This window comes from Amylibacter sp. SFDW26 (genome assembly GCF_009184395.1).
Classification (GTDB): domain Bacteria; phylum Pseudomonadota; class Alphaproteobacteria; order Rhodobacterales; family Rhodobacteraceae; genus Amylibacter.
Window position 1 is genome coordinate 1 of sequence record NZ_WEIC01000007.1, and the last position, 57,671, is coordinate 57,671.

The 57,671-nt window shown below is 43.3% G+C and carries 46 protein-coding genes (1 of these 46 running past the window's edge); 26 read left to right on the plus strand and 20 right to left on the minus strand.

The genetic code is table 11. The features are described 5' to 3' along the window. Window positions 1-70 precede the first annotated feature (70 nt). Window positions 71-550, minus strand: a complete 480-nt coding sequence (locus F9L33_RS15075) for a Fur family transcriptional regulator (RefSeq protein ID WP_152143645.1) — start codon at window positions 548-550, stop codon at window positions 71-73. Between the two features lie 118 nt (window positions 551-668). On the opposite strand from F9L33_RS15075, the gene F9L33_RS15080 reads away from it, so the two are divergent. Beyond that, the gene (locus tag F9L33_RS15080) at window positions 669-1,544 is read left to right on the plus strand and encodes a zinc ABC transporter substrate-binding protein (protein WP_193222073.1); all 876 of its coding nucleotides are present in this window, start codon (window positions 669-671) and stop codon (window positions 1,542-1,544) included. Window positions 1,545-1,665: 121 nt separating this feature from the next. After that, the gene (locus F9L33_RS15085) at window positions 1,666-4,086 is read left to right on the plus strand and encodes an FAD-dependent oxidoreductase (protein ID WP_152143647.1); all 2,421 of its coding nucleotides are present in this window, start codon (window positions 1,666-1,668) and stop codon (window positions 4,084-4,086) included. An 18-nt stretch (window positions 4,087-4,104) separates the two neighbouring features. Here F9L33_RS15085 and F9L33_RS15090 read toward each other — a convergent pair whose 3' ends face one another. From F9L33_RS15090 to F9L33_RS15115, 6 genes are all read right to left on the minus strand, one after another. Next, on the minus strand, window positions 4,105-5,010 hold the full coding sequence (locus F9L33_RS15090; protein ID WP_152143648.1) for a LysR family transcriptional regulator: 906 nt from the start codon (window positions 5,008-5,010) through the stop codon (window positions 4,105-4,107). Between the two features lie 27 nt (window positions 5,011-5,037). Then, on the minus strand, window positions 5,038-6,066 hold the full coding sequence (locus tag F9L33_RS15095; protein ID WP_152143649.1) for an ABC transporter ATP-binding protein: 1,029 nt from the start codon (window positions 6,064-6,066) through the stop codon (window positions 5,038-5,040). Further along, complete coding sequence (locus tag F9L33_RS15100) at window positions 6,063-7,058, minus strand: ABC transporter ATP-binding protein (RefSeq protein WP_152143650.1); 996 nt, start codon at window positions 7,056-7,058, stop codon at window positions 6,063-6,065. The genes F9L33_RS15095 and F9L33_RS15100 overlap by 4 nt, the downstream gene beginning before the upstream one ends. 4 nt (window positions 7,059-7,062) lie before the next feature. After that, complete coding sequence (locus F9L33_RS15105) at window positions 7,063-8,007, minus strand: ABC transporter permease (protein WP_152143651.1); 945 nt, start codon at window positions 8,005-8,007, stop codon at window positions 7,063-7,065. Next, window positions 8,004-8,984 carry an ABC transporter permease gene (locus F9L33_RS15110; RefSeq protein WP_152143652.1) on the minus strand — a complete coding sequence of 327 codons (981 nt, stop codon included), beginning with the start codon at window positions 8,982-8,984 and terminating at the stop codon, window positions 8,004-8,006. Before F9L33_RS15110 ends, F9L33_RS15105 begins: the two co-directional genes overlap by 4 nt. 131 nt (window positions 8,985-9,115) lie before the next feature. Then, on the minus strand, window positions 9,116-10,669 hold the full coding sequence (locus F9L33_RS15115; RefSeq protein ID WP_152143653.1) for an ABC transporter substrate-binding protein: 1,554 nt from the start codon (window positions 10,667-10,669) through the stop codon (window positions 9,116-9,118). Window positions 10,670-10,816: 147 nt separating this feature from the next. On the opposite strand from F9L33_RS15115, the gene F9L33_RS15120 reads away from it, so the two are divergent. The 5 genes from F9L33_RS15120 to F9L33_RS15140 all read left to right on the plus strand — a co-directional run bounded on the left by F9L33_RS15120 (window position 10,817) and on the right by F9L33_RS15140 (window position 17,875). Then, on the plus strand, window positions 10,817-11,665 hold the full coding sequence (locus tag F9L33_RS15120) for a DMT family transporter (RefSeq protein WP_193222074.1): 849 nt from the start codon (window positions 10,817-10,819) through the stop codon (window positions 11,663-11,665). 137 nt (window positions 11,666-11,802) lie between these two features. Next, window positions 11,803-13,107: an O-acetylhomoserine aminocarboxypropyltransferase gene (locus tag F9L33_RS15125; RefSeq protein WP_152143655.1), complete on the plus strand. Its 1,305-nt coding sequence runs from the start codon at window positions 11,803-11,805 to the stop codon at window positions 13,105-13,107. After that, entirely contained in the window at window positions 13,104-13,898 is a 795-nt protein-coding gene (locus tag F9L33_RS15130) for an alpha/beta fold hydrolase (protein ID WP_152143656.1), read from the plus strand. Before F9L33_RS15125 ends, F9L33_RS15130 begins: the two co-directional genes overlap by 4 nt. A gap of 4 nt (window positions 13,899-13,902) precedes the next feature. After that, entirely contained in the window at window positions 13,903-16,245 is a 2,343-nt protein-coding gene (locus F9L33_RS15135; protein WP_152143657.1) for a 3-hydroxyacyl-CoA dehydrogenase/enoyl-CoA hydratase family protein, read from the plus strand. Between the two features lie 10 nt (window positions 16,246-16,255). Then, a complete protein-coding gene (locus tag F9L33_RS15140) occupies window positions 16,256-17,875 on the plus strand; it encodes an acyl-CoA synthetase (RefSeq protein WP_152143658.1) in 1,620 nt (539 codons plus the stop codon). A 14-nt stretch (window positions 17,876-17,889) separates the two neighbouring features. On the opposite strand, the gene F9L33_RS15145 is transcribed toward F9L33_RS15140, so the two are convergent. Further along, window positions 17,890-19,449 carry an OmpA family protein gene (locus tag F9L33_RS15145; protein WP_152143659.1) on the minus strand — a complete coding sequence of 520 codons (1,560 nt, stop codon included), beginning with the start codon at window positions 19,447-19,449 and terminating at the stop codon, window positions 17,890-17,892. Window positions 19,450-19,640: 191 nt separating this feature from the next. Here F9L33_RS15145 and F9L33_RS15150 point away from each other — a divergent pair, with 191 nt between their 5' ends. Continuing rightward, window positions 19,641-20,714, plus strand: coding sequence for a transporter substrate-binding domain-containing protein (locus tag F9L33_RS15150; RefSeq protein WP_152143660.1), 1,074 nt, complete (start codon window positions 19,641-19,643; stop codon window positions 20,712-20,714). A 42-nt stretch (window positions 20,715-20,756) separates the two neighbouring features. Further along, window positions 20,757-21,773, plus strand: coding sequence for a transporter substrate-binding domain-containing protein (locus F9L33_RS15155; RefSeq protein WP_370452145.1), 1,017 nt, complete (start codon window positions 20,757-20,759; stop codon window positions 21,771-21,773). Window positions 21,774-21,836: 63 nt separating this feature from the next. Here the strand turns inward: F9L33_RS15155 and F9L33_RS15160 are convergent, their stop codons facing one another. The 5 genes from F9L33_RS15160 to F9L33_RS15180 form a co-directional block, all read right to left on the minus strand. Beyond that, window positions 21,837-22,022: a hypothetical protein gene (locus F9L33_RS15160; protein ID WP_152143662.1), complete on the minus strand. Its 186-nt coding sequence runs from the start codon at window positions 22,020-22,022 to the stop codon at window positions 21,837-21,839. 237 nt (window positions 22,023-22,259) lie between these two features. Next, window positions 22,260-24,605 (minus strand): TRAP transporter large permease subunit, encoded by a 2,346-nt coding sequence (locus F9L33_RS15165; RefSeq protein WP_152143663.1) that lies wholly within the window; start codon window positions 24,603-24,605, stop codon window positions 22,260-22,262. 115 nt (window positions 24,606-24,720) lie between these two features. After that, complete coding sequence (locus F9L33_RS15170; protein ID WP_152143664.1) at window positions 24,721-25,833, minus strand: TRAP transporter substrate-binding protein; 1,113 nt, start codon at window positions 25,831-25,833, stop codon at window positions 24,721-24,723. Window positions 25,834-25,938: 105 nt separating this feature from the next. Further along, complete coding sequence (locus F9L33_RS15175) at window positions 25,939-26,613, minus strand: TerC family protein (RefSeq protein ID WP_152143665.1); 675 nt, start codon at window positions 26,611-26,613, stop codon at window positions 25,939-25,941. Then, entirely contained in the window at window positions 26,613-28,217 is a 1,605-nt protein-coding gene (locus F9L33_RS15180; RefSeq protein ID WP_152143666.1) for a GMC family oxidoreductase, read from the minus strand. The genes F9L33_RS15175 and F9L33_RS15180 overlap by 1 nt, the downstream gene beginning before the upstream one ends. 102 nt (window positions 28,218-28,319) lie before the next feature. On the opposite strand from F9L33_RS15180, the gene F9L33_RS15185 reads away from it, so the two are divergent. Beyond that, window positions 28,320-29,081: an IclR family transcriptional regulator gene (locus F9L33_RS15185; protein WP_152143667.1), complete on the plus strand. Its 762-nt coding sequence runs from the start codon at window positions 28,320-28,322 to the stop codon at window positions 29,079-29,081. Here F9L33_RS15185 and F9L33_RS15190 read toward each other — a convergent pair. Genes F9L33_RS15190 through hisD form a run of 3 tightly spaced genes read right to left on the minus strand, consistent with a single transcriptional unit; the run spans window position 29,078 to window position 32,130 of the window. Then, the gene (locus F9L33_RS15190; RefSeq protein ID WP_152143668.1) at window positions 29,078-30,070 is read right to left on the minus strand and encodes an alcohol dehydrogenase catalytic domain-containing protein; all 993 of its coding nucleotides are present in this window, start codon (window positions 30,068-30,070) and stop codon (window positions 29,078-29,080) included. The genes F9L33_RS15185 and F9L33_RS15190 overlap by 4 nt on opposite strands. Further along, window positions 30,067-30,822 (minus strand): SDR family NAD(P)-dependent oxidoreductase, encoded by a 756-nt coding sequence (locus F9L33_RS15195; protein ID WP_193222075.1) that lies wholly within the window; start codon window positions 30,820-30,822, stop codon window positions 30,067-30,069. The genes F9L33_RS15190 and F9L33_RS15195 overlap by 4 nt, the downstream gene beginning before the upstream one ends. After that, window positions 30,823-32,130 (minus strand): histidinol dehydrogenase, encoded by a 1,308-nt coding sequence (hisD, locus tag F9L33_RS15200; RefSeq protein ID WP_152143669.1) that lies wholly within the window; start codon window positions 32,128-32,130, stop codon window positions 30,823-30,825. It abuts the gene before it with no gap. A 264-nt stretch (window positions 32,131-32,394) separates the two neighbouring features. Here hisD and F9L33_RS15205 point away from each other — a divergent pair, with 264 nt between their 5' ends. From F9L33_RS15205 to F9L33_RS15220, 4 genes are all read left to right on the plus strand, one after another. Then, the gene (locus F9L33_RS15205) at window positions 32,395-34,146 is read left to right on the plus strand and encodes a SulP family inorganic anion transporter (RefSeq protein ID WP_152143670.1); all 1,752 of its coding nucleotides are present in this window, start codon (window positions 32,395-32,397) and stop codon (window positions 34,144-34,146) included. Between the two features lie 121 nt (window positions 34,147-34,267). After that, window positions 34,268-36,013 (plus strand): FkbM family methyltransferase, encoded by a 1,746-nt coding sequence (locus F9L33_RS15210; RefSeq protein WP_193222076.1) that lies wholly within the window; start codon window positions 34,268-34,270, stop codon window positions 36,011-36,013. Window positions 36,014-36,025: 12 nt separating this feature from the next. Continuing rightward, window positions 36,026-37,033 carry a hypothetical protein gene (locus F9L33_RS15215; RefSeq protein WP_152143672.1) on the plus strand — a complete coding sequence of 336 codons (1,008 nt, stop codon included), beginning with the start codon at window positions 36,026-36,028 and terminating at the stop codon, window positions 37,031-37,033. A gap of 98 nt (window positions 37,034-37,131) precedes the next feature. Continuing rightward, window positions 37,132-37,743, plus strand: a complete 612-nt coding sequence (locus tag F9L33_RS15220; RefSeq protein ID WP_152143673.1) for a sulfotransferase family protein — start codon at window positions 37,132-37,134, stop codon at window positions 37,741-37,743. A gap of 49 nt (window positions 37,744-37,792) precedes the next feature. Here F9L33_RS15220 and F9L33_RS15225 read toward each other — a convergent pair whose 3' ends face one another. Continuing rightward, window positions 37,793-38,698: a hypothetical protein gene (locus tag F9L33_RS15225; RefSeq protein ID WP_152143674.1), complete on the minus strand. Its 906-nt coding sequence runs from the start codon at window positions 38,696-38,698 to the stop codon at window positions 37,793-37,795. A 342-nt stretch (window positions 38,699-39,040) separates the two neighbouring features. Here F9L33_RS15225 and F9L33_RS15230 point away from each other — a divergent pair, with 342 nt between their 5' ends. The 11 genes from F9L33_RS15230 (at window position 39,041) to F9L33_RS15280 (ending at window position 53,718) form a co-directional block, all read left to right on the plus strand. After that, window positions 39,041-39,625, plus strand: a complete 585-nt coding sequence (locus F9L33_RS15230; protein ID WP_152143675.1) for an ANTAR domain-containing response regulator — start codon at window positions 39,041-39,043, stop codon at window positions 39,623-39,625. Further along, entirely contained in the window at window positions 39,622-40,782 is a 1,161-nt protein-coding gene (locus tag F9L33_RS15235; protein WP_193222077.1) for a CmpA/NrtA family ABC transporter substrate-binding protein, read from the plus strand. The genes F9L33_RS15230 and F9L33_RS15235 overlap by 4 nt, the downstream gene beginning before the upstream one ends. A 201-nt stretch (window positions 40,783-40,983) precedes the next feature. Then, the gene (locus tag F9L33_RS15240; RefSeq protein WP_152143677.1) at window positions 40,984-42,327 is read left to right on the plus strand and encodes a CmpA/NrtA family ABC transporter substrate-binding protein; all 1,344 of its coding nucleotides are present in this window, start codon (window positions 40,984-40,986) and stop codon (window positions 42,325-42,327) included. 71 nt (window positions 42,328-42,398) lie between these two features. Continuing rightward, window positions 42,399-43,472, plus strand: a complete 1,074-nt coding sequence (locus F9L33_RS15245; protein ID WP_152143678.1) for an ABC transporter permease — start codon at window positions 42,399-42,401, stop codon at window positions 43,470-43,472. A gap of 5 nt (window positions 43,473-43,477) precedes the next feature. Next, a complete protein-coding gene (locus F9L33_RS15250) occupies window positions 43,478-45,151 on the plus strand; it encodes an ABC transporter ATP-binding protein (protein ID WP_152143679.1) in 1,674 nt (557 codons plus the stop codon). Next, window positions 45,151-47,595, plus strand: a complete 2,445-nt coding sequence (gene nirB / locus F9L33_RS15255) for a nitrite reductase large subunit NirB (RefSeq protein WP_152143680.1) — start codon at window positions 45,151-45,153, stop codon at window positions 47,593-47,595. Before F9L33_RS15250 ends, nirB begins: the two co-directional genes overlap by 1 nt. Further along, on the plus strand, window positions 47,592-47,930 hold the full coding sequence (gene nirD, locus F9L33_RS15260) for a nitrite reductase small subunit NirD (protein WP_152143681.1): 339 nt from the start codon (window positions 47,592-47,594) through the stop codon (window positions 47,928-47,930). Before nirB ends, nirD begins: the two co-directional genes overlap by 4 nt. Beyond that, complete coding sequence (locus F9L33_RS15265) at window positions 47,927-50,560, plus strand: nitrate reductase (protein ID WP_152143682.1); 2,634 nt, start codon at window positions 47,927-47,929, stop codon at window positions 50,558-50,560. Before nirD ends, F9L33_RS15265 begins: the two co-directional genes overlap by 4 nt. Continuing rightward, the gene (locus tag F9L33_RS15270; protein ID WP_152143683.1) at window positions 50,557-51,546 is read left to right on the plus strand and encodes a glycosyl transferase family protein; all 990 of its coding nucleotides are present in this window, start codon (window positions 50,557-50,559) and stop codon (window positions 51,544-51,546) included. Before F9L33_RS15265 ends, F9L33_RS15270 begins: the two co-directional genes overlap by 4 nt. 4 nt (window positions 51,547-51,550) lie before the next feature. Beyond that, entirely contained in the window at window positions 51,551-52,498 is a 948-nt protein-coding gene (locus F9L33_RS15275; RefSeq protein WP_152143684.1) for a bifunctional precorrin-2 dehydrogenase/sirohydrochlorin ferrochelatase, read from the plus strand. 98 nt (window positions 52,499-52,596) lie between these two features. Then, window positions 52,597-53,718: a dimethylsulfoniopropionate demethylase gene (locus F9L33_RS15280; protein ID WP_152143685.1), complete on the plus strand. Its 1,122-nt coding sequence runs from the start codon at window positions 52,597-52,599 to the stop codon at window positions 53,716-53,718. Here F9L33_RS15280 and F9L33_RS15285 read toward each other — a convergent pair. Further along, the gene (locus tag F9L33_RS15285; protein WP_152143686.1) at window positions 53,715-54,950 is read right to left on the minus strand and encodes a glycosyltransferase family 2 protein; all 1,236 of its coding nucleotides are present in this window, start codon (window positions 54,948-54,950) and stop codon (window positions 53,715-53,717) included. The genes F9L33_RS15280 and F9L33_RS15285 overlap by 4 nt on opposite strands. Before the next feature lie 15 nt (window positions 54,951-54,965). Continuing rightward, a complete protein-coding gene (locus F9L33_RS15290) occupies window positions 54,966-55,736 on the minus strand; it encodes a cephalosporin hydroxylase family protein (protein ID WP_152143687.1) in 771 nt (256 codons plus the stop codon). A gap of 235 nt (window positions 55,737-55,971) precedes the next feature. On the opposite strand from F9L33_RS15290, the gene F9L33_RS15295 reads away from it, so the two are divergent. Further along, window positions 55,972-56,805, plus strand: a complete 834-nt coding sequence (locus F9L33_RS15295) for an NAD(P)-dependent oxidoreductase (RefSeq protein ID WP_152143688.1) — start codon at window positions 55,972-55,974, stop codon at window positions 56,803-56,805. 2 nt (window positions 56,806-56,807) lie between these two features. Here F9L33_RS15295 and F9L33_RS15300 read toward each other — a convergent pair whose 3' ends face one another. Then, window positions 56,808-57,671, minus strand: the 3' portion of a protein-coding gene (locus F9L33_RS15300) for a GDP-L-fucose synthase (RefSeq protein WP_226804179.1). It continues 84 nt past the right edge of the window; the window shows 864 of its 948 coding nt (coding positions 85-948); its start codon lies beyond the right edge, outside the window; its stop codon occupies window positions 56,808-56,810.

Consider the following 57,671-nt stretch of genomic DNA (forward strand, 5'->3'; position numbering starts at 1 on the left):
TGCATACTGACATTTGTTAATGCAACGTGACCTTCCAGTTTAACGGTCATGTTCTTAATCTTAACAAGACTCATATCTGTGCGCTTTTCTGGCACGATGGGCACACGCCTTCTACTTCAATAACAGTATCTTCAATTGAGAAACCAGCCGCTTCTGCTGTGGTCCCCAAAAAGCTATGTAAAGGTTCGGTTTTTGTTTCAACTATATTTTCACAGACCCGGCAGATCATAAAGACAGGTGAATGAGATATCCCAGGATGAGAACAGGCAGAATAAGCATTCAGTTTCTCAATTTTATGGGCAAACCCGTTTGTGACAAGAAAGTCTAGTGCGCGATATACGACAGGTGGTTGTGCGCCTAAGCCTTCGTCAGATAAATGGGCAAGGATGTCGTACGCACCCAATGCTTTATGTTGCATAAGGAGAATTTCTAAAACGCGTCGGCGCGTTTTCGTGAACTGCAAACCGTTTTCACTACAATAAGTATCGGCAGTTTCTAAAGCATCTTGGATACAGAAGGTATGATCATGGTTTTCAAATCCAACGGACATAGTTTCACTTTTCGGCTTGTAGTGTTATAATATTACACATATAGGAGATCACGTAATAAAGCAATCTTGAAGGTAAAAAATGTTAAGAGCTTCTATTTATACTTTTATGTGCAGTGTAATGCTTGCGAATGTATCACAAGCGGATGTTCCCAAAGTTGCAACGGATATTTCGCCAGTCCATTCGTTGGTATCGATTGTTATGGGTAATTTAGGAGAGCCTGGGCTAGTTGTACAATCAGGCGCATCCCCGCATGATTTTGCATTTAAACCGTCACAAGCACGTATGTTACAAGATGCTGACGCTGTATTTTGGATTGGTGAAGATTTAACGCCCTGGCTATCGGACCCGATCCAAAAACTTGCAGGTAATGCAATCTCTGTTGAGCTTTTAGAAAACCCTAAGACGCAAGTTTTGAAAATTGAAGAAGATGAGCATGAAGAGGAAGAAAGCCATGATGAGCATGATCATGGTCACGGAGAACACGACCCTCATGCATGGTTGGATCCAGAAAATGCGATGATCTGGTTAGATGTGATCGCAACACATTTAACAAAGCTGGACCCTGAGCATGCTGACATTTATGCAGCTAATGCAACCAAGGGAAAGTTGGATATCGAAAAGATTTCAGCTGAAGCTTCTGAACGCCTTGATGAGATGGCAGATGCAAAAATTGTTGTTGCTCATGATGCATATGCATATTTTGCGGACCGCTATAACCTTAATATTGTCGGAGCGATTACACCAACTGATGATGCCGCACCAAGTGCTGGACGTGTTGCAAAGCTTGTTGCGCTTGTTCAATCACAAAATGTAAAATGCATACTTACGGATCCGCTGTCCAAGGATGGTCTTATTGATGTTGTTGTAGGCAAGATAGATGTTAAACGTGCAACCGTTGATCCATTAGGTGCACATCTTCCAAATGGAGCATTATATTATACCCAGCTTATCGGTGATATTGCGGTATCAATTGAAACTTGTTTTGGTAATTGACTCTTTTTAAATTCGGGAAAAATTATCGTCTCGATAAGAGAACTGGAATTTAAAGTATTCTTCTGGACAGCCCCATATCTTTGCGTGTGATTATCAGGCAAAGATTAATGGGAGAGTGACAGTGAAAAGTCAGACACGTGTTGTTGTAATTGGGGGCGGTATTGCAGGGTGTTCAACCCTTTATCATTTAACTCAAGAGGGTTGGACAGATGTTGTTCTGGTTGAGCGAAATGAACTGACCAGTGGTACAACATGGCATTCTGCAGCGCAGGTGACAAATTTCGGTATGAACCAAACAATGGTTGGTCTTAAAAGTCATTCGATTGCTTTGTACAAAGAGTTGGCAGCAGATCCAGACTATCCAATCAATTATCACCACGGTGATGGTGGCATCCGTCTGGCAAACACCGAAGAACAAATGCAGGGCTACAGGCATTTTCGATCAATGGCACGTGGAGTGGGTGTTGAATTCGAAGTGATAGATGCCGCAGAATGCGCGCGACGGCATCCGTTGATTTCTACTGATAATCTGATTGGTGGGCTTTGGGACGGTCAAGATGGAGATATTGACCCTGCACAGTTGTGCCAGGCTTTGGCGCGCCGTGCACGTAAAGCCGGTGCGGAAGTATATCGTAATACTCCCGTTACAGCTTTAACTCAGCACAAAGATGATAGTTGGACGGTTCACACGACAAAGGGTGATATCAATTGTGAGATTGTTGTGAATGCTTGCGGATATCGTGTGAACGAAGTCGGCGCCATGATGGACGTTCATCATCCGGTGGCTTCTATGGAACATCAATATTTTCTAACAGAAGAAATACCTGCGATTAAAGACGCGGATAACCGCATGCCACTTTTACGTTGCCCAATTTCTGATTATTATTGTCGTCAGGAAAAAAATGGATTGCTACTTGGTTTTTATGAACAAGATTGTCGTACTTGGGGTATGGATGGGATCGATCCAAATTTTGTTAATGCGCTTTGTCCAGATGATTTAGACCGGGTTACAGACGTATTAGAAGGTGCATTTGCCCGTATGCCTGCTTTGATGGAGGTAGGTATTCATACAGTCGTTAATGGCCCAATAACGTACACAATAGATGGAGCGCCATTGGTTGGGCCTATACCTAATAAACGTAATGCGTTTTGTATTATCGGTTTACGTGCAGGCTTAGGTGAGGGCGGGGGTCATGGTTGGTTATTGGCACAACAGATCGTTCATGGAGAAGCTTGTTACGATACATGGTGTATCGACCCAAGACGTTTTACAGGTCACGCAAATGTAGAATTAACAGCTTTAAAAGCGATCGAAGACTATCAAAATGAATTTCGTTTTCACTTCCCTCATGAGCATCGTCCAGCGGGGAGGCCAGGAAAAACAACACCTTTGACACCTATATTAGAGGCAGAAGGGGCAGAATTTACAGTAGTGAATGGATGGGAACGCTTAGATTATATTAAGCCTTCACCAGATTTCCACCCAACGCTTTCTTTTAAATTTGATGAAACATTTGATGTTGTTGCTGCAGAAGTGAAAAATATTCAAGAGAATGTTGGTCTTACAGAGATTTGTGGATTTAACCGTTTTGAAGTTATAGGCGAAGATGCACATGGTTTTCTTGATCGTATGATGTGTGGTCGCGTTACGTGCAAACCTGGTAAAGTTGGCTTGGGATATATGTTGAATCATCGCGGAATGCTTAGGGGTGAAGCAACGGTTGCGAATTTACCAGATGGGCGTATTTGGTATGGCTCTGCTGCAGCTGCTGAATATCACGATATGGATTGGTTGGTTTCAAATATTGGTGCTAATGAGGATGTACAAATCCGCTCGCTAACAAATGAACATACAATTCTGGTTATAGCAGGGCCTAAGGCGCGAGATGTTTTATCCGCGGTAAGTCGTGCAGATTGGTCAAAAGAAGTGTTTCCTTGGTTATCTGTGCGTACTGCATTTATTGGCATTGCACCTGCTGTTGTGATGTCTGTTAGTTTTTCAGGAGAATTGGCATACGAAATTCATGTGCCGAATAACCAATTGTATTCTGCATATCTTGCATTGAGAAAAGCGGGTGAAGATTTTGGTATGAAATTATTTGGTGCTCGCGCTGTTGAATCCATGCGTATGGAAAAGGGATATTTGCATTGGAAGGCAGATATTTTAACTGAATTTGATCCATTCGAAACTTCACTTAGCCAGTTTGTGAAGATGGATAAAACGGATTTTGTTGGCAAAGCGGCTCTTGAAAAAAGAAAAGAAAATGGAATGAGCCGTAAACTTGTAACGCTTACTGTCGATTGTAAATATGCAGCGGCTCATGGTGGTGCTTCAGTGATGCTAAATGGTAATGTGATTGGTACTATAACCTCTGGGGGTTGGGGTCATAGAGTGGCTAAGAATATAGCTTATGCTTTTATGCAGCCAGAATTTTCTGCAATTGGGACGACAGTGGATATCGATATTCTTGGCCAATTACTGCCCGCTGAAGTTATTGAGGCTGGGCCTTATGATCCTGAATATAAACGAATTAGGAGTTAGCAAATATTTGTACTGTGATTAGATTTTGAGTTTGTCCCAAAGCTTATTCAAGGATGGCTTTATATTATCTTTTTCACGGTACAATCTGATTTCTAGTTCTGAAGCATATGAAGTATCGCCAGCATGAACTAAGCGTCCTGTTTTTAGGTCGTTTTTACAGATTTCTTGTGGCAACCAACCCAATCCGAATTCTTCTGCAATCATTGCTTTGATACTTGTCGCTAATGCATTTTGATTCACCACAAGCATAGGAGAGTTGTTTAGTTTGTTAGATAGAATATCTTTCATAACTGGATGTAATGCAGAAACGGGGTCATATGCCAAAAGCGGCAGAGGCTTCTTGTTTTGGCTTGGTAGTGGATATAATGGATCGCCATTTGGTTTTGGTCTAGTGACGGGAATAAGTTTATCTCTTGATAGTGTTATATATTCGCATTTTGCCACCTCTAAGGGTGCCAAAAAATCCATGGATGGATGCCAATAAGTCAGGATGACGTCACAGTAACGTTGTAATAATGCAGTAACGAATTGATCGGCTACCCAAGATGTTGAGTTTAAATCAATATCAAGTCCTGCTGAATCTAATAGTGGTGCGATGTGCGTTTTATAATGTGTAATATAAAGAGATTGCGAGGTTGCAAATCTGATCACACTTTCATTTGCGGCTTCAATATTACGGCACCGTTCAAGTGTTTCAGTATAAGTTCTTAATATTGATCTGGCTTGTGTTAAAAATATTTCGCCAGCAGGTGTAAGAGATAATGGCAGTGTTTGCCTGTTTATTAATTTTGCACCTACAGTATCTTCTAATGTACGAATCCGTCTGCTGAATGCAGGCTGGCTAACATTACGTTCTTCTGCTGCGCGCGAAAAATTTTTCTGCGCGGCAAGTGATTCAAAATCTTTTAGCCAAAGGATATCCATATTCGTAACTTGGTACAGGGTCGACTATTAGTCGATCCGTCCCTCTTCAACAGCGTGACAAGCTACAACACTACCGTCTGATTGCTCGATGGCAAGGGGTTGTTCTGTACCGCATCTTGCATCCGCATAGGCACAGCGACTTTGGAATGGGCAGCCTTTTGGTAGATTTATGGGTGTTGGGATTTCCCCTTTTAGGCGGATATGGTTCGGACGATCATCCGATAATTGCGGCACAGCGCTTAGCAATGCACGCGTATATGGGTGTTTTGGATTCGCGAATAATGTGGCAGTATCTGCCAGTTCGCAAATGGAACCTAAGTATAAAACAGCAACGCGTGTCCCGAAATGTTGTACGACGGAAAGATCGTGAGTAATAAAAAGATATGTTAAGCCGCGATCTTCTTTGGCTTCTAGCATTAGGTTTAAGACTTGGGCTTGTATTGAAACGTCTAATGCAGAAATTGGTTCATCCGCGATGACAAATTCAGGATCTACAGTTAATGCGCGTGCAATAGCAATACGCTGTCTTTGTCCGCCAGAAAATTCATGTGGGTATCGGGATGCCCAGCTTGGATCAACACCAACCGACTGCATCACTTCAGTCACTTTATCTTTTATCTGCCCGCGTGAGAAACTTGGGTTGTGATGGCGAACCGGTTCCTCCAATGCTTGCTGGATTGTCATACGTGGATTAAGCGATGCATAAGGGTTTTGGAATATCATTTGCATGCGTTTACGATAAGGCAGTAGAGCGTTGCCTTTTAGGGTATCAATGCGGTGCCCATCATAATGGATTGCACCCTTAGTTGGATTAAGTAATCCAGAGACCAAACGCGCGACAGTTGATTTTCCGCAACCGGATTCTCCAACCACACATAGTGCTTCGCCTTTTGTAATAGTCAAGGAGATGTCATTTACAGCGTGAACGGAACGTTTTTCGCGTGTGATACGGCCTTTTTTAAACTTGATTGTTTCTAGAAACCCTTTGTCTAAGTCAAAACTTTTTGACAGGTTTTCTAATTCTAATATTGCTGGATTTGATGCGTTATCTTTCATGCCAAATCCTCTTGTTTGTGTGTCTCATGATGTAAGCGGCGCACTTCATGGCATGCTACTTTTACAGGGCCAATTTGTTCAAAATTTGGGACTTCCATGCGACATCTATCTTGTGCAAATTCGCATCTTGCATTGAAAGCACATCCTTTAGGTGCTGCAGATAATGACGGCATATTCCCTGGGATTTGTTTTAAACGTTCACCAGGTAAAGTCTGCTGTGGCAAAGCATTGATCAATCCTTGTGTATAAGGATGTTGAGGATCATTGATGATTTCACGTGTCCGACCCGCTTCTATGATGCGGCCTGCATACATAACGAGGGTGTTTTCCGTCATTTGGGATACAACGCCTAGATCATGAGTGATCAAAATCAAGCTTACCTTTTTGGTTGTACAGAGTTCTAATAACAACTCCATGATGTCGGCTTGAATGGTTACATCAAGAGCAGTTGTAGGTTCGTCTGCTATGATCAATTGGGGATCTAGTAAAAGAGCAATTGCTATGATGATCCGCTGACGCATGCCCCCTGATAATTCATGCGGGTATTGTGCCAAACGTTCCTCGGGGGCGGGGATATAAACTTCGCGCAGTTTTAGTACAGCAATTTGTTCGGCTTCTTTCCGAGACAATTTGCGGTGCGCTTGAAGTGTTTCCACCATTTGTTGCCCGATGGTCAGCACAGGGTTAAGCGTAACCATCGGGTCTTGGAAGATCATTGCCATTTTGTTGCCGCGCACTTCACGTAGCTCGGCATCTGACATGTCTGCCATATTCATTCCGTCAAAAAGGATTTCACCACTGTCGATAAAACCTGGGCGGCTGATCAAATTTAAGAGGGCAAAACCAGTTACAGATTTACCTGCACCAGATTCACCTACGATACCCAAACGATCCCCGCGCGCAACATCGAAGGAGATGGATTTAAGTGCGGTGACGGTTTCGTCTCGCATTGCGAATTTTACAACAAGATCGCGTACTGAAAGCAAAGGCATCGCTTTATCCTTTGTACAGTTTTGGGTTTAGGACGTCGCGCATCCAGTCCCCCAAAAGATTAATGACAAGTACCAGAACAACCAGAACAACGCCCGGTATAGTCGTGATCCACCAACTGCCAGAGAAGATATAGTCAAACCCACTGGAAATGAGTGAGCCCAGTGATGGTTGTGACACTGGCATTCCCAAACCAAGGAACGATAATGATGCTTCTGAAATAATGGCGTTTGCGACCTGTACAGTAGAAATCACAAAGATAGGGGACAGGGAATTTGGCAGGATATGACGCACCATGATGCGTATAGAGCTAAAGCCCAGAACACGTGCACTATCCACATATTCCTTTTTCTTTTCCGCCAAAACGGTTGCACGTACTGTACGCGCATATTGCGGCCATTCTGCGATACCAATTACGCCCACTAGCATAAACAATGCGTATTTGTTGAATGTTTCACTGCCGAATAGAGCTTGTGAAACGGCAAGGAAAATAATGGCAACCATCAGTGTAGAGAATGACAATTGGATATCGGCAAAGCGCATTAGGATATTATCGATACGACCACCGACGTAACCAGAGATTAGGCCGATTGATATGCCAAGGAAGGCTTGAACGAAAACGGCGCAAATGCCGATAATCAATGATGTACGTGTACCATATAGAATTGCACTCCATAGGTCGCGCCCTTGATCATCAGTGCCAAATAGAAATTTTGGATCGCCTTGATTTGTCCATGCGGGAGGTAACTCACTATCTAAAATATCATATAGTGAGGGATCATAGGGGTCTGTAGGGGCAATAAGCGGCGCGAATACTGCCGCTAAAGTTATGATTAGGAAAATAGCCATAGACACAATCGCAACAGGGTTGCGCTTGAAACTATAGGCCATGTTCGAATTCATAATGCGTGCGAACAAGGAATTGCCTTGGTGGTCTGCCATCATGCTCATGCGTCCATCCTCGACAGATTCACCGTTGGATTGACTAGGCCATAAATCAGATCAACTATTGTATTCGTTACAACAAAAATGAAACCGACAACAATCAAATAGGCTACGATTAATGGCGTATCGACGCGGTTCACGGCTTCTAGAAACATAAAACCCATACCCGGCCATTGAAATACGGTTTCTGTTAGAATTGTGTAAGCGACCATTGTGCCGATTTGTACACCACCCACAGTGATTACGGGGAGTAATGTGTTTTTCAAGGCGTGCACAAACCAGATGCGTTTTGGTCTTATACCTTTTGCCCAAGCAAAGCGAACGTATTCGCTTTGTAATGTTTCCATCATTTCGGCCCGAATAAGGCGGATGAACAATGGCAGCATAATGGACGCTAAAGCTACAGATGGTAGTAGAATATGAAGCCAGCCATCCACTGTTGCGAAGTTTGTCGACCAAGGCCCAAAGACGTGGACAACATCGCCGCGCCCAAACGAGGGGAGCCATCGTAATTCAACAGAGAATATAAAAATCATTAAAATAGCGGTTAAAAAGACGGGGATCGAAATGCCAATGATGCTGATGCCCATAACAATTTTACTAAATAGTGAGTTCGGTTTAATAGCAGTGTAAACTCCCAGAGGAACCGAGACGCCAATGATGATGATTGTTGCACCTAATACCAATTCTAAGGTGGCGGGCAATTTTTTCAAAATCACATCTAATGCTGGTTCTTTAAAGAAATAGGATGTACCTAGATCGCCTTGTAAAACCTTACCAGCGAAGCGAGTGTATTGTTTAAAGAAACTATCGTTTAAGCCTAGTTCATCACGCAGTTCTTGGCGAACTTCTTCGGATACAGATTGTCCAACAAGCTCACGCAGGGGATCCCCTAGGTTATCTTGGATTGCAAAGCTGATCAGAGATATAGCAAACATAACAGCTATAGCTTGAAACAGGCGTTTCATGAGGTAGGCAAACATTTTACTCTTTCGATATCAGGACAGCTTGAACACTAGCGCAAATTAAACGCGAAATGTATTCATTGTAGTTTTGGCGTGTAGATATGCAGAAAATGGGCGGGACTGATCCGCCCATATCTAACTGTCTTCTATCACTTAACGACTAGGTCGCCAAAGTAAGGGAAGTTCATTGCGTTTACGATACCTGCAGCGTCCACACCTTTGCGTGCACCCCAAGCTAGGTTCTGCCAATGCAATGGAATGAAAGCAGCATCTTCGTATAGGATACCTTCAAGTTCTTGCAACATTGCAGCACGTTTTGCAGCGTCTGTTTCAGTGTTAGCCGCAGCCATCAATGCATCCGCTTCTGGGCTACAGTAGTTACCAGAGTTGTATTGGCCCGCACCTGTATCCGCATTTGGACAATGTGATAGGAACTCGTGGAAGTTTGCTGAATCTTCAGTATCTGAATGCCAACCGATCATCATCATATCAGCAGCACGCTCATCAAACTTTGGCCAGTATTGTGCTTTTGGCATTGTTTGAAGATCAACTTTGATGTTGATTTTTGACAGCATAGATACAACGGCTTGCGCGATTTTATCATCATTCACATAGCGATTGTTTGGCGCCATCATTGTGATTGAAAAGCCATCAGCATAACCAGCTTCTGCCATCAATGCCTTTGCTTTCTCAACATCGTAACGTGGTGTAAGTGATGCATCATAACCTTGATAGCCAGCAGGGCTTGCTTGACCACCTGGTGTACCGAAGCCACGCATAATACGGTCAACGATACCAACGTTGTTCACAGCATAATCGATTGCTTGACGTACGCGTTTGTCTTTGAACGCTTCAACACGATCTTGGTTCATTTGGAATGTAATGATACGTGTGCCTGGCATTGTCACAAGATCCGTTGCGCCATCGCCATCGATACGAGCCAAATCTGTTGGCGGAACTGGTGCGATAAAGTCAACATCACCAGATAGTAGGGCAGCAACACGTGTTGGTGCTTCTTTAATTGGTGTCAATGTGATGCTGTCAACATTACCAGCGCTTGCTGTATCCCAGTAATCACCGAAACGTTCAAACTGTACGCTTACACCTTGCTCGCGTGATGTCACTTTATATGGACCAGTGCCTGAGATGTTACGAGATGCGAAACTATCGCCGTGCTTCACAATAGCAGCTTTGTCATTTCCATTGTCTTCGGCACCAGAAAAGAAAGCTGAATCCATTGGGAATAGATATGTCGCTGTATGTAGCACCAGTGGATATGGTTCGCTTGTTTTCAAATCGAATGTATGATCATCAATGACTTCCACACTTGTGAACAGGTTGAAGATCGCTTTGAAGTCATCACTGGCTTTCAGACGGTTGAATGTCCAAAGAACATCAGCGGCAGTTAATTCATTTCCAGAGTGAAACTTAACACCATCGCGTAATTTAAAACGTGTTGTTGTTGGATCGATCTGTTCCCAGCTTTCAGCCAATCGTGGTTCGAATGCTAATTCTTGGTTCCATCGTACAAGTGGGTCATAGACCATATGTGATAATTGAAGTGTACCACCAGAAAGCTGCTCATGTGGATCTAAAGAAACTGGATCTGCGTCATACGCAATCTTGATGGACTCAGCGCTGACACTTGCTGTTAATGCAAGTGTTACGGCGCAAGCCGAAACAAACTTGTTAAATATTTTCATATGTTTTCTCCCAAACGTTATTGGCAGAGCTTAGCCGTGTCCTTAGATTTTATCTAATGCCAATTTTAGACGGCTATGCAAATGGTGCATTGCGTGCGGATAATTTGTGTTACATTACTACTTTATCTAGTATCACGGGGTTATTTTTTGACAGCTATATTAGGGTTAATTGCAGCCTTCGCATGGGGTACACATGATATTTTAGTACGATATGTTAGTCAGCGTACGTCTATTTACTCAGCGCTGTTTGTTGTTCTGTTATCAGCATGTATTTGTCAGCTGTTCTTTGTTTTATCACAAAACTTAGAATTTGAGTTGACTGTCTCTGATATTGTGTCCGCAAGTGTTGTGGGCCTTTCTTTCGTTGGGGCGAGTGTTGGTCTTTATAAAGCATTTGAAATAGGACCTATACGGCTTGTCTCTCCACTTATTGCAACGTTTTCCATCTTTGCAATATTTTGGGGTGCTGTTAACGGTCAAAATATAACATTATCCCAGTGGATTGCTGTTTTTATTGTTCTTATCGGTGCCAGCATCGTCGCGATATTGTCTGATAAGAGTGGTCAGCAGAATACAGTACAACAAAGAAATGCCGCTATAATGTGGTCTTTAATGTCCAGCGTATGCTTTGCAATTACGTTTGAATTGGGACACTCCAGCGTTGCCAATGCCCCTGATAGAATAATCGTTTTGATAACAAGAACAGCGTCTTTGGGGATATTGCTGAGTCTTATGCTTGTGTTGCGTACCAAGATTTGGCCTTTGCTTTCTCAAGCCCCAGTTTTAATCTTTATGGGTTCATTAGATGCAGTTGCACTTGCAAGTGTTATGTCGGCTGGAAATTTACCAAATGCGAATTATGCAACTGTAGGTGCATCAGCATTTGGAGTTATTACCATTGTTATGGCGCGTTTCTTTTTCAAAGAACGAATGTCGTTAGTGCAATGGTTTGCCGTCTTTATGGTATTTTCAGGAATAACCTTCTTAGCTTTATAAGTAGAAGCGGCTCTCTCATTATTTTAATTGTCAGACATTTAAAACTAATGTAGTGACAGGCTGTCAATCTTTTGCGACATTTATGGGAGAGATACAGCTATTTCACATGATTTGCTGTGCATATAGGGAGAATCAATATGAGCGGTGACTATAAATTTGACACCCTAAGTTTGCATGCTGGACACAGTCCAGACAGCCGCCACGGCAGTCGTGCAGTGCCGATCCATCAAACGACATCTTATGTTTTTCAAGACACGGAACAAGCTGCGGCTTTGTTCAACTTGGAAATTGGTGGCCATATTTATTCACGCATATCCAACCCTACTGTTGCTGTTTTAGAGCAACGTTTGGCTGCACTTGAGGGTGGTATTGGGGCGGTAGCGACATCATCTGGCATGGCAGCATTGTTCCTAACCGTTATGGCATTGTGTAGTGCAGGGGATCATATTGTATCTTCGTCGCAAATGTATGGGGCGAATATCAACCTGTTCCAGCACACGCTAAGTCGTTATGGGATAACTACAACATTTGTTAAACCAAATGATCCAGCCGCGATCGAAGCCGCTATTCAGCCAAATACGAAAATGGTGTTTGGTGAAGTCATCGGTAATCCAGGTATGGATGTTTTGGATGTACCAGTCGTTGGCAAGATCGCAAATGATGCGGGTGTACCGCTGATTATTGATGCAACATTCAATACGCCTTGGCTTTTGAAGCCTTTAGAGCATGGTGCGAATATTGTGATCCATTCCTTGACGAAATGGATTGGCGGGCACGGTGTTGCTTTGGGCGGCGCTGTAATTGACGGTGGTAATTTTGATTGGGGTCAGAATGATCGTTTCCCGACATTAACGGAACCACATTTTGGATTTCAAGGTGTGAATCTTTGGGAAGAGTATGGTCCAGCTGCATTCATTACACGTGTGCGTACAGAAGGTATGTACAATGTTGGACCGTGTTTAAGTCCAACGAATGCATTCCACTTGATCCAAGGCATCGAGACATTGGGTCTGCGGATGGAGCGCCATATGTCAAATACTGCAAAGATGTTGGATTTCCTTTCAAATCATGAAGGGATTTCGTGGGTAAAGCACCCATTGCTGCCAGATCACCCTGATCATGAAGTGGCAAAACGTTTGATGCCGAAAGGGGCAGGATCAATCATTGCTTGCGGTATCAAAGGAGGTCGTGATGCTGGGCGGGCGTTTATTGAAAATGTTCAAGTTGCATCGCATTTGGCAAATGTTGGGGATGCTAAAACATTGGTTATTCATCCAGGGTCAACAACACATTCGCATATTACGCCGGATGCAATGGAGGCGGCAGGTTTAACTGATGATCTACTTCGTATTTCTGTAGGTCTTGAGGATTTTGATGATATTGCTGCGGATTTCAAAAACGCGCTGCGTGCAGCCAGTAAAGTTGCAGGAGCCATAAAATGAAGGTGACCATAAGGAGCCAAGAGGTCTTTGTTTCTACGGGCGGCCGTGAATTTGATCCAAAACAAAATGTTTTGATGTTTATTCATGGCAGTGGCCAAAGCCATCTGAGTTTTATGTTGCAAGGCAGGTTTTTTGCGAACCGTGGTTGGGCTGTGGTTGTTGCTGATATGCCAGCACATGGCTTATCTAAAGGTGCTGCGTTGACCACTATTGAGGACATGGCTGATTGGCATGCCGAATTGATGGATGAATTAGGTGTCATCTCTGCTAACATTATTGGCCATTCACAAGGTGGTTTGATTGCTTTGGAATTGGCGCGCCGTCATGCAGATAAGGTGAAGGGATTGTCTCAAGTTGCAACAGCTCTGGCCATTCCAGTGAATGATATGTTGCTTTCTATGGCTGAAAATAAAGAAGCCGCGGCAATCGCTGCCATGACGGATTGGGGGCATGGTGTTGATGGGCATATGCACGAACACACAATGCCAGGGCAAAACCATATGAACTATGGCAAACAATTGATGGCTGCAAATGAAAGCGGCGCATTGTTTGCAGATCTATCTGCGTGTGCAAATTATACAGACGGCCCGAAAGCAGCGGCAGCAGTCACATGTGCGTGCCAGTGTATTTTGGGGCAAAAAGATAAGATGACGCCGATGAAGGCTGGCTTGCAAATGGCGCAAGCGTTGAATGTAGATGACCCGACAATTGTGGTCGGAGCAGGGCATATGATGCCATCTGAACGCCCATTTGAAGTGAACAAAGCGCTGCGTGCGTTTTTTGAGGTATAAGTTTATGTCTGATTTTAAAAAGATTGCCGTAATCGGCGCAGGAACTATGGGCAGCGGGATTGCTGCACAAATTGCCAATGCGGGCCATTCTGTCATCCTGATGGATTTGCCAAGAGATGATGATGCTTATGCCGTCGTGAATGCAGCAAAAGATCGTTTGTTGAAATCAGATCCACCAGCTTTGGTTAATAAAAAGCGCATTGATCTGATTGAGCTAGCTAATATTCGTGATGATTTCGATAAACTTGCTGAATGCGATTGGATTGTTGAAGCCGTCGTTGAGCGTTTAGATATTAAAAAGGATCTGTATAAACGTCTGGATGCTGTCATTTCTGACGATTGCATCGTGACATCTAATACGTCCACTATTCCGATCTCGTTTTTGGTTGAAGATATGCCAATTGCGTTTCGTAAGCGATTTGCGATTACGCACTACTTTAATCCTGTGCGTTACATGCGCTTGCTAGAGCTGGTGCGCGGTGCGGATACGGACGAAGCTATTATGGATAAGCTTGCCGCTTATAATGATGAAGTGATGGGTAAAGGTGTGGTTCGGTGTAATGACACACCAGGGTTTCTGGGCAACCGTGTGGGTGTTTTTGCATTACAGGTTGGTATGGACGAAGCTTCTAAGCTCGGGCTGACAGTAGAAGAGGCCGATGCATTGATGGGGCGCCCGATGGGTATTCCGAAAACGGGTGTATTTGGGCTGTATGACTTGATTGGTGTCGATTTGATGTCAGATGTTGTAGATACTTTGGGTGATATTTTGCCTGAGAACGATGTGTTCCACCCGATTGGCACTAAAGGTAATCCTGTTATGCCGTTGATCCGTTCTATGGTCGCTGATGGGTATACTGGTGACAAAGGCAAAGGTGGGTTTTACCGCGTCGTAGATGGCAAAGATTGTGCTGTTGAATTGGAAACAGGGGATGTTCGTACGCGTATTGCTGAGTTGCCTGTAAAGGCAGTGAAGGCTGCAGAACAGCAAGCGGCAGGTCAAGAAACTTTGACTGATTTGATTGTTGGTAATGATGCGCAAACGACATTCTGCCGTCGTATGTTGGGTCGTGTTTTTGCCTATGCTGCAGATTTGGTCCCAGACGTGACGCACAGCCCGCAAGATATTGATGATGCTATGAAGCTTGGTTTCAACTGGGTGCGTGGCCCATTTGAGATGATGGATGCTTTGGGTGCTCAAATTTCAAAAGAATTGGTACAAGAGGCGGGATTGTCTGTACCTATGTCTTTAGAGGCCTCTGTTCAGAATGGCCCATTTTACTCTGTAGATGGTTCGAATTTGAATGTTCGGGTGTTTAAGGCAGATGATGTTTCAGGGCAGCCAGCACCTGTTGTTTTGCCTAAAGGAACAGTTCGGTTTCATATGACAAAGCGAACGATGAAACCTGTTGCTGGTAATGAAGCTGCAAGTCTTTATGAATTGGAAAATAATCTACGTTTAATTGAATTCCATTCCAAAGCGAATGCATTGACTGGTGCTTCTATGGAAGTTGTTGCCGAGGCTGCAAAAAACCATGGATCAGGGGTCTTAGTACATAATGATGCACAACACTTCTCAGCTGGTGTTGACCTGAACCGCTTTCGCACCTTTATTGAAAATGGTGATTGGGACGGTATGGATGGATTCCTGAATGATTTCCAACAAGCTGTGAAAACATTAAAATATACGCCTGTTCCTGTCGTATGTGCGCCTTCTGGACTTAGCATAGGCGGCGGTTTCGAAGTCCTAATGCACTGCGATAAAGTTGTTGCACATACTAACACGGTCTTTGGTCTTGTTGAAACAGGTGTGGGTGTAGTGCCAAGTGGTGGTGGTGTAAAAGAAACGCTTTGGCGTTGGTATCAAGCTACAAATGATTGGGAAAAAGCATCTTGGAATACGTGGATGCAAGTTGGCTACGGTCAAATTGGGACAAGTCCAGATATATCTGCGCGCTACCAATATTATTTACCAGAGCGCGATATTGAAGTGATCAACCGTGATAAACTTGTGGTATCTGCGACTGCAGCTTTAAGCGATATGCAGCAAAGCTATTCGGCCCCTGTGCCCCCTGTTTTTGAGTTGCCAGGAAAAGGTATTTTGTCAAAGATGTCTGATTTTATGGATAAAGGGATCAAAGATGGTCTATTCTTTGAACATGATAAGACGGTAGCGATGGAAGTCGCCGAGATAGTTGTGAATTCTGAAAGTGATGGATCACTTGAGCAAAGTGAACAGGATTTATATGATCGGGAACGTCGTGCATTTCTGACTTTGGCAAAGACCAAAGAAACACATGCGCGTATTGCCAGCCTGTTGGATACAGGTACGGCCGTAAGAAATTAGGGTGGGGACTATGACGAATAACAAATTTGAATGTTTTGATAAAAACGCAGCAAATCATGTGCCGCTGTCACCGCTTTCCTTTCTGAAACGCACCGCGCTGATGTACCCAGATTATGTTGCCACCATATATGGGGATCGGCAGTATACTTGGGGTGAAACCTATGATCGCTGCCGTCGTTTAGCCTCTGCGTTAAAGGCATATGGTGTTCAAAAAGGTGATACGGTTTCGATCGTTGCTGCAAATACACCAGAAATGTTGGAGGCACACTTTGGTATCCCAATGTCTGGTGCTGTGTTGAACACGATCAATACGCGTTTGGATGCGGATACTATTGCGTATATTTTAGAGCATGGTGAAGCGAAGGTTTTGATCATTGATACAGAGTTGGCACCAGAGGCCGCTAAAGCTGTTGAGCAATTGAATAATCCTGATCTTCTGGTCATCGATATTATGGATATGCAAGCCTGTGATGCACCGCGCTCTATCGGGTCAATGGATTATGAAGCATTCCTATTAAAAGGTGATCCTAATGCAGATTGGGATTTGCCGAATGATGAATGGGATGCGCTTGCCTTAAACTATACTTCTGGCACCAGTGGTCGCCCGAAAGGGGTCGTGTATCATCACCGCGGTGCATATTTGATGGCTATCGGTACGATTTCCGATTGGGCGTTACCGCGGCATCCAAAATATTTATACATCGTACCAATGTTTCACTGTAACGGCTGGTGCCATGGTTGGGCTATGGCGGCTGTGGCTGGCACGATCGTTTGTACTAAAACAATTACGCCTGCTGTGGTTTACGATGCGATTGCAGAACATAAGGTCAGTCATTTTGGCGGCGCGCCAATTGTATTGGGTATGATCTTGAATGCAGATGATGCAGACAGAAAACCGTTTGATCATCCAGTCGAAATAATGACTGCTGGGGCACCGCCGCCTGCTGCGATTTTAGAGGGCATTGAAGGTTTAGGATTTAACGTAACCCAAGTTTATGGCCTGACTGAAACTTATGGCCATACGATTATGTGCTCATGGAATACGCAATGGGATGATCTGAACACATCTGATCGCTCTATGATCAAGGCGCGCACAGGCGCTGCAATGGTTATGATGGAAGACATGCGCGTTGTTGATACGGACACGATGCAAGATGTTCCAGATGATGGTGAAACCATTGGTGAAATTGTTATGCGTGGAAATTCCACCATGAAAGGGTATCTGAAAAATCCTGAGGCTACTGCCGAAGCGTTTGAAGGGGGTTGGTTCAGAACGGGCGATTTGGCAGTAATGCATCCCAACGGGTATGCGCAAGTAAAAGACCGTTTGAAAGATATCATCATTTCTGGTGGTGAAAATATTTCTTCTGTGGAAATAGAAGGGGCATTACACCGTCATTCTGCTGTTTCATTAGCGGCGGTTGTTGCTAAAGCAGATGATAAATGGGGCGAAGTGCCTTGTGCTTTTGTGGAGCTGAAACCTGGGATGTCAGCGACAGAAGATGAAATTATTCAATTCTGCCGTGACCATTTGGCAAGCTTTAAGCGCCCAAAACAAGTTATCTTTGGTGAATTACCAAAAACAGCGACTGGTAAAATTCAAAAGTTTGAGCTGCGCAAACAGCTATAGTTTGCGCAGCACTATTAACGTGTCGTTAGGATAATTTCAATCCAACCGTTTTCAGCGATTTTTGAAAAATCTTCGCCTGTTTCTAGTGTTTTAAACTGTCCGAATGCATTCGCCGATAAGCGTTCTGATGGGATAGAGCTGTTCTTAATCAAATGTTGAACAACTGATAGCGCACGCGATTGCGCCAATTCCCAGCTTTTGGTCTCAGCATCAGCATGGCCGTCAACACGCAATACCCAATCTACACCTTTGGGAATGCGGTTTGGAACTTCGTCCAGAAGTGTCGCAATGTTGTTTATTCTATTTTGCCCATTGTTGCTAAAGCGTGCATTCCCAGTCTGGAACAGCGTTTCAGAAGGCATCATGAAACGGTTATAAACTTGTGGTACTGATGTTTTTGTTGAAGTAGCGGCACGCAAGCGGTCATGCAAATTCGCATTTAATGTTGCTAAAATTACGGCATTGCGTTCCGAGCGTGCACGTTGTGCACGGCGTAATTTACCCTCTAATTTATCAAACGAAGCACGTGCAGTTTGGATATCTGCATCCAATGATTTTTGCATATCCGCGCCAGTTGACAGAGTGGTTTCATAGTCGTTTAATTTGCTGTTTTCTTGCTGAAGTGTTTGCTCTGCTTGGGTCAGTGTTTGTTGCGATTTTCCCAAGCTGGCCTTTGCAGCTTTGATTTCAGCCTGTATCTGTTGTATTCGTATTTTCTGTTTTGCATCATGTTCTTTATAAGCTTTGTCTGCATTCGCAAAATTCGCATAAGCCGTTTCAACTGATTTATTTGCAGATGCCAATGTTTCCTGCTTTTCAGTTAACTCGCTTGTTACATTTGCCAGCCTTACCTCTGTCGTTTCCAACGCATTGCGAGCTACAGCTGCTGATTTCAACGTTGCTTTAGCCTGTTGATTAGCCTCTTTAACAAACCCACTTTCCAACAGATCTGATGATGTTTCCGAACCCTCGCCATTAATTTCTGCGATCGCTTTTTGGGCAGAGATTGCTGCATCTGCTACAACTTGCGCCGCCTTCGCTGATGCATCCGCTGCTGTTACGGCGTTTTTCAACTGCTTAACGGTTGAATTGGCGCGTTGAAATTCTGCTTCTGTTGTTGTGATTTCTTGTTTTATGGCATCTGTTGCTAGCAAAGCTGCGTCCAATTGGGATTGCCGTTCGCTTAATTTAGAACTTAGTTCACGACCTTTGGGATCATCTTGGCTGTTCTCTGCTGTGGTTAATGTTTCTTCCGCTTCCGCCAATGCAACCAGTGCATTGTTTAAGGCTTGTTCAGCAGATTTAATTTTGCCTTTTTGCGATGAGATATCCGCTTTTGCCGTAGCGTTTGCTGATTTTAAATCTTCACTTGCTTTAATGATGTCACTTAGTTTCTTTTGCGCAGCTTGCCATTCAATAACAAGTTGATCGTAATCTGCGCTGTTTGCAGCATGCGCTTGGTTCGTGAAACCGCTTAGCGGAAATATGTCAAAAGACAGAACGTCTGTTGTTGCCAGTGATGTGAATGGCGCAGCTAAAACCAATAGCCCTATTTGAATGAAACGTTTACTCACTACATGCCCCCCCGAGCGATAATATATTTAAAGCATTTTCTCTTTTGTAGCCGCTTATCAATAGGGTGAGAAGCAAAATAAAGGGAGTTTGGTAAAAAAATATACTACATATAGCAATATCTATACATCCGGCTCTTGCGATCAGCAGGTAAGACTGGCACATTAGCCAAAATGTATTTGGGGGAATACTGATGTTTACAAAGTTATTATTAACAACTGGATTTGTAGTTGGTTTAGGAATTACGTCCGCCGCTGCACAAAGTTGTGGTGGTCTTTATACTGTCAAGCGTGGTGATACATTATCCCAAATTGCAGACACACAATATAAAGATGCTCGAAAATGGTCTGTTATCTATAGCAACAACTTAAAGGCAATTGGCGAAAACCCGAATGCAATCCGCGTTGGTGCTAAATATAACTTATCTTGCATCGGTGGCTTACCTCTTGGATTAGAAGGTGGCGCACAAATTGTACAAGCAGTCGCAGAGCCAGAGGTAGCCACAACAACTACAACGGCGCCAAACGCTAGAAGGATTTCGATTTTGACGGGCGATGCTTATGCACCGTTCACTGACCGCGGTTTGTTAAACGGCGGTTTGATCACTGATCTTGTTGATACAGCGATGAAAGCTAATTCAGACGTTTCGGAATATAGTATCAATTGGTCTAATGATTGGGTTTCGCATCTTGATCAACTTTTGCCAAACAATCTTGTGGATATGAGCTTCCCATGGATTAAGCCTGACTGTGTAGCTTTGCCAGATCATGAACGTTGCCGTTTTGTATATTCAGAACCAATGTTTGAAATGTTAATGTTGTTGTTCACAAACAAATCGAACCCAATGAAGTTCACACAAGACAGCGACGCTCTTGGTAAAACGTTCTGCCGTCCACAAGGGTATACGACTCATATCTTTGAAAAGGGTGGTCGTGATTGGATCAAAGATGGTAAGATTACATTGAAACAGCCTGGTTCGTTGAAAGAGTGTTTTGATATGCTGCTGGACGGATCTGTTGATGCCGTTGCATTGAATGAATTCACAGGTCGTGGTGAAATTAAGAAGCTTGATATTGTTGATAAAGTCGAAGTTATTGCAACACGTCCACTATCCATCGAGGGCCTTCATGTCATTGCTTATAAGGAAAATCCAGAAGCGGATGAATTGATCAGCATCGTGAATGCAAGCTTGGAGAAAATTAAGAGATCAGGCGCGTATCAAAAAGTGATTGATGCTCAAATGACGGAGATTTGGAAAGACTTTTAAGATCGTAATTGTATGTCACGTTGTTCTGGGGGGACGGTAATGATGAGTAAATGGTTTGTAACTGGGATATTTGCACTTGCTGCAACTCCGCTTGCTGCCCAAACTTCTTGCGATGTGACACACACTTTGCAAGGCGGTGATAGTCTTTTGTCAGTTGCTGAACAATATTACGGTGATCGCAGCCGTTGGTCCGTGATCTATTATGCAAATGAAGTCGCACTTGCTGGAAACTTGGTGAATGTACCTGTGGGTGTGGAATTAACTATCCCATGTCTAGAAACGGCAAATCGCAAGGCTGATCCAAAACCATTGTTGCAAGATGATGCTGGTATCAAGTTGCTGACTGGATCGAATTACGCGCCGTTTACGGACCAAGATTGGTCAGGGCAGGGGTTGGCGACAGAGCTGGTGAATGCTGCTTTAGAAGAAAGCCCATCACCTGTTCCATTCTCGTTAACTTGGGAAAATGACTGGTCACAACATCTATTTCCAAAGTTGGATAATAAAGAATTTGATATGGGGTTCCCATGGATTAAGCCAGATTGTAATGCGGATCCTGAAAATGAACGCTGTGTGAATTTTCACTTTTCGGAGCCAATTTTTAACATCCTCGTCCGTTTATATGTACAGGATGGAGATTCATTAGCTTTTGAAAAGGATGATGAGCTACACGGGAAAACACTTTGTCGTCCGAAGGGGTATTTCACGCATGACCTTGATCGTGAAGATCGGCAATGGCTTACCAAAGGTCTGGTGAAGTTAACGCAGGCGGAGAGCCCTGAAGCGTGTTTCAATCTTTTAACAGAAGGTAAGGTTGATGGCGTTACATTGAATGAATTTCTTGGATACCAAAAGATCAAGGATATGGGGTTGGCGGACAAAGTAAAAACTTTGGACCGCCCAATTTCGACAGAAACGCTTCATGTTATTATATCTAAACGCCATTGGCGGGGTACGACGCACTTGTACCGCTTCAATGCTGGTTTGGAAAAACTTAAAAGTACAAAGCGTTATGAAGAGATTGTGAGCCGTCACTTAGGGTTATTCTGGGGTGAATGAAATGCTGAAGGATAGATGTCCTGATTGGCCCATTGGCTTATATTATTGATACAAAAAGAGATTCTAAAAAGATAAGACGGGGCCGCAGTCTGCGAAAGTGGCATCGCCATATTTTTCTAATGTATTTGCAATTACATTCATCTTGTAACCACGCGCTAGCATAGCGTGGATGGGTGATGTGCCTGCCACCATTGCTTCTACTAATGCTAACTTCATATCGTCTTCTAAATGTTCGTCTGCCTTACTCATGGCGCAAGTACATTGTGCGTAGGTCACCTCTGCGAGACGCCCTTCTTTGTCGGCTAAGTTGCATACGTCTTCGTTCGTGAGTTCTGCGTAGGCTGTAGAAGGCAAGAACATACAGCATGCAACTACGCATTTGATTTGAGTATTATTCAAATTCAGTGGCATATACTTTCAACTCCTAAACGATTTAGAGGCCGGGAATGCCGGCCTCTAATCTGTTAATAATCAAAGTGACTATGTTTAATTGCTACCGCTTAGGTATTCAGGCAGCCATAGTGCGATCTCTGGGAAGATGAAGATCAAAATTAGACCAAGCATCTGGATACACATGAATTGCATCATACCAAGATAGATATCTTTTAGATCCCACTCAGGCACAACACCTTTGAGGAAGTAGGCCGAGAGCGCTACGGGTGGACTGAGCCACGCGGTTTGCAAATTCACGGCGACGAGGATCGCGAACCAAGTCAACATATCAACTTCGTTTTCGAACCCAAGATCCAATGAAAGCACTGTTGGAACCAAGATTGGAATAATGATCAACACGATTGGCACCCACTCAAGTGGCCAACCAAGCAAGAAGATCAATGCCATAATCAAGATCAGCATCATAATTGGTGACATATCCAAAGACAGCAACAATTCTGTTAGCATTTTCGGTGTACCCAAGTTTGAGAACACAGCGCCAAAGAAGTTTGATGCAGCTACTAGGAACATGATCAATACTGATAGCTCTAGTGTTTTGATCAACGCATCATATAGACCTGCTGTTGTGAACTTCTTGTATGCAACTGACAAGATAATGGAACCTAATGCGCCACAAGCCGCAGCTTCTGCTGGTGTGGCCCAACCAGCCAAAATAGAACCAAGTGCAAATGCAATCAGTACTGTTGGTGGTACCAAGCCCATGAAGAACTCGTACCATAGGTCCGAGAAGTAGAAGCCACCTGGCTTCACTTTTCTTGTCCAATTATACACTGCATACATTATGCCGATCCATGCGATTGGGAATAGCAGCCCTGCAAAAGGGAAAATTGCTAATGCACCAGTCGAGGCTTTGATACACAGCCAGATGAAGAAGAATAATGCTGCGAACACGATTGCAACTTCAGCAGGATAGTATGGTGAAGTTTCTGGTTGCTCATCAACAGGTAGAATTGGACCTAAAGATGAATCCATCAAACAACGACCAAGTGAGTAAACCAAGTATAGTGATGCAAGCATGATACCTGGTAAGATTGCTGCGCGGAACAAGTCCGTAACAGGAACCTCAAGAACAGGGCCCATAACGATCAACATAATAGATGGTGGGATCAAGATACCCAAAGTACCACCAGCTGTAATCGTACCAGCCGCCAGACGCACGTTGTACCCAGAGCGGTTCATGGTTTTACCAGCCATAATACCAAGGATTGTAACAGACGCACCAACGATACCTGTCGCCGCAGCAAAGATTGTTGATACGAACAACACCGCCACATAAAGCGCACCGCGTGTACGGCTCATCATCAATTGTACCGCACGGAACAGACGTTCCATCAGGCCAGCTTGTTCCATCATAATACCCATGAAGGTAAACAATGGCACCGCAACCAGCTGATCATCCAACATCACAGCGTTTGTTTGCAATGTCATCAAGAAGAATGTCAGCTTACTGCTTGTTCCCCATGTACCGAATACGAATGCTAGGAAGATCAACGTAAACGAAATTGGGAAGCCTACGAAAATCGCAAACAACATTGCAGCCAACATGAACAGACCAATTGTTGGTTTTGAGAAGCTAAATGCATCGGAACCACCAAATATACCAGCAAACCAGTCATCAATTGGAGATACGTTTGGATAGTATACTGTTACAAATACAGCAGCCAGAGCAACAAAGTAGAATGGAAGAAGCTTTAAAAACTTCGATTCACGCTCTTTGCCCATTTGGTGGAATGCACGGAATAGTTCTGGGAAACCTTGTAGTAACAACAAGAATGCACCAATTGGCATAAATGCACGTGCAGGCCCAACATAAGGTGCCCATGTACTGTCACTTGCGCGTTCCCAACCAACTGTATCGAAGATGTTTCCGCCAAATGCTTTTAAGCCATATTCATATGATGACCAGAAAAAGAAAAGCATAGCAGGGAAGTAGAATGCCAAATACAAGGCTGCATCTACAGTTGCCTGCGTTTTACTGGACCAGTTTCTGTATAAGAAGTCGGCGCGAATGTGTACGCCGCGCATCAATGCATAACCAGCAGCACCCATAAAGAGAATACCACCTGACATCCGACTGATATCGTAAGCCCACAAAGTAGGGCCGAGACCCCATGAGCGTGCCAAGTCAGCCATGTCATTTGCGGATAAAACGGCAAAGGCTTTACGAGAAACAACCTCGAATACCATTGCAAAGATCAAAGGGACCAATAGGAGACAGATAATTTTACCTGCCCACATGTTTATCACGTCAATCGTACCAGTTATTGGACGTTGCCAAGACGTCATGTCCTCTGGCGTTTCACCAGGTTCCTCTGCACGTCTTTCGGCGATCAATTCATCAGTTATTTCCAGGTTCTCTGGAATTTCTTCTTCGGCCATGATCGAGCCCCTCCCTTATTTTAATCATTATATGGCAAGGCTTAAATGCCCTAGCAAATAATGATTGGTGCAGGGCAAAAATGCCCCGCACCTACATAGTGTAAGTATTTAAGTCTTAGTTACCAGCTGCAACTTGGTCAGCGAATGCTTTACCCAAAGCTGCGTTTGATGTTTGTGCACCAGCCCAGAAAGGAACTGCGATTGCAGCGAAGTCTTTTTGAGACTGCCAAACTTTAGCAAAGAATTCGTTTTCTGCTGCATTCTTCTCTAGAGCTGCGTTCGCTGCATTCATGTATGCAGGGAAGTAGTCAGCTGGAGTGTCATGCAAGATAACGCCGTGGTTCTCTGTCAAATCTTTAAGAGCTTTACCGTTTTCGTAGATACGGTAAGACATTGATTTAGACAAAGAAGCGTTTGCAGCAACTTCGATTGCTTTTTTCTGTAGATCAGTCAAGCCGTTGTAAACGTCTTTGTTGATGTACATGTCAGCGTTCACAACAACCTGGTGTAGACCTTGTAGGTAGTAGTGCTTAAGTACTTTTTGGAAACCGAACACTGAGTCAGGCTTCGGGCAGCACCATTCAGCCGCATCGATTGTGCCTTTTTCAAGAGCTGGTAGAATGTCACCACCACCCATAGCAACAGAAGCAACGCCAATGTCTTTATATGTTTGACCAGGGATGCCTGGAGGTGTGCGGAAACGGTACTTACGGAAGTCGTCCATTGAATTAATTGGCTCTTTGAACCAACCCAAAGCTTCTGGGCCAACTGGCTGAAGCATGAAGCCTTTTACGTTCATGCCCATTTCGTCCCATAGTTGGTCGTAAAGTTCTTTACCACCACCGAATTGGAACCAAGACAAGAATGCGATGTTGTCGATACCAACACCAGCACCAGCTACTGGAGAACCGAATAGCATTGCTGCTGGGTGTTTACCTGACCAGTAGTGTGTCCAAGCAAAGCCACCTTCAACCAAACCTTGGTCAACAGCGTCTAGAGTTTCTTTAACACCAACAACAGAACCTGCTGCTAGGACTTCGATTTTTACTTCGCCATTTGTCAACGCAGCAACGTCGTCAGCAAAGTTGTTTAGCATTACAACTTCGTCTGATTTCGCTGACAGCACAGACTGTACGCGAATTGTTGTTTCTGCGAATGCAGAAGCAGCAAAAGACAGGCCAACAGCCGCAGCTGCAACGCCAGTCGTTACTTTCTTAAAGTTAAACATGGTTTCCTCCCATTTGTTTTGTCTTCTTATTAATCGTTGTCCACCCATCGAAGACAATAAGGTGGTGATTACTTGGGTCAGCACCGAAGTACTGACCACAAATTCTTAATGTCCGCCGCCTTTGCTTGTTTCAAAGCCTTCGACCAATCCAAGCATTGGGCCAACCCCTGTATTGATGTCATAGAAACCGCGGTACAGCATTTCGCCAGCAACCCAGATCAGAACAATCAAACCAACCCATGAGATCCAAGGGTATTTAGCGAGCATTTTCATGATGAGTGTAGCAGCAAAGGCCATCAAAACAATAGCTAAGCCTAAACCAAACACCAACATTGTGGTGTCACCATCGGCAATACCAGCAACAGCAAGCACATTATCAAGTGACATAGTGATATCTGCGATCGTAATTGAGACCAAAGCAGAGAACATTGTGCGTTTTTGAGGACCTGTATAACCCTCTTCAGGGTCAGCAGCATCCATTAATGCGTGTTCTGCTTGGTGATCCACACCCGAACGTATTTCTTTGAACAGTGTCCAACAAACAAAGAATAGCAAAAGAGCACCAACGAATAGCAAACCTTTTACGCCCAAAAGGCTTGTTGCGATGATTGCGAAAACGATACGCAATACTGCTGCGATGACCATACCATAAAAGATTGCTTTTTTACGTTGTTCTGCGGGCAATCCAGCAGCGGCCATACCAATAACAAGTGCATTATCGCCTGACAAAATTAAGTCGGCGATGATGATTTGTCCAAATCCTATAAATGTATCCATCATTAGGCAGCATCCTCCAATACCATATCTGAAACTTTTTCACCGATCATGATTGCAGGGGCATTTGTATTACCACTTGTAATGATAGGCATGATTGAACAGTCCGCTACGCGCAAACCTTCAATTCCGTGTACTTTTAGTTTTTCATCCACAACAGACATTGGGTCATTACCCATCTTACAGGTTCCTGTTGGGTGATAGATTGTTACCGATGTATTGCGCGCCCAATTAAGTGTCGCGTCATAATCGTCCATAGCTACTTCATACCCTGGATCATACTCTTCGGTGATATGCTGTTTCAAGGGTTCGAACTGCGCAATTTTACGCGCGATTTGAATTCCTTTAACTATCGTATCTTGATCTAGCTTTGTCGCTAAGTAATTCGGGTGAATCTCGGGGTGATCTAGATAATTTGCAGACTTCAATTTCAATTCGCCAGCGCTTTCAGGGCGCATTTGTAAAACAGAAGCTGTGAATGCAGAGAATTTATGCGGGCCTTCAACAGCGTTTGTGGCACTGAAAGGTTGAATGTGGAACTGAATGTCTGGTGTTGCCAAACGTTCATCTGTTTTCAAGAACCCTGTGCCCAAGCTTGCTGCCATTGTCATCGGGCCAGTTCTATTCAACGCATATTGCAATGCAATCATGCCTTGTTTGAAATAGTTGTTTGTCTCGATGTTAATTGTAGACAGGTTTGTTTTGAAAATAGGGCGCGCTTGCAAATGGTCTTGCAAATTTTTGCCAACGCCTTTCAGGTCTTTGATCACATCAATACCTAAAGGTGCCAAATCGTCCGCTTGGCCAATACCAGAAAGCATTAAGATTTGCGGAGAACCAATTGCGCCTGCCGAAAGGATAACTTCCTTACGTGCATTAATAGTAATGTTCTTGCCTTTAGTAACGGCATCAACACCTGTTACACGACCTTCAACAATGTTCAATTTGCGAACCTGCGTATGTGTGATGATCTCGAGGTTCTGCCGGCTGCGCGCTGGTTTCAGATACGCTGCCGCAGAACTACAACGACGACCATTATTCAATGTAAGCTGGAAGTAACCAACACCTTCTTGATCGTGACCGTTGCCGTTGTAATCATCATTACGTTTATATCCTGCAGCTTCAGCTGCATCTAGCCAACGATCAACAACGTCACGCTTTAATGCTGTTGGAGAGACAGAAAGAGGTCCATCCGTACCACGTTCATCAGTGGAAGGATCACCTTTCCATGTTTCTGCGCGTTTGAAATAAGGTAGAACATCGTCCCAACCCCAGCCGGCATTGCCCATTTGGCGCCATCCATCAAAGTCTTCAGCCTGACCACGTACATATAGTAGTCCGTTAATAGAACTACAGCCGCCAAGAACTTTACCACGAGGCCATGGGATAGAACGGCCATTCAGGCCAGGATCTTCGTCAGTTTTATACTGCCAATCGGTATTCGGGTTCCCCATCGTTTTAAAATAACCAACAGGGATATGAATCCATGGGTTGGAGTCTTTTCCGCCTGCTTCAAGCAAGGCAACGCTATAGCGCCCATTTTCAGACAAACGGTTGGCAACTGCACATCCAGCTGAGCCTGCACCTACGATAACAAAGTCGAATTCCAACGAAACCCCCAGAAATATTAAAAAATGAGACTTTTAGTCTCGTTTTATGTGTGTAACAGTTCTATGATAGTGAGGAACTGATTCGCAACCCGAAGTTTTGAAATGACCGAAGAAAATCGCATACCAACCAATTTACGCACTCTATTAATCCTAGAAATTATAGGTCGTAGTGACCATGCAATGACTCCTACCGAGATCAACGAACAAATACGGTTACCTAAACAAACTGTTCACCGTTTGGTGGCTACATTAGAAAAAGAAGGCTTCTTAGCAAAAGAAGTAAGTGGCAAGAGATACAGACCAACACGTCGATTACGTTTACTTGGTGCAGGATTATTGCATGCCTCTCGTTTTCACATAATGCGCCACCAAGTTTTGCAAGAAATAGCAAGCCAAGTAAAAGAAACAGTAAACTTTGTTGTGCCCGAAGAAAGTGGAATGCATTATTTGGATCGTATTGAAACCGATTGGCCTTTTCGTGTGCAATTACCTGTAGGTTCTAATGTTCCCTTTCATTGTACCGCGAGCGGTAAAACATTTCTTGCAAGTCTTTCAAAATCTGCCCGCAAAAAATTTGTGTCAGGTTTAGCATTGGAGAAACTCACGGAAAACTCACATACAACGCATGAAGCTCTGTTGAAGGATTTAGACAAATGTTCAAAGCGTGGTTACGCTTTAGATGATGAAGAATTCATTGATGGCATGGTCGCTATTGCTGTACCAGTAAAAGACACATTAGAACGTTATGTTGCAAGCATTGCTTTTCACTGTCCTGTGCAAAGATTGTCAGTGGATAATTTGGTGTCGCGTAAGGATGTTTTGTTGGAAGGTGCAGAGAATCTTAAGGTTGCGCTATTCTCTTAAGGATTGAGTATTATCTTAGGGGCAGCAACGTTCCCTGCTAAGATATCTGTAAACGCTTGATTGCCATCTTTTAGTGCACGATTTTCCATCCAATTTAATGCGCCAAACTTCTGGGCGTAAATAGCCTGTGCGGTCTCTCTAAAGTCATCTTCAGTATAGGTGTATGTTCCAATGAACATGATTTCTTGCAATGTGAGGCGGCGAATATCCAAACCCTCTTTACTGTCACCCAAGCCTATGTGGAGAATAACGCCACCAGGCTTTGCCAACATACATGCATCCGCACGACTGCCCGAGAAACCTACGGCGTCTACGACTACGTCATAATGCGATGATACATTATGACCATTGCTAGGGTCATATGTTGCAAAGCAATTAAGATCGTTCAGAACATTGCGGCGAATTTCATTAGGTTCGGAAATAGTTATATCCGTTGCACCCTTTGCCTTTAGGCTTAGGGCTGATCCTAAACCAATTGCGCCGCCGCCAATTACCAAACACTTTGCCGTATCCAGATCTGTATGTAGAGATTCTTCACCCAAACGAATTGCATGCCAACAAACAGCTAAAGGTTCTGCCATTGCAGCATGGTCGTAAGAGATGTGATTTGGGATTTCCACTAAGTTACGGGAAGGCATCGCAACTTGTTCTGCAAAAGCTCCTTCACGTGGTTGCATAGATATAATCTGCCGGTTGGCACAAAGATTGGTCCGGCCCGTTAAACAAGCTTCGCATCTTTGGCATGTGACCAATGGGTTTACTGTGACGCGTTTGCCCTTCAAGGGTCCTTCGATAACATCACCCGCTGCTTCATGCCCTAAAATCAAAGGGGCAGGGCGGCGTTCGTCGTGGCCTAAATATGCATGCATGTCAGACCCGCAAAGACCAACGGACCTAATAACGATCAAATTATCCCCTTCGGATAAAACTGGATCAGGGACATCTTTGTATTCTAGATTTTTAACGCCAGTATAAACGAGTGCCTTCATTTCGCAGTAAACCCCCCATCAACATATAGCATCTGACCCGTTACATAATTACTGGCATCTGAGCACAGAAATAAAACAGGGCCGGTTAAATCGTCCATTGTCCCATTCCGCCCAATGCATGTTTGGTTGGCGTTTTTATCTGCAAGTTCTGAATCCCCAAAAACAGGGGCAGTTAATTCTGTTGGGAAAAACCCAGGAGCTAAAGCATTTGCTGTAATCCCGTCTTTTGACCAAGCCTCCGCCATTGCGCGAGTTAGCTGATCAACGCCACCTTTTGAGGCGCCATAAGCAATGCCATTTGCGAATGCGCGACGAGACTGTAGGGAGCCAAAGTTAATAATGCGCCCCCATCCTTTTTCTTTCATCATTGGGACCAATGATTGTGCAAGAAAAAAGGGCGCGTTTAGATTTATATCTAGCGTATTACGCCAACCTTCAAAAGTAACCGCATCAGCATGCTGACGAGTGTTTAATCCTGCAGCGTTGATCAAAACATCAACTGGACCAAAAGGCTTGCAAATATCTAATGCAAGATCAGGCAGTGTATCTATATCACTCAAATCTGCTGCGACGATTTCCGCATTCCCTACAGCTTCATCTTTCCACTGTTGTAAAGCATCTGCGCGTCTTGCAACCGCAATTACATTAGCACCTGCTTCGCATAACATTGTAGAAACAGCGCGACCGATGCCACTGCTGGCACCAGTTACACAGATTGTTTTGCCTTCTACGCTAAACAGATTTTTTTGCATTTATGCTTCCGCAGTTAGATCAAAATTCTCTTCTGGAAAATATTTGTGCAAACGAATATCAGCCGTGCGCGCATGACCTTCCATACCTTCAAGACGTGAAATACGTGCGGTTGCTTCTGCAACGCGTTTTGAACCCTCACGTGTCGAACGCTGCCATGTTACAACTTTCATGTACTTATGAACAGAGAGACCACCTGTGTATCTTGCAGAGCCAGATGTTGGTAGAACGTGATTTGTTCCAGATGATTTATCACCGTAAGCAACGGTTGTTTCTTCGCCCAAGAACAAAGAGCCGTAGCATTGCAGACGTGACAGCCACCAATCAAGATCTTCTGCTTGCACAGTCAGATGTTCTGGTGCGTAATCATCAGAGGTTGCTGCCATCTCTTCGCGATCATCACAGACGATAACTTCTGCATAATCACGCCAAGCAGCAGTAGCATTCTCACGGTTTAATTCTGGCAAAGCATCAATCAATGGTGGCACTAATTTCATAACGCGTTCAGCCAAATCATTACTGTCTGTCACTAACCAAACAGGTGAGTTGTATCCGTGTTCAGCTTGGCCAACCAAATCAGCGGCAACAATATCAGCATCTGCTGTTTTATCTGCAAGAATTAGGCTGTCCGTTGGACCTGCAATCATATCGATACCAACGCGACCAAAGAGTTGGCGTTTTGCTTCTGCAACGAATTGATTTCCTGGGCCAACAATAATGTCAGCTTGTGGCAGACCGAAAAGACCGTAAGTCATAGAAGCCACGCCTTGGACACCGCCAAGAGACAAGATTTTATCTGCGCCACATAATTTTGCTGCATAAACAATAGCTGGGTTCACACCTTTATCGCCTTGTGGTGGGGAACATGCTGTAATGTGATGAACGCCCGCAACTTTGGCAGTTGTCACTGTCATCATTGCAGATGCAACATGCGAATAACGGCCCCCTGGAACGTAACAACCAGCTGCACGTACTGGCATCATACGCTGGCCTGCGATCAGACCAGGTGTGATTTCAAATTCAACATCTGACATGCTGGCTTTTTGTGCTTCGGCAAAACGGCGGATGTTGTCGTGTGCAAATTGCATATCATCTCGTAATTTTTGTGAAACTTGCGAAATGGATTTTTCAATCGCTTCATCATCTAAAAGAGCAGGGCCAGTATAGTTGTCAAATTTTTGCGCCAATTCCATCGCAACTGCATCGCCGCCAGTTTCGATGTCTTGCAAGATCTTACGTACTGTTGCCTGTACATCAGTTGCATCTGTTTGAGATGTTTTGGTAGCTTTTTTCAGATAAATACGTGCCATACGGGATCCTTCGCGTCATAATTTTCTGCAAACTGAGGGATATTTCTGTTGGATGAAAGCGAATTATCCTTCATCCATAAACACCAAAACTAAGTTTTTGGTTTTGTGGAAAGCTGTCGTGTAAAGTGATGGCCAACATGTTTTTGATACTACTATATAGGGGATAATCAAAAGCGTGTGACAAGTTTACCCATTTCTATTTCATAAAAGAGGCATATGGGACGATCAAAACCAAAATTTTGAATCGTGAAAGGTGCATTAGTTATGCGCATTGAAACCATATTCCCTGCTTATTCTTGGATGACTAAAATGAATGGGAAAACTGTATCAGCTGATGCTTATGCAGGGTTCACGAATGCTGCGATCGTTTTACCGCAAGGTGTTGCCTTTGCTACGATTGCTGGTTTGCCACCAGAGTACGGCCTTTACACAGCTATGATTACAGCTGTGGTTGCTGCATTGTTTGGGTCTTCGATGATTATGATCTCTGGACCAACAACAGCTATCTCGGCTGTTTTATTTGCCACTCTTAATGGGATAGCTGAGCCAGGTACTGCCAAATATATTGAGCTTGCCCTTATTATGACTGTCTTAGTGGGGGTATTTCAAGTTGTAGCCGGCTTAGCACGATTAGGTGGATTGGTTTCTTTTGTATCTCATTCGGTTATGACTGCCTTTACTGCTTCTGCGGCTCTTTTAATCGGTGTCAGCCAACTTGCTGGTGCAACGGGCGTTGAAGTTGAACGCGGCGGTAATATTATAGAACGCCTTACCCGTTTGTCTGAGCATTTTGTTGATGTGAATATTTACGCAGTTACAATTTCTATGTCGACATTAGGTCTTGCAGTGTTTTGCCAAAAATATTTACCTAAACTACCTGGCTTTATGATCGCATTAGTTGCTGGGTCTGGTCTTGCATGGTATTTAGATGCTGCAGCTCATGGCGTTTCTATGGTGGGGGCCCTGCCATCAACATTACCACAGTTCACACCACCAACAGGTATTTTCAGCGAGTTATCGCAGTTGGCTCCGGGTGCAGCAGCGATTGCGTTAGTAGGGCTATTAGAAGCGATATCAATCGGACGCGCTTTCGCCATTCGTAGAAAAGAACCGTTTGATTCAAATCAAGAGATGGTAGGGCAAGGCTTGTCTAATTTATTTGGCGGTATGTTCCAGTGTTATGCTGGTTCAGGATCATTTACCCGCAGTGGCGTGAATGCAACCGCGGGCGCAATGACGCCACTTTCTGGGCTTTTTGCCAGTGCAATACTTGCATTGATGCTGTTGTTTATTGGCCCTCTTGTTGCACATATTCCAACGCCCGCTATGGCAGGTTTGATCCTATTCGTGGCATGGCGCTTAATAGACGTAAATGAAGTGAAACATATTATAACGTCTAGTCGCCCAGAAACAGTAATTCTAGTACTTACATTAGCTGCTGGTTTATTTATTGAGCTCGACTTTGCAATTTATATTGGTGTGATCTCATCTTTTTGTGTGTTTATTTATGAGAGCGCCCACCCTGAATTACCTGTGACAGCCCCAATGGTTTCCGCATCAGGCGAACGTAAGTTCCGTGATGCTAAACTACATGGCATTAGCCAATGCCCCCAGCTGGTAACATTTCGTTTGGATGGGCCGTTATACTTTGGCTCAGTGGAACATGTTGAACGCAAATTGAAAAAAATGCGTCAAGAAAATCCAAAACAGATACATATGATCTTATACTTGAAAGGTGTTGGTAAAATTGATTTGGCAGGTGCAGATTTGCTAATTGATACTATTCGTGAAGTAAAATCAAAAGGCGGCTCTTTCCGCATCGTTGCGCTATTCCCACCATTGATTAATAAATTGCGCGTACTGCATGTCATCGATGAGTTGGGAGAGGATAAATTATTCAGTTCGAAAGGCGAAGCTGTGGCAGATGCTACAAAAGACCTGAACCGGAATATTTGTAAGGTCTGCTTGAAAGATGTTTTCAAAGAATGCGATAGTATTCGCGATGAAGCCAATTAGATAATAGACGTTATCAGCGGCGGATGTTGTTATTTTTAGGCTACCCAATTCATTAGGCTTATTGTATACCCTATTCACCCATTCTGAATAATTTTGAATGGAAGTATCTAGGGTTACTTACATGTATGATTATGATGAAGTTATAGTCACAAGCGGAATAAAAACACCGTTTATTCCACATATTATTACACCAAAAATCGAAAAGCCAATGCGGAATAACCGCTATGAAAAAGGTAAACTTAAGGGCTTACAATCGGCTTTGAAGCCTGGGGATAATGTGCTTGAATTGGGTGGCGGTATTGGTTTGATTTCCACTGCTGCAGCTCAAGTTAAAGGCGTTTCAAAAGTTACAACAATTGAAGCCAATCCCAAAATTATACCAGTCATTCATGAAACTCACCGTTTAAATGATGTCCAAGGTGTTGATTTGCGGAGTGGTGTCGTATCATCAGGACCTGCTCAAGACGTTGATTTTTACATACGAAAAGATTTTTGGGCATCATCCATGGAGCCAGATTCTAGAGCGTATGAATCTGTGGAAAAATTACCAAACTTTGACATCCGCGAACTTGTAAATGAAATTAAGCCTAATGTTATTATCTGTGACATTGAGGGGGCCGAATTGGGGCTGTTCGACAAAGTCGATCTGTCCAAAGTACGTATACTAATCCTTCAGGTTCATCCGAAAGTTTACGGCCAAGAAAATCTATTAAGCATAATGAACATGCTTATGCACAAAGGCTTTTCTATTATTCCAGAAAAGAAACCATCGTCTGTTTGGCGGTTTGAACGTGCTACTCAAAACATTTCGGCACCTAGTGAACCTGAGCTGAGTACATTAGAAGTGATCAAGCCTCAGCTTGATTTTCCTAAAAAATCTTGGAACGATTCAGATCCAAAAGTTATGATTTCAACATGCATGAAAGATGAAGGGCCTTTCATATTAGAATGGATTGCTTGGCATAAATCTATCGGAATTAACAATATCGTAGTATTCAGCAACGATTGTACCGATGGTACTGATCTTATACTTGATAGGCTTCATGCAATGGGGTTAGTGCATCATATGCCAAACCCTGCTGCTGTCTATGGTCGTCCCGATTTCCAACCGATTGCATTGGCGTATACACCTCATTTTAATGAATTTAAGACGTCTGACTTTTATATTTCGATGGATGTTGATGAGTTTATTAACATTCGACATGGAACAGGTAAGATCACTGATTTACTTAAAGCAACAGGTCCTTTTGATGCTCTATCCATCAGCGAGCTGAACCATGGCAGCAATCAGAAAGAAGATTATGAACGCGGCTTTGTGACTGAATTATTTGAAAAGCATCAACGTGAACGCCCTGGAAAACCTAGATCTTTGCGTGGCGTTAAAACGCTTGTCAATTTGAATGATAAGCTACGTCAAATTCGCAATCACAGACCTGATTTACACAAAGATCGCGGTGATGTGACATGGCTTAATGGCTCTTCCCAGCCCATTGATATTTTCCACGAGCAAGATGATAAGAATGGAATGGATTGCAGAGGTGCATACGATGACGTTGTTCTGGAACACTATCCTTTGCGCTCATTAAATTCATATCTTGTTAAGATGTTTAGAGGCGATGTCGTTGTAAAAGGCAAAATGGTATCCCAACGATATTGGAGAATGCGAAATCGCCAATCAGATCACACATCTACTTTAGAGCGGCAGCAAATAGGTTTTCAGAAAGCATACGCAGATCTTATTGCTGATGAAGAATTAAGCCTCTTACATGAAGCGAGCTGTAAAGCTCATGAAGATAGAATTGCAGAACTTTTGAAAGACCCAGTTTTCCAAAAACGTAAAAAGTGGGTTTTTGCAGAATGCTGGTAGGAGTAAAATACCGTGGCTGAACTTCCAGAAATAGCAAGCCTTTGGATTGGCGGCCGATTATCTTGGCTCGAACAATTATGTTTAGTTTCATTTGCACATGCAGGGCATAAAACGACTCTATACAGCTATTCCCATATTGATAATGTTCCTGACGAAGTCGAACAGCGCTCTGCTGAAGACATTTTCCCATCCGAACCAATGCATAAACACGCTAGAACGGGCAGCCCAGCTATCCATGCGGACCTCTTTAGATTGAATCTCTTAAAGAAAACCGATCAAATATGGGTAGATGCAGATATGTACTGCCGACAACCATTCGATTTTGGCACCGATTGTGTCTTTGGCTGGGAAAAACCAGGCCTGATTTGTAATGCTGTTTTAGGTTTGCCCAGAAATTCTCCTGCTTTAGACGCGATGCTGGAATTCTTTAAAGATGAATACGCAATTGGGCCGTGGCTAAAAGAAAGCCAGCAAGCAGAATTAAAAGCAGAACGTGATGCTGGAAAACCAGTCCATATGACGGAGCAAAACTGGGGTTTTACTGGCCCAGCTGCTGTGACTTGGTTCTTAGAAGAAAGCGGAGAGGCGACCATAGCACGCCCGCAAGAAGCGTTCTATCCGATTTCTTTTAAAGATCGTAATAAGATGATTTTAACGCGCTTCAAAATTGGCCAACAATTAACGGACGAAACTTATGGTGTTCATTTTTGGGCCCGCCGCATGAAACCACGATTAGAAGAGAAGCATAATGGTGTGCCAAGAGGTGGAAGTTATTTAGATGGGTTAATTGGCAAACATAAAATAGACCCAAGCGCAGCACCGATTCCAACAAGAGTGAAACCGGTGAATGAAATTGCAAACGACCCAGTACTGTGCGCAAAAATAGCCCTCGAAGGGTTAAAAGGTGAGCAGTCTATTGATGCTTTGTCTCGTAAATATCTAGTAGAAAAGCAGTTTATCAAAACATGTATAAGTACACTTACTGATAAAGCGCCCGAATTGTTCAAAACAAATAGCTAATATTGGCAAGACCTATGAATAAATGGACCCATCAGGTTCTCATTATATTATACATGGCTGAGTGCAGTGAATAGCCACAGATTATAAGGAAATGTATTATGCCAGCCGAAACCAAACCCCACATTATTTTAATTGGCTTTCCAAAGTCAGGCACATCAACAATCCACAACGCATTGATAAAGTCAGGCATAACTGCTGCACATTGGATGGTAGATGATAAGCCTGTTGGTAAATTAATTTACGATGGATGGTTTGAGACGGGCGATCCTTTCCACCATTTTTCAGGGATAGAGGCAATAACCCAGCTCGACTTCTGCAATCATCCAATTAAAGGGGCGCCATTGCTGAGCTTATGGCCAAATCTAGATATATCTTTATTGATAGCCATTAGAAAAATGTATCCAAAATGTAAATTCATACTAAATTACCGTTTACCAGCTAAGACTGCCAACAGCATTTCAAGATGGCACAATCTTCAAGACAGAATAACTAAATCAGATTGCCCAGGGCTACCAATTGGCCGAGGCACTTCTGATGAAATAGAACGATGGATAACATCTCATGTAGAGGCCATTAAATATGTATTTAATGGCGATAAGTATTTTCTCAACCTAGATATAACATCTGATAATGCACGTGCCGAATTAGAGGGCTTTTTGGGCCGAGAAATAGTTTGGTGGGGTGTGGCTAATAAGAATAAGAGAAGATAATTATACATACTCAAGACTGTCGAAATGAGATTAGCCTTACTGTTTCACATTAACCGTTAACTTCATTTGCTGAAATAGGTTCAATTATTTCTGTATTGTCGATACGCTTAATATAGTACCAGTCATCTTCATAGCTATGGGTTAGTGTATCTGCTTGCTCTGCTGGCCAATAAGAAATCGTTTCTTCATGATTTAGGTTGGGGAATTGTCTTAAAAATGTCTTCCTTACTTTTAATAAGCTTTCTTGATCTAAATCAGGATACTCTTTTGTATATTTTGTGAATAATTGGGCACCTTGAAAACTTAGCCCAGTCCCTTGTGAGACAGGTGGGTCAATTAAGTCTTGGTGATTTGGTAGGCCTGTAAAAGCTCCTATGACATCGCGCCATATATATGGATAATCTTCATAGCGCCATATTGTAGTGCCAATTGCATTATTTTTGCCCTGTATGCGATGAATGAATTTTGACCAACGAAAGTCATTTAAATCATGCCCTGATAAAAATGCTTCGAATACATTGAAATTACCACTAAGAATAGATTCCGCATAGGCGACTTCCGTCAAGCTAGTGGGGTTTCGTGTTTCGGCGTATAAGCGAACAGTATGACCTTCAAAAAGCTTTTTAAGGTCTCTGTAATAAGTTCCCACTCTAGGGGCATAAAACGTCTTTCCAAATGGCCTATTTTTTGCCCCAATCATTCTAGAGTCAACTATCAGAAGGGTTTTTGTTTCTGGCTTTATACTTAAAGGGCCACGTAAGCGCTGCTGTATATCTTCTATATCATCACCAGCTTTCATTGATGAAATTGCCTCTGATATACGTTTCAGAGTCCGGCGGGTCGCTGGAGAATAAGAAATTTTTTCAGAGTGCATATAGTCACTATTCGCAGCTAGTGTAGAAGAAAAATGTTCCAAATTAGTACGATGCCCACCGACATAAACTTTTACTTCCATTGAAAGGTATCTTTCCTTGCTCGTACAGCTGTTATCTTAATAAACAATTGCTTATAAATTATATGTGCTAATATATATATTCAAGAGTGTTTACATGGAAAACTCATATCTATCATATTAACATAAGAAATATTATGCGTTTAAATGTGTCGCCAGAATTAAAAATGAATTTTGTAAAATGCATACAGAATACCCCTCAAATATTAGCTTATAAAATAATCAAAAGATGAAATTCAGCACATTTTAAAGGCAAGTAATTCTATAAAGATCAAATTAAACACTCACGCTATTATTAATTTATTGCAAAGCGTTAATTAGATAGCATCTTATCATGGTTACGTTTTGACAGAAACTCTACATATCGTTGTTATTGACCCCAATAAAGACCGCGCATTTCTTATTGTGGACGGCTTACAAGAGTATTCTGGTTATAAAGTTACAGTCGTTGGCGAAACGCATGGCTTGGCTCGAAAGCTGTTATCATTAAAACCAGACATTATTCTGATTGATCTAGAAGATCCTTCGCGTGATAGTTTTGAACAGATTGTCAGTGCTCTTAATGCGGCCAAACAACCCGTTGCAATGTTTGTTGATCATAGTGATCAAAGCATGATGCGCGCTGCTATTGAAGCAGGTATAAGTGCATATGTTGTCGATGGAATGCGAAAAGATCGCATTAAACCCGTACTGGAGACTGCGATCGCTCGGTTTCATTCCTTTCAACGAGTAAAAAAGGAATTAGAGACAACGAAAGCTGCACTTGCAGAGCGCAAACATGTTGACCGCGCGAAAGGCATGTTAATGAAAGCGCGCAACCTTACCGAAGAAGAAGCCTATTCTTTATTACGCAAAACTGCGATGGACCAAGGCCGTCGTGTTTCAGAAGTCGCTGAAGGACTGCTTACAGCAGCAAAGTTATTATTGTGAGCAAAGCTATAAACATCGGTTTTGTACCTTTAACAGATGCAGCACCCTTAATCTTAGCTGTTGAAATGGGTTTTGCAGAAGAAGAGGGTTTAAGTATAAATTTAGTCCGCGAACACAATTGGTCATCTGTAAGGGATAAATTGTCTTTTGGAGTTCTAGACGGCGCTCATATTTTATTGCCAATGGCTCTTGCGATGTCTTTGGGCCTAGCACCCGCCCCTAATAAAATTGATATCCCGATTATTTTAAACATGAATGGTAACTCTTTTGTTGCTGGGAATAAGCTTACTAAAAAAATTAAAGCTGTTGGTGGTGTATTTGGAAAAACAAAGGATATTGGCGAAGCTCTAATTACTTTGACGCAAGAAAGCCCTATTCGTGTCGCAGTACCCTTTTTACAAAGTATGCATGTCACAATGCTGCGCCATCTTATATCTCAATTAGGGCACACGCCTGAAACGGTCTTTGATTTTCATGTCTGCGCTCCATCCTCAATTGAAATGGCTTTGAATACAGGCAATGTAGATGCCTTTATGGTTGGCGCACCTTGGGCCACAAATGCTATCGATAATGGTAGTGGGCATCTTATGCTAACGTCAAATTCGATCTGGCAAGGTGCGCCAGAAAAAGCGTTTGGCATACGGCGCCAGTGGCTGGACGAGCATCGAAATGAAGCCGAACAAATGGTGCGTGTCTTGTACAGGGCTGCCAATTGGGTTTCGAACCCATCGAATGCTTCTGTTGCAAGTGAAATTTTATCAAATCCTAAATACTTAGACTTAGATACAAATCACATTGAAAGCAATCTGCGTGGTGACATACTAGTAAAGAGCAATGGCATGACCATAAATGAACCCCTTGCTTTACAATTTGATGCAAAACGCATTGGGTTCCCGTGGAAAAGCACCGCAGCTTGGATCGCAGAGCAAAACGCACCTTATTGGGGTGTGAGTATAGAAGATGCACGAACTATTGCACGTGAAGCTTGCCGTACAGACATTTACCGTTCTGCTTTAGAATCAGTCAAAGCACCGCTCCCTTCTGCAAATGAAAAAGTAGAGGGCAGCCTAAAGGCACGAACTTCGGTTTCAGGGTTCCACGAACCAATATTCGGCCCAGATGCCTTTTTTGATGGCATTACATTTGACGTTGCCTAAATTACGCGCACAAAAAATACGTCATAGGAATTGACCCTTTTCCACCTACTTCTTATCCTAGTAACCATTATGACAACGATGTCATAAGACTACACCCTTTAAGTTTACCCCTACAAGCAATGCCGCTTGATCTAAGAACAACAGTGCAATGTGCTCTGGTGTATTTTGATCAAGCGGCTTTTTTATGCGGAGTTATACAACATGCGATTAAAATCAATTCTCTTATCAGCGACAGCTGGTATTTTGACCTCATTTCCTGTTTTAGCAGAAATACTTGACGTCGAAAAAGATGAGCTAAAGTTTGGTTTCATTAAACTAACAGACATGGCTCCCTTAGCTATAGCTTATGAAAAAGGTTTTTTTGAAGACGAAGGTTTATTTGTAACCATCGAACCTCAAGCAAACTGGAAAGTGCTACTAGATGGTGTGATTGATGGTACGCTAGACGGTGCACACATGCTAGCGGGTCAGCCTTTGGCGGCAACCATCGGATATGGCACCAAATCCCATATCGTAACCCCCTTCTCTATGGATTTAAATGGCAACGGCATCACCGTTTCTAATGAAATTTGGGACGAGATGAAACAATATGTGCCTAAAGATGCAGATGGAAAATACATCCATCCTATTTCTGCAAAGTCACTAAAACCAATTGTTGAACGTTACAAAGACGAGGGCAAGCCGTTTAACATGGGAATGGTTTTCCCAGTTTCTACACATAACTATGAGTTACGTTATTGGTTGGCTGCTGGCGGCATTAACCCTGGTTTTTACACAAAAGATAATATCTCTGGCCAAGTGGATGCAGATGCATTGCTATCTGTGACACCCCCACCGCAAATGCCTTCTACATTAGAGGCTGGTACGATCTTGGGATACAGTGTGGGTGAACCATGGAACCAGGCAGCCGTATTTAAAGGTATCGGTGTTCCTGTGGTAACAGATTATGAAATCTGGAAAAACAACCCAGAAAAAGTATTTGGTCTGACGAAAGAGTTCACAGAAAAATATCCAAACACGACTTTAGCTTTGACCAAAGCCTTAATACGCGCGGCCCAGTGGTTAGACGCAGATGATAATGCCAACCGCGCTGAAGCCGTAGAAATTCTAAGCCGCCCAGAATATGTGGGCGCGGATTACGATGTGATCGCAAACTCTATGCTTGGTAGTTTTGAATATGAACGTGGAGACAAACGTGAAGCGCCTGATTTCAATGTGTTCTACCGCTACAACGCCACCTACCCCTATTATTCGGATGCCACATGGTACCTAACGCAAATGCGCCGTTGGGGGCAGATCACAGAAGCAAAGCCAGTAGAATGGTACGAGCAAGTGGCAAAAGACGTTTACAAACCTGACATCTATTTAAAGGCCGCTGAAATGTTGATCGAAGAAGGCCATATCAAAGCAGAAGATATTCCGTTTGGCACAGATGGATACAAACCAGCCACATCTGATTTCATTGATGGCATCGAATACGATGGCAAAAAACCCTTGGAATATCTGGAAGCTTTGAAAATTGGCCTAAAAGACAGCGCCTCTTAATTCTCCCACCCGTTATCACTTGGTCTGCTATGCTTTGGCAGGCCAAAGACTATACTTGAAAGGTAAGACCAATGACAACCATGGCCGACCCCATCCTAGCGAAAGAAGCCCGCAAAGAACGACTTTTTTCTAAGATCAACAAAGCAGATAAATATGTATCCATCTTAGGTCTTGCTTGGCTAACACCATTGCTAAAGATGATTTTAGGCGATGATCTTAAAACGAATGGCAAAGAGATTTGGCGTTTATTGGGTGTCCCTGTTGTGGCCATCGTATTATTCTTAACTGCTTGGGGTGTTCTGGCACCGAAAGTTGTCACCTCTCTTGGTGCGGTGCCTGGGCCTGTTCAAGTTTGGGAACAGTTTACAAATCTAAATGCTGATCATGTGCGCCAACGTGAAAAAGCGACCGCTTTTTATGAACGCCAAGATGTACGTAATGAAAAGCTGATTGCGGCGGGTAATGCGGATAAAGTGAAACACCGTATATTTACAGGTGCACCAACATATTACGATCAAATTTGGACATCATTACAAACTGTATTCTTTGGTTTCCTCGTGGCGACTGTCATCGCCATACCATTAGGTATTGCGGGTGGTTTATCCCCCATGGTTGGCGCGGGCATGAACCCGATTATCCAGATATTCAAACCTGTTTCCCCATTGGCATGGTTACCCATTGTGACAATGGTCGTATCAGCAACCGTTAGTTCAGTTGATCCATTATTAGCCAAGTCATTCCTCGTTTCCGCAATCACAGTAACGCTTTGTTCGATATGGCCAACTTTGATCAATACAACACTTGGTGTGGCAAGTATTGATAAAGACCTAATCAACGTGGGCAAGGTTTTGAAACTTGGCACATGGACAAAGATTACAAAGCTGGTTTTACCGTCTGCCCTGCCCCTTATTTTCACAGGATTACGCCTTTCATTAGGTGTTGGTTGGATGGTTTTAATTGCCGCAGAAATGTTGGCGCAAAATCCAGGCCTTGGAAAATTTGTTTGGGATGAATTCCAAAATGGCTCCAGCCAATCGCTTGCAAAAATCATGGTTGCGGTTCTGACAATCGGTTTGATTGGCTATCTCTTGGATCGCCTGATGTATGCCTTGCAATCCATGTTCACATTTACAGCGAATAGGTAATCGATATGAGCATCCTATCCTTAAAAGAAATTTGTAAATCCCACGGCGACACATCCGTTTTGAAAGACATTAATCTGGAGATCGAAGAAGGAGAGTTTATCGCTATTCTTGGATTCTCAGGATCTGGGAAATCAACGTTGATTAATATCCTTGCAGGATTAGAAAATGCCGATAGCGGTGAAGCCTTGTATAATGGCATGCCTATTGCAGAACCAAGCCCAGAACGCGGTTTAGTATTTCAAAGCTATTCGCTTATGCCTTGGCTGACTGTGCGTGATAATATTGGCTTGGCCGTACATTCCGTCCACACAGATAAATCTAAAACAGAGCGTTTGGACATAATCGAAAAATATATCGATATGGTTGGCCTATCACACGCAGCAACACGCCGCCCCGCAGAGCTTTCTGGTGGCATGCGCCAGCGCGTGTCTGTTGCACGGGCACTTGCAATGCAGCCAAATGTTTTGTTGCTGGATGAACCTTTATCAGCACTGGACGCTCTGACACGCGCCAATTTACAAGATGAGATTGAGGCCATTAGTCAAAAAGAAAAGAAGACCATCGTCTTGATCACCAATGATGTGGACGAGGCAATATTGCTGGCAGATCGTATTATCCCTTTGAATCCTGGTCCAGATGCGGATCTAGGTCCTGATTTCAAAGTAAACATTCCCCGCCCACGCGACCGTACTGCAATGAATGACAATAAAACATTCATTAAATTAAGATCGGATATCACCAATTACCTGATGGAAGTTGGTTTTGAAGCGGCAACCGAACAAACGCGTGTTTTGCCTGATATCACGGCGATACATCACCTTGTCCCTGCAGCATTTCGCAAGGCAGCAAAGTCAGAAACAGCAAACAATGAACGGTATCTGCAATTTTCCAAAGTGCACAAAGTTTATCCTACTCCAAAGGGCCCTTTGACCGTTGTAGAAGACTTCGACCTGACAATGAAAAAAGGGGAGTTTATCTCTATAATTGGTCATTCGGGCTGCGGCAAATCAACAGCTCTGACTATGGCGGCTGGCTTAAACCCAATTTCAAAGGGTGGTATTATTCTAGACGGCAAACACGTTGAAGGTGCTGACCCTGAACGTGCCGTAGTATTTCAGTCCCCTAACCTATTCCCATGGCTAACAGCAAAACAGAACGTAGCAATTGGTGTTGATAAAGTTTACCCCAAAGCAACACAACAAGAACGCCAAGAGGTTGTTGAATATTATCTGGAACGTGTTGGCCTTGCCGACGCTATGGATAAATCAGCAGCTGATATGTCCAATGGAATGAAGCAGCGTGTAGGAATTGCCCGCGCATTTGCCCTCTCTCCAAAACTATTATTGTTGGATGAACCTTTTGGCATGTTGGACAGCCTGACACGCTGGGAACTGCAAGAGGTTTTAATGGATGTTTGGTCCAAAACCAAAGTGACAGCAATCTGTGTGACCCACGATGTAGACGAAGCCGTTCTACTGTCAGATCGCGTTTGTATGATGACAAATGGCCCGCGGGCAACGGTAGGTAAATTGATGACCGTTGATTTGCCACGTCCCAGAACACGCAAAGCATTATTGGCACATCCTGATTATTACAAATACCGCGCAGAAGTGCTGCAATTTCTAGAAGATTACGAGCATGGGGACCCTACCCCATCTCAAGAAGGAGAGGCTGCATAATGGCCCAAAAATTAGTTATAATTGGGGCTGGCATGGCCTCTGGCCGTTTGATCGAGCATTTGTTGGATAATGATCCAAACGCATATGATATTACCCTTTTCAATGCAGAACCACGCGGCAATTACAATCGCATCATGTTGTCCCCTGTCCTATCAGGCGAAAAGACATATGAAGATATCATCACACATTCAGATGATTGGTATGCAGAAAACAATGTCACCACATATTTTGGTGAAGCTGTTACAACGATTGATCAGGATGCAAAAACGGTCACCTCAAAATCGCACACTGTTACCTATGATAAATTGGTTATAGCGACAGGATCTGCACCTTTCATCATTCCAGTTCCAGGTAAAGATTTGTCTGGCGTCATGGCTTACCGTGATTTGGATGATGTGAATAAGATGTTAGCGGCCTGTGACAAGAAAAACGCCAAAGCTGTTGTCATTGGCGGTGGCTTGTTAGGTTTAGAAGCAGCTGCTGGCTTAAAAGAGCAAGGCATGGATGTGACCGTACTGCATATTGCAGGTCACTTAATGGAACGCCAGCTTGATCCTGCTGCGGGTCATCTATTGCGCAAAGAGCTGGAAAACCGCGATATCAAGATTCACACCGAAGGCTTTACCAAAGCGATTTTGGGCGAAGATAAGGTTGATGCTGTTTTGTTAGAAGATGGCACTATTTATGAAGCTGATATCGTTGTGATGTCCGCAGGCATTCGCCCCGAAACGCGCATTGCAACAGACTTGGGCCTTCATGTGGAACGTGGCATCGTCGTGGATGATGGCATGCAAACAAGCGACCCAAATATTTTTGCAGTTGGTGAGTGTATTGAACATCAAGATCAACTTTATGGTTTGGTTGCCCCTCTTTATGATCAAGCTAAAGTGTTAGGTGCAAATTTGCTTGGCGGAGATGAGATTTTCAGCCCCGTGGAAATATCAACAAAACTCAAAGTTACGGGATGCGATCTGTTTTCTGCTGGTGATTTTGCAGAAGGGTCAGACCGCGAGGAAATCGTTTTCCGCGATGCAGTACGCGGCGTATACAAACGCCTGATAATCCAAAAAAACATCATCATTGGCGCTGTTATGTACGGCGATACAGCTGATGGTGGCTGGTTCTTGCAAAAAATCAAAGATCGCGAAGATATATCCGAATTGCGCGACACATTAATCTTTGGACCAAATTTTGCGAGCGGGGCACCATCGGACCCGTTGGCAGCCGTTGCAGCCTTGCCGCTTGATGCTGAAATCTGCGGTTGTAACGGCGTTTCTAAAGGCGACATATTAGCAGCCATCGAAGGTGGCGCAGACAGTTTAGACGCGGTTAAAATGCTAACCAAAGCCTCTACATCCTGTGGGACGTGTGCTGGATTAACAGCCCAAGTTGTACAGATTGGATTGGGCGATGACTTTGTGCTGCCAGAGGCAGATACAATCTGTAAATGTTCTGATTACAGCCATGACGATGTACGCAAGCTTATAATTTCAAAAGAGCTGAAAACCATTCCTGACATAATGCAGGAATTACAATGGAAAACGTCTTGCGGATGCATCACCTGCCGCCCTGCCCTAAACTATTACTTAGTATGTGCATGGCCGGGTGAATATGTGGATGATGGTCAAAGCCGTTACATCAATGAGCGTGTTCATGCGAACATTCAAAAGGATGGCACCTATTCAGTTGTTCCACGTATGTGGGGCGGCATTACAACCCCCGATGAATTGCGTGCGATTGCTGATGCAGCGGATAAGTACAACGTACCGACTGTGAAAGTAACAGGTGGGCAGCGGATTGATTTATTGGGCATCGAAAAAGAAGACCTACCTGCAATTTGGTATGATTTGAACGAAGCTGGCATGGTGTCAGGCCAAGCCTATGCAAAAGGTTTACGGACTGTGAAAACTTGTGTGGGTTCAGATCATTGCCGTTTTGGGACACAAGACAGTACAGGACTTGGTATTCAGCTTGAAAAAGCAATGTGGGGTGCATGGTCACCGCATAAATTCAAACTTGCCGTATCTGGTTGCCCACGCAATTGCGCAGAGGCAACTTGTAAGGATTTAGGCATCATCTGTGTCGACAGCGGATATCAAATCCTTGTCGGCGGCGCTGCTGGTATGGATTTACGTGAAACAGAGTTGTTGGCTCAGGTTACAACCGAAGAAGAGGCATTAGAACTGGCCTGTGCATTTTATCAACTGTACCGCGAAGGCGCACAATATTTGCACCGCCCTTATAAATGGATTGCAAAGGTTGGTTTGGATTGGGTCAAAGGACAATGTGTTGAGGACGTTGAGAACCGTAAAGCATTGGCCGGTCGGTTCCATTATTCACAGACATTCTATCAAGTTGATCCTTGGGCAGAGCGCGCGTCCAAAGGCAAAGATGCCTATGAATATTCCCCATTAGCAGATTTTTCAAAGGTGGCAGCAGAATGAATGATTTTGTAGATATTGGTGCTGTGGAAGATATCCCTGTGCGTGCTGCACGTGTTGTGAAAACTCCACAAGGCTGTATTGCTGTTTTTAGAACAGCAACAAATAAAGTCTATGCCATCGATGATAAATGCCCACATAAAGGCGGGCCATTATCGAATGGTATTCAGCATGATGAAAGCATCACTTGTCCCTTGCATAATTGGGTGTTTGATTTGAATACAGGTCAGGCAAAAGGGGCAGATGAAGGTTCTGTAAAAACATACACGATCAAAGTTACAGATGGTCGTATTCTAATGGATACATCAGAGTTTATTCCTGAAATGGCTGCGGAATGACAGCCACACGTACAACTTGTGCATATTGCGGTGTTGGCTGTGGAATTATCGCAAACAATGGTGCGAATGGTGAGGTTGAGATCAAAGGCGACCCTGACCATCCTGCAAATTATGGGCGCTTATGTACAAAAGGCAAAACACTTGGTGAAACACTATCATTAGAAGACCGCCTGCTTACGCCTATGATTGATGGAAAACAGGCCTCTTGGGATCACGCAACGGATTTAGTTGCCGAAAAGTTTAAAAAAACAATCGCCAAACACGGCCCAGATAGTGTTGCGTTTTATGTTTCAGGTCAATTATTGACCGAAGATTACTATGTCGCCAATAAATTGATGAAGGGTTATATTGGCTCTGCAAACATCGATACGAATTCTCGTCTGTGCATGGCTTCATCTGTTGCTGGTCACAAACGCGCCTTTGGTACAGATACTGTGCCAGGAACGTATGAGGACTTAGAAACTGCTGATCTGATTGTTCTAGTCGGATCAAATCTAGCTTGGTGCCATCCTGTGCTGCATCAACGCATTATCGATGCAAAAGATACCCGTGGCACTAAAATCATCAATATTGACCCCCGTAAAACCGCTACGTCAGAAATGGCAGATGTTCATTTAAATATTAGACCTGGTGGTGATGTCGCTTTATTCAATGGCCTATTAACAGCCATTTCTAACGCTGACGCAATAAACGCCGAATACGTTAAAAGCCATGTAAATGGGTTAGAAGATGCTCTGAAAGCAGCACAGAAAATGGACATCCCCGCGATTTCTGCGCTGACAGGGCTAACTCCTACTCAACTATCCGAGTTCTATTCGGCCTGGATAAATACGAAGCGTGTAGTCACAATATATTCTCAAGGTGTGAATCAAGCTTCAGATGGATCTGACAAAGTAAATGCCATCATAAACTGCCACCTAGCCACTGGGCGTATTGGCACAGAAGGTTGTGGGCCTTTTTCCATAACGGGGCAACCTAATGCGATGGGTGGACGCGAAGTTGGTGGTTTGGCTAATATGCTAGCAGCCCACCTTGATATAGAAAACTCACAACATCGCACTGTAGTCAGAGATTTTTGGGATGCCCCTAATTTACCATCAAAAGCAGGGTTAAAAGCGGTCGACCTCTTTGACGCTTGTGCAGATGGCAAAATCAAAGCCTTATGGGTGATGTGCACAAATCCTGCTGTCAGCATGCCACGCGCAAATGATGTAAAAGCAGCAATCGAAGCGGTCGATTTTGTTGTTGTATCTGACATCGTACAAGACACCGACACCACAGCGCTAGCAGATGTTTTATTACCTGCAACAGGTTGGGGCGAAAAAGATGGTACTGTTACCAATTCAGAACGCCGTATTTCGCGCCAACGTTCATTTTTAAGCCCTCCACATCAAACCAAACACGATTGGCAAATTATATGTGAGGTTGCTGCAAAAATGGGTTGGGGCAACGCATTCAACTATGAATATCCAAGTGAAATATTCAGCGAATGGGCCGCGATGACAAAGCTTTCTGTCGACGCACAGAAAGATCTAGATTTAACGAATCTAACAAACATGCATAACAACGAATATGACGATTTGCCCCCCATACAGTGGCCTGTAACTGCGGATAGGTCAGATACTCGGTTTTTTGCCAATGGGGGATATTTCACGGCCGATGGCAAAGCGCGTATGTTACCCATTACACCAAGAGAACCTGCAAATGTGCCTTCATCTGAATACCCTTTCATTTTAAATACAGGGCGTATCCGCGATCATTGGCATACAATGACACGCAGTGCTAAATCTTCCACACTGAGCACACATATTGCCGAACCATTTCTTGAACTTAATCCCGCGGATGCAGAACGTTTAAATATCAAACAGGCTGAACTGGTACAGGTGAACAGCCCACATGGATATATTATACTACGCACATTGATCACTGACCGCACACAAGTTGGTCAAGTCTTTGCTCCCATACATTGGACATCACGGTGGGCGGCTTGCGGCCGCGTTGATACGGTTGTTACATCCGTTGTTGATCCCGTATCTGGGCAACCAGAATTGAAGCGAACACCCATATCCATATCCCATTACAAAGCGAAATGGTTTGGATTTGCAGTCGTCAAAGACGAACCGTTTCCAACATCTGGTTATTGGGCAAAAGCCAAAACTCACTCAGGCTGGCGTGTAGAAATGGCAACCTTAACTGCACCCGATGATTTCGAACAATTTACACGTGACCAACTCGGAATAAAAACCGCTCAAGCTGTAACTTATTCCGATATAGCGACAGGACAAAACCGGATCGCATTATCTGAAAATAATACTTTGCTTGGTATAATGTTTGGCGCAACTAATCCTGTAAGTTTATCACGCAACTTCGCTATAGATGCATTCGATCGAAACGATGAAATGGATATCCTAGCGGGCTTTGCTGGCTCTAAAACTTTCGATGCTGGCCCTACAATCTGTTCATGCTTTAATGTTGGCATCAATACGCTTGTTAAATTGATTGCATCTGGTAAGGCCGCAACACTTGAAGATATTGGCGCAAATCTGCAAGCTGGAACAAACTGTGGGTCATGTCGACCAGAATTGATGGGGCTCTTACAAAACCACCAACCAAAGATTGCCGCTGAATGACTGATTTCGCAAAATATGTGTATGCAATGGGCCGAGGTCCATCCAAAGGGCGCAATTTAACGCGCACAGAAGCCATGGATGCGATGGCTCAAATATTAGCTGGCCAAGTAGATCCCCATGCTATTGGTGCGCTTTTAATGTTGATGCGTTATCGCGGGGAGACGCCAAATGAAATTGCTGGCTTTGTTGATGCCATGCGCATGGGTTCAACTAAATGGGCAGAATTAAATATAGCGCTAGACTGGCCAAGTTACGCTGCGGGGCGCACCCGCGGTTTACCGTGGTTTTTACTATCTGCAAAACTTGTAGCATCCGCAGGTTTCCCCATCATGTTACATGGTTGGAATTCGCACCAAAACACCATTGCTAGCGTCACAAATGCCGTCCAAAATATCGGTATTCCCACATGCAATACTATAGACGAAGCAAACGTTAGTTTGCGCGAAAACGGCATTATTTATTGTCCATTGCAAGCACTTGATCCTAATATTCTAAACCTGTTGAAACTTCGAGATGTATTGGGTTTACGGTCAGCAATAAACACAGCGCTGCGGGCTTATAATCCAAGTCGCGCCCCTGTATCTGTTCAGGGCGTTTTTCATCCAAGTTACCGCACATTACAATCTCAATCGGCACTATTGCTAAAACAAGAAACGCTCGCTGTAATCAAAGGCGGCGGCGGTGAATTCGAATGTAATCCGACTAAAGACACCGAAGTTTTCATAGTACAATCGGATCAAGAAAATCAATATATTGCACCCGCAATTTTGTCAGATACAAAACGCTTATCTGATGCCTCAAATATCACAGATGGACTACAAGCTTTATGGCAAGGTGAGATTGAAAACACCTTCGCAGAAAAAATCATCATATCAACTGCGGCTATAGCTCTTCATGCATGTAATCCAGCGGGAACATATAAACACTCATTACAATATGCAGCTGACTTATGGACCCAAAGACCGCCCATAAACGCGAACGGATAGCTTTATGAAAACCTTCCCTATGTTTCTGAAAATGAAAAACCGCCGTGTATTAATCATAGGCGGTGGAGAACAAGCCGCGCAGAAAGCACGGCTGATCTTAAAGACAGAAGCTAAAATATGTATCCTGGCAGACCATCTAAATTCTGAATTAGAACTTCTAAAAACCGAAGGTCACATAACCCATTTCACAGGGCCATTGACGATTGATTTGTTAAAATCATCAATCCTTACATTCTCTGCAACCGGGTGTTCTGGTGCGGGCGCTGCACATGCAGCTTTAGCAGAACAAGCGAATAGCATAATTAACGTAGTTGACATGCCTGAATTTTGCGAGGCTATGACACCTTCAATTGTTGACCGTGATCCTTTTATCATTGCAATTGGCACTGAAGGAAATGCGCCAATCCTTGGCCGTCAAATGAAGAGTAAGATTGAAACCTTTTTAGAACCAGGGCTGGGCCGATTAGTCTCATTCGCAGGAGCTATGCGCACTGATGTAGCTCAGTACATTGAAGAAAAACAGAGGCGACCTTTTTGGAATTGGGTATTTAATGGAACGCCAAGACAAGAGTTCGGCAAAGGGAATGAACGCCGTGCATTTGAAATTATAAGAAAACAAATCCAATCTAATGGCATCAATACTTATAAAAATGGGCATACTGTCATGATAGAAGTATTAGATTCTAACCCCGATAATTTAAGACTTAAGGATCTAAAGAGCCTTCAAGAAGCTGATCTAATCCACTTTAAAAGCGGGTTTCATGAAGACATATTAGAACTTGCAAGGCGTGATGCACTACGGCAGGCCTATACTCATCTTGAAAACATTCTAAACACTTTGAAAGAACCCAATATTAACGAATATAATGAAGGTAAAAATATCGTAGTATTATGCTCTAAGCCATTAGGATCGCTTTCCAAACCCAATCTAAAAGTTATTTCGACAGCCTGAATGTCGCAAACAGACAAAAAGGTGTCATTACGTTACTTTTAAATGTCAGACAATTGAAGTAAATAGAATCCAGTAATTAATTCTATTAGGGTATGATAATGGCTGGTGCTCAAATATTTCCTTCACGCAGGCTGCGTGCAACACCATTTAGCCGCCGCGTTGAAGCTGCAGGCGTTTCAGGGTACACAGTTTACAACCATATGTTGCTACCAACTGTATTTCAGGGTCTAGCTGAAGATTACCACCACCTTAAAAAATATGCCCAGATTTGGGACGTTTCAGCAGAACGCCAAGTTCAATTAAAAGGCCCTGATGCGCATAAGCTTGCATGCATGATGAGCGCCCGTGATCTACGCAATGCTCAACCGGGTCGCTGTTATTATGCACCAATTTGTAATGAAAACGGTGGGCTTTTAAACGATCCAGTAGCTCTATGCATTGCAGAAGACACTTATTGGTTCTCTATTGCTGATAGTGATTTATTACACTGGGCAGCAGGATTAGCTCAAGGTATGGGATTAGACGTAGAAGTAACCGAGCCAGATGTATCACCACTAGCTATTCAAGGCCCAATGGCAGAAGATTTATTAGTAGATGTCTTTGGCCCAAAAATTCGTGATATTAAATTCTTCCGTTTCGCTTCTTTCCCTTTCAAGGGGCGGATGTTGAACATCGCGCGATCTGGCTGGTCAAAACAAGGTGGCTTTGAAATCTATTTGGATGATAGCAGCCTTGGTTTGGATTTATGGGATGCAATCGCCGAAAAGGGCGAACCTTATAATTTACGCGCAGGATGTCCTAACCTAATCGAACGTATCGAAAGTGGCCTATTCGGTTACGGCAATGATATGACGATTGAAGATACACCGCTAGAGGTTGGCCTTGATAAGTATTGCGCCCTAGACAATGACGCAGAATTTATTGGCAAGGAAGCTTTATTGCGTCAGCGCAAAGAAGGCATTCAAAAGAAGCTAATGGGACTTACTATATTAGGTAACCAGTTGGAACCTGTATCCGTTCCTTTAGCTTGTTTGCACTCAGGTTCAAAAGTCGGCATTGTCACATCTGGTGTTTATTCCCCCGATTTGGACGCTAACATAGCATTTGCAATGCTCGATAAATCCGTTTGCGTACCAGGTACAGAGATAGAAGTAAGAACCAGTGGAAATATTCAAATGGCTACGGTTTGTGAGATATCAAGCTTTGAAACATTAGCTTAAAGAACGTAATATCGTTGTTTTAATGCATTCCAAGCGGCTTTTCGAGATTGTGTTTTTGTGTACACAGCATCTTGGTCATCCCCAATAAGATCATCACACGCTTGAACGGCCGTGAAGATAGTATTTTGTGCTCCTTTATCACACGAAAAACGAACGCTCCCAATTTTCAAGCTGTTTTCACGTATTTTGCTTTTCAACTTCGCTAGTTTAGAATGGCGCTTCCTAGGCATTTTTAACGCTGTGTCTAACAAATCTAATTTATTTATGCTCTTCGCATATTGTTTTAAGCTTTGCACAAGTTCAGCACGCAATTTTGGAGTCATTTTATGTGCGTTTTCAACTATAAATTCAAACCATGCAGCATAGTTTATTCTTGCTTTATCAATACCACCTATGACACGAGCGGTTTCTAAAGATAGAAAGAAGACTGCAGCGATGTTAGCTCCAAAATCCGCAACATCCAAATTTTTGTCGATAGCATTCTCTGCCATAAATTTCGCAGCAATCTCTGGAACCTCATTACCAAGAGCAATCTGTTTTTGCGATCCGCCGTTGCTTGCTGGGCTATACCCATTTAACGTAAATGGGTGGTCACAATACATAAGTTTGCCTCCCTTTAATAAGGAGAGATAACTAAAAAAAATATCTGGTATAGTACAATTAAAAAACTGGCCATCTGAAGTTTTTAAACTATCGAGGTAGGAACGCGAAACAACTCCATGATATAAAGCAGGATAATATTCTTCGCTCTTCAGGTTGCAATCCACAAGTTCTTGGGAAAGTTTAGTAACGTTAATTGTATCGACAGATCCAAATAATGAACTTTTCTTAAAGCGCACACCACCTGTTTTAGCATTACCATCTACTGGCCAGCCGTAGCGCACAAGAGGCCATTTTAAAACATCGGGGTTCTCATTAGATAAAATCTTCTTCAGGATTGGAATCTGGCGCGGTAAGACCCCATCATCATCTCCAAAGAACATGATATAATCACCTGTGCTGTGCTTTAGGCCGTTTTCAAAGTTAGCCCGCATCGAAACTCTCTGACCAGTATTCACATATTTAAAACGCGGGTCATTTATCTTAGATAAAACCTCATACGTGTCATCTTGGCTTGCGTTATCACTAACGATGATCTCTACGTTTGGATCATCGACCGCCAATGCGGTTTTAACCGACTCGCGAAGATATTGAATACGTTCGCGTGTAGGGATAATAATGCTTAGTTTCATATTATTTTGCGTTTCTTATTTTACGCGTTTCAAAAATCCATCGGGACAAACTGAAATCAAAAGCTTTTCAAACATCTGCTTATCAATTTCAAATTCGGGATGGCGCTCGACATAATCCCACAAAGCGGTCTTTGGATTATCACCTGGTCCCCAAGGCCGGTCAGGATACATATCTTCAGGTAAATCTTCGACAATACTGTCAAATACAACACAATAGCTTCCAACAGACGTAAGCGGTGCATAGGCTTCTAATTCTGCTAAAACATGTGAATGTGTATGATTGCTATCCAAGCATACAAGAATCCGTTCATAATCTGCCGCATAATCTTTGACTTGTTGAATAATTTCTGGAGCAATGCTCGAACCTTGAATCATATCAATACGCGAGGACATAGGGTGCTTTTCTATTTCAATTCTATTGTGCTCACGAATATCGATATCCACACCCAAAATACGGCGTTTAGATTGAGCAGGATCAATAGTTCTGCCATCTTCAATGGCTTCACACATGTCTAACATCGCTAAAATTGACGCATTATAAATCAAAGATCCACCGTGTGCGATGCCCATTTCAACAATCAAATCTGGTTTTACATCCCAGATAATTTCTTGCACTGCTACCATATCTTGTGGGTATTGAATAATAGGGCGTGTTTGCCACGAAAAGTTATAACAGTACTTTGGTTGTGTTGATGCGCGCATAAAATCAGACGCTGCTTTACGCATCTCTTTTTCGTTTACATAGCTGGCAACACGATCTTCAACTTCTTTTACAAAATCAGTCATTATAATTTCCCTAGTCTAGACTGTATAGTCTATCTCAAGTATTCTATTTCAGGTCAAGCTAGACACCACTCATTGTATGTGGATTCTTGTGAAATTCCTCAAGAACTACTTTATAATATTATAAAAAACATAATTAATTTAAACATTCGATAAAGGCCAATCGCTTTTAAGCTGTTAAACCTGCCCAAAATAGTAATAAATCCAACATAACACTATTCAAATCAGAGATTATCGAATGGCAAGTATATTACTCACTGGCGCAACTGGGTTTGTTGGCACACAAATTCTTAAGCAGCTTGAAATCCAGGGCCACAATATTCGTATTGTCGTGCGGCCCAATTGGGAAAAGCGTATCAAGATCAATACGAACCATACAGATGTCGTAGAGACCAGCGATCTATTCGCGCAAAATACCAAATGGTGGCGGAAAAATTTACAAGATATTGATATCATCATACATGCCGCTTGGTATGCGGAACCTGGCGTGTATTTAACATCACCCAAAAACAATGACTGTCTTAGGGGAACATTAGAATTAGCGAAAGCAGCAGCGGAGACTAACATAAAACGGTTTGTTGGCTTAGGAACCTGCATCGAATATAAAATATCAGATAAGGTGCTATCGCTTGAAACCCCTCTTGCACCGACAACACCATATTCTAATTCAAAAGTTAAAGCCTTTGAGAATTTAACAAAGCTATTCGGTAGAACAAAAACGTCTTTTTTATGGTGTCGTTTATTTTACCTTCATGGTGAAGGTGAAGATGCACGTCGTCTTGTCCCATTTTTACATGAAAAACTGCGAAATGGCGAAATGGCAGATTTGACAAGCGGCCTTCAAATCAGAGATTTTATCGACGTAAAGGACGCAGCAAAAATGATTATCAGTGGCACTTTTAGTGCCGTTGAGGGTCCTGCAAATATCTGTACAGGAGTTGGCAAAACCGTAAAAGAACTGGCAGAAGAGATTGCAGAGATTTATGGGCGCAGAGATTTATTGAATTTTGGAGCACGGGCAGATAATCTAGTAGACCCACCAAGTATTATAGGCGCGCCAACTAGGTTTTAAACTTATATTCTCGCTGTTTTCACTAAATTTCTGAATTCTTGTATTGTGCGAACAATGCCTTCTTCCATAGCAATCGATGGCGACCATCCAAGCTCTTTTAGCTTAGTTGAATCCATTAGCTTGCGCGGCGTACCATCAGGCTTTGTTGTATCTTTGACAATTTCACCACTAAATTCTGAAGCTTTCGCTATCATCTGCATTAATTCAAAAATACTGACCTCTTGACCACTGCCAATATTAACATGTTCATAGCCTGAATAGTTTTGCATTAAAAACACGAGCGCATCCGCACAATCATCCGCATGCATAAATTCCCGCAGTGGGGATCCCGTGCCCCACATAATAACATTATCTGCGTCAGTATTTTTTGCCTCTTCTACTTTACGGATCAAAGCAGGCATTACATGACTGCTTTCCAAATCATAGTTGTCGCCCGTACCATAAAGATTTGTTGGCATTGCCGAAATATAATCTACACCGTGCTGCTTACGATACGCTTGACACAGTTTGATTCCAGCGATTTTAGCAATCGCGTACCATTCGTTGGTTGGCTCTAAAGCCCCTTCTAAAAGTTCGCTTTCTTTGATCGGCTGTTCTGCAAATTTTGGGTAGATACACGAAGAACCTAGGAACAGAAGCTTCTCAACATTAACATCAAATGCTGCTTTGATGATGTTTGTTTCAATCATCAAATTATCATACAGGAAATCCGCAGGCATCGTATCATTCGCTAGAATTCCGCCCACCTTAGCCGCTGCTAAAAACACAGCATCCGGTTTATATTCTTCAAACCAAGCGTTCACAGCCGCTTGGTCCTTCAAATCCAACTCAGCACGTGTAGCTGTCAAAATGATACAGCCCTCATC

What these genes read in the sequence shown, in the direction of transcription:
- F9L33_RS15075 (WP_152143645.1), bottom strand. Translation starts at nt 550, where the DNA reads ATGTCCGTTGGATTTGAAAACCATGATCATACCTTCTGTATCCAAGAT.
- F9L33_RS15080 (WP_193222073.1), top strand. Translation starts at nt 669, where the DNA reads ATGCTTGCGAATGTATCACAAGCGGATGTTCCCAAAGTTGCAACGGAT.
- F9L33_RS15090 (WP_152143648.1), bottom strand. Translation starts at nt 5,010, where the DNA reads ATGGATATCCTTTGGCTAAAAGATTTTGAATCACTTGCCGCGCAGAAA.
- F9L33_RS15095 (WP_152143649.1), bottom strand. Translation starts at nt 6,066, where the DNA reads ATGAAAGATAACGCATCAAATCCAGCAATATTAGAATTAGAAAACCTG.
- F9L33_RS15100 (WP_152143650.1), bottom strand. Translation starts at nt 7,058, where the DNA reads ATGCCTTTGCTTTCAGTACGCGATCTTGTTGTAAAATTCGCAATGCGA.
- F9L33_RS15105 (WP_152143651.1), bottom strand. Translation starts at nt 8,007, where the DNA reads ATGAGCATGATGGCAGACCACCAAGGCAATTCCTTGTTCGCACGCATT.
- F9L33_RS15110 (WP_152143652.1), bottom strand. Translation starts at nt 8,984, where the DNA reads ATGTTTGCCTACCTCATGAAACGCCTGTTTCAAGCTATAGCTGTTATG.
- F9L33_RS15115 (WP_152143653.1), bottom strand. Translation starts at nt 10,669, where the DNA reads ATGAAAATATTTAACAAGTTTGTTTCGGCTTGCGCCGTAACACTTGCA.
- F9L33_RS15125 (WP_152143655.1), top strand. Translation starts at nt 11,803, where the DNA reads ATGAGCGGTGACTATAAATTTGACACCCTAAGTTTGCATGCTGGACAC.
- F9L33_RS15130 (WP_152143656.1), top strand. Translation starts at nt 13,104, where the DNA reads ATGAAGGTGACCATAAGGAGCCAAGAGGTCTTTGTTTCTACGGGCGGC.
- F9L33_RS15135 (WP_152143657.1), top strand. Translation starts at nt 13,903, where the DNA reads ATGTCTGATTTTAAAAAGATTGCCGTAATCGGCGCAGGAACTATGGGC.
- F9L33_RS15140 (WP_152143658.1), top strand. Translation starts at nt 16,256, where the DNA reads ATGACGAATAACAAATTTGAATGTTTTGATAAAAACGCAGCAAATCAT.
- F9L33_RS15150 (WP_152143660.1), top strand. Translation starts at nt 19,641, where the DNA reads ATGTTTACAAAGTTATTATTAACAACTGGATTTGTAGTTGGTTTAGGA.
- F9L33_RS15155 (WP_370452145.1), top strand. Translation starts at nt 20,757, where the DNA reads ATGAGTAAATGGTTTGTAACTGGGATATTTGCACTTGCTGCAACTCCG.
- F9L33_RS15160 (WP_152143662.1), bottom strand. Translation starts at nt 22,022, where the DNA reads ATGAGTAAGGCAGACGAACATTTAGAAGACGATATGAAGTTAGCATTA.
- F9L33_RS15165 (WP_152143663.1), bottom strand. Translation starts at nt 24,605, where the DNA reads ATGGCCGAAGAAGAAATTCCAGAGAACCTGGAAATAACTGATGAATTG.
- F9L33_RS15170 (WP_152143664.1), bottom strand. Translation starts at nt 25,833, where the DNA reads ATGTTTAACTTTAAGAAAGTAACGACTGGCGTTGCAGCTGCGGCTGTT.
- F9L33_RS15175 (WP_152143665.1), bottom strand. Translation starts at nt 26,613, where the DNA reads ATGATGGATACATTTATAGGATTTGGACAAATCATCATCGCCGACTTA.
- F9L33_RS15185 (WP_152143667.1), top strand. Translation starts at nt 28,320, where the DNA reads ATGACCGAAGAAAATCGCATACCAACCAATTTACGCACTCTATTAATC.
- F9L33_RS15190 (WP_152143668.1), bottom strand. Translation starts at nt 30,070, where the DNA reads ATGAAGGCACTCGTTTATACTGGCGTTAAAAATCTAGAATACAAAGAT.
- F9L33_RS15195 (WP_193222075.1), bottom strand. Translation starts at nt 30,822, where the DNA reads ATGCAAAAAAATCTGTTTAGCGTAGAAGGCAAAACAATCTGTGTAACT.
- hisD (WP_152143669.1), bottom strand. Translation starts at nt 32,130, where the DNA reads ATGGCACGTATTTATCTGAAAAAAGCTACCAAAACATCTCAAACAGAT.
- F9L33_RS15205 (WP_152143670.1), top strand. Translation starts at nt 32,395, where the DNA reads ATGCGCATTGAAACCATATTCCCTGCTTATTCTTGGATGACTAAAATG.
- F9L33_RS15210 (WP_193222076.1), top strand. Translation starts at nt 34,268, where the DNA reads ATGTATGATTATGATGAAGTTATAGTCACAAGCGGAATAAAAACACCG.
- F9L33_RS15220 (WP_152143673.1), top strand. Translation starts at nt 37,132, where the DNA reads ATGCCAGCCGAAACCAAACCCCACATTATTTTAATTGGCTTTCCAAAG.
- F9L33_RS15225 (WP_152143674.1), bottom strand. Translation starts at nt 38,698, where the DNA reads ATGGAAGTAAAAGTTTATGTCGGTGGGCATCGTACTAATTTGGAACAT.
- F9L33_RS15240 (WP_152143677.1), top strand. Translation starts at nt 40,984, where the DNA reads ATGCGATTAAAATCAATTCTCTTATCAGCGACAGCTGGTATTTTGACC.
- F9L33_RS15245 (WP_152143678.1), top strand. Translation starts at nt 42,399, where the DNA reads ATGACAACCATGGCCGACCCCATCCTAGCGAAAGAAGCCCGCAAAGAA.
- F9L33_RS15250 (WP_152143679.1), top strand. Translation starts at nt 43,478, where the DNA reads ATGAGCATCCTATCCTTAAAAGAAATTTGTAAATCCCACGGCGACACA.
- nirB (WP_152143680.1), top strand. Translation starts at nt 45,151, where the DNA reads ATGGCCCAAAAATTAGTTATAATTGGGGCTGGCATGGCCTCTGGCCGT.
- nirD (WP_152143681.1), top strand. Translation starts at nt 47,592, where the DNA reads ATGAATGATTTTGTAGATATTGGTGCTGTGGAAGATATCCCTGTGCGT.
- F9L33_RS15265 (WP_152143682.1), top strand. Translation starts at nt 47,927, where the DNA reads ATGACAGCCACACGTACAACTTGTGCATATTGCGGTGTTGGCTGTGGA.
- F9L33_RS15270 (WP_152143683.1), top strand. Translation starts at nt 50,557, where the DNA reads ATGACTGATTTCGCAAAATATGTGTATGCAATGGGCCGAGGTCCATCC.
- F9L33_RS15275 (WP_152143684.1), top strand. Translation starts at nt 51,551, where the DNA reads ATGAAAACCTTCCCTATGTTTCTGAAAATGAAAAACCGCCGTGTATTA.
- F9L33_RS15280 (WP_152143685.1), top strand. Translation starts at nt 52,597, where the DNA reads ATGGCTGGTGCTCAAATATTTCCTTCACGCAGGCTGCGTGCAACACCA.
- F9L33_RS15285 (WP_152143686.1), bottom strand. Translation starts at nt 54,950, where the DNA reads ATGAAACTAAGCATTATTATCCCTACACGCGAACGTATTCAATATCTT.
- F9L33_RS15290 (WP_152143687.1), bottom strand. Translation starts at nt 55,736, where the DNA reads ATGACTGATTTTGTAAAAGAAGTTGAAGATCGTGTTGCCAGCTATGTA.
- F9L33_RS15295 (WP_152143688.1), top strand. Translation starts at nt 55,972, where the DNA reads ATGGCAAGTATATTACTCACTGGCGCAACTGGGTTTGTTGGCACACAA.